Below are 57,671 nucleotides of genomic sequence, written 5' to 3'. Positions count from 1 at the left end.
GGCCACGCTCGACAATGCCCTGGCGGCGGGAGGCACGCCCCGCTTCCAGAACGTCCATTACATGCCCGCCGCCGGGACGCGTGAGGGCACGCTGGCGAAGACAGGGTACGAGTACCCGGGCAAGACGTACGCCGGGCGGCTGTCGCACCTGGGCGGCGTGCAGTGCACCAGCTGCCATGTCCCCGGCGTGAGCAACCACACCTTCCGCATCGCGGATGTGTGGAGCACGCGGTGCGAGACGTGCCATGCGGACCAGGAGTCGGCGGAGCAGATTCGCAACGTCCACCTCCAGGACTACGACGGGGACGGCAACGCCACGGAGCTGCTCCGGGCGGAGGTGGATGGCATGGCCGCGCGCCTGCTGGCCGCCATGCGCACGGTGACGAGCAACGGCCTCTGCTACAACGGCGACGTCAATCCGTACTTCTTCAAGGACACGGACAAGGACGGCACGTGCAGCGCGACGGAGGCCGTCTCGTCCAACGCATTCGCGCCCTTCACCCCCGCGCTCGTGAAGGCCACGCACAACTACCAGCTGAGTCGCAAGGACAAGGGCGCGTGGGCCCACAACTTCAACTACGTGGGCCAGCTGCTCTTCGACAGCGTGGAGGACCTGACGGGGGCTGTGCCCGTGAACATGGTGCGCCCGTAGCCTGGGTCGCGCGGTGACGGGCTGCCAGTTCCGGGGCCAGGAACTCCTGAAGCGCCGCTCAACGCGCCGTGAGGGGGACGGCGCGCAGGTTCTTCTCCGCGCCTCCGAGAATCATGGACGCGCCGTCGGGCGAGAACGCGATGGCTCGGTGCGAGCGGTTTCCCGCCTTGAAGGCGCACCAGCGCCCATCGGTTCCGATTTCGATGACCAGGCCGTTGTTGGTGCCGATGACACCCAGGCCGTCCTCGCGGAAGTGGACGGCGTCCCCGCGGGTGCTCGGCCCCAGGGTCATTCCGCGCGTGAGCTTCGCCAGGGAGTGGCGTGAGAGCTCGTCACCGCTCTGCGCATCGAGCACGAGCGTGTCGTGGTCCACGCCGCTGCCCACCGTCACCAGCCGGTTCGTCGAGGAATCGAGCGCCATCGCGTAGACGGTGCCTTCCGTGACGAGCCGCGACGGCGGGCGCTGCCAGAGCAGCTGCCCGTCGGAGACCCTCACCGCGGACACGCGGGAGAAGGACGTGGCAGTGAAGAGGATGTCCTTGTCGGGCGACAGTACGGCGCAGGTCTCCTCATCGAGCAGGAGGGAAGGAAGCAACGGTCGACAGTCGAGGGAGGCCAGGGAGACAAGGACCATCGACGGCTCCGGAGTCACCAGGGCCGGCAGCGCGGCCGCGAGCGCCGGGTCCACGCGTCGTGTCTCCGCCCGGGTCACTCCCCCCTCCGTGACGGCGGTCCTCCAGTTCGGCGACTGGGCGATGAAGTGCGCGTCGTCCATCCAGACGAAGGGCCGCATGACGGGCAGGGTGTGCACGACCTGGAAGGTGTGCAGGTCGATGACCTCGCAGCACGCCGCCTGTCCCGAGAACAACGCGCCACCCGTGAGCAGCCAGCGCCCACCCGGCGAGAGCGCGCCGGGGCCGCGCAGGCCCGTCAGCTCGGCCTCGACGTCGAAGCGGGGGCCGCTCCGGCGCACCAGCCGCCCCAACTGGCTGGCGAGGTTGGGCGCCTCGATGACCAGCAGGGAGCCACGCGGCTCGTAGGCGAGGAACTCGACGTAGGGGACCGTGTCCTTCGCGATGGACGTGGACGCCGCGCGAGGCGGCGCCGGTGCGCGCTGGGGGTGCAGCTCCACGCTGTCGATCATCCGCATGCGCGGACCCTATACCACGACGGGTCCGCGCCCCTTCCCGTGGGGCCCCGCGCCCTGGCTCACGCGGGGAAGAGCTCGACGGGCAGCGTCGCCGGCCCGCGAACGACGAGGGAGGTCGTCCAGTCGATGCGCTCCGTGCGCAGCTCCATCCGGCTCACGTGGGGGATGAGCTCCTCCAGGGCGATGCTGGCCTCCATCCGTGCCAGCATCACCCCCAGGCAGTAGTGGATGCCGTGGCCGAAGGTGAGGTGCTGCGCGCTCTCCCGCCCCAGGATGAACCGGTCACCGTCGGGGAAGACCTTCTCGTCACGGCCCGCCGAGGCGAGCGACACCAGCACGACGCTCCCCTTGGGCAGCGCGGTGTCGGCCACGGTCACGTCTTGCAGGCACGTGCGCAGCAGCGCCACGACGGAGGGCTCGTAGCGCAAGGTCTCCTCGACGAAGCGGGGGATGAGGGTCGGCGTCTCCCGCAGGCGGGAGAGCAGCTCCGGGTGCTGGCAGAGCATCCGGGCGCTCTGACCGATGAGATAGGTCGTCGTCTCCACCCCGCCGGTGAACAGCACGAAGAAGAAGCTCATCAGCTCCTGTGGGGTCAGGGCCTGCCCGCCCGCGCGGGCCTGGAGCAAATCACTCATCAAGTCATCGCCCGGCCTCTTGCGCCGCGCGTCCAGGGCGTCCTGGACGTACCGCTCCATCTCGTCGAGCGTCCGTCGGCACTGCTCCATCTGCTTCGTGTCCTCCGGGTGGACACCGCCGATGAGGGCGAGGTCATGCGCCCAGCGCTCGAAGTGCTTCAGCAGCGCGGTGTCCAACCCGAGCAGCCAGCAGACGACGGTGGCGGGGACGGGCACGGCGAAAGCTTCCATGTAGTCCACCGTCCGCTGCTCCATCATCCGCGCGATGCGCTCCCGGGTGAGGGCGCGGATTCGCGGCTCCAGGCGCTTGATGGCCGAGGAGGTGAAGTCCCGCAGGATGAGGGTCCGCAGCCGTCCGTGTTGGGGCGGATCCAGGAAGGGAAGCGACTCCGCCAGGGGATTGGCGCGCCCGAGCCATTCCGGCTGGAACGCCAGGCGCATCCCCGTGGAGGAGAAGAGCTGCGGCGACTTGAGCACGTGTTGTGCTTCGTCGTAGCGGGTGACGGCCCACATGCCGCCCGGGTCCACCTGCACGATGGGCCCCTGGCGTCGGAGCTCCGCCAGGTGGGCGTGCAGATTCGCGATGACTTCGGGAGACAGGCAGTCGAGGCGGGTCCTCATGAGGCGACGTCCTCCAGGTTCGCTGAGCGTTTCCGCGGGCGGTGCGGCTGTCTGGATTGTCTTTGTGAAGGCCGCGCATGTCGCGGTTGAGCAGGAATTGAGCGGGACGTGAAGGGGGCTCGAAGTCCGCCACCGGACACCTCCCCTGTCTCCCCTGGCACCGGGACCTCCTCGGGAAGCGCGGCTCGATGCGGCCTTGGAGTGCCCCACGCGCAAGGATTGCGGGCTCGGAGTCACCGGCCCTATCAGTCCCAGTAGCGCAGGTCTCCGGACGGCCCCCGGTTCCGACCCGGGAGAGCCTCCCCGATTGACCCCCACCGCCACCGCTGATAGGACAAAGGAGGTGTGGGTCGATAATGAATATGAGATTCAAAATCGAAATCATCCTGGGAGCTCCGACCCGCACTCCCTGAACATGCCTACACCTCGTCGCTGGCGGGGCGCCCTCGCGCCGACCTCTTCGTTCTCCGCACTGGTGCTGCTGTCCCTGCTGTCGGGAGGGGAGGCGCGTGCGCAGGAGGCGAGTGAGCCTCCGGGGACCGCTGTCGCCGCTCCGGCCAGCCCGGCGCCGACCGAGGAGACCAGCGCGCCGTCCAGCGGCGTCGTCCCCCCAGTGCTCCTGTCCAAGCCGGAGGCCGTCTATCCGCCCCAGGCCCTGGCCGCGAAGGTCGAGGGCGCGGTGAAGCTCCTGCTGACGCTGGATGAGGAGGGCCGCGTCACGCGCGCGCAGGTCGTCGAGGGGCTTGGCCACGGGCTGGACGAGGCGGCCGTGGACGCGCTGGCGAAGGCGCGCTTCACGCCCGCGATGCAGGACGGCACCCCCGTCGCCTGCCAGTTCGAGTTCATCCACCACTTCGTCCTCGCCGCGCCCCCCGAGGCCGCTCCCCCCGTCACCGAGAGCTCCGTGCCCCCGGCGCCCGTGGCCCAGGCGCCCGCGGAGGCCCCTCCGGAGCCGGAGTTGCCCTCCTTCACGTCGATTGTCCGGGGCAAGGCCACCGAGGCGCGCGTGCTGGTGCGTGGCTCGGAGGCGGTGGACGTGGTGGAACTGGAGAAGGCCCATGAGCGCGCGGAGGACCTCGCGGAGGTGCTGACGCGCGCCTCGGCCGTGCAGGTCCAGCGGACGGGCGGCCTGGGCAGCCGCACGCAGCTGTCGCTGGGCGGCCTCACCGGCGACCAGGTGCGGGTCCTCCTCGACGGCGTGCCCATCGAGTACTCGCCGTATGTCTACGGGCTGGGGAGCGTCCCGGTCTCCCTCATCCGGCAGATGGAGGTCTTCAACGGCGTCGTCCCGGTGCGCCTGGCGACGGACGCGCTGGGCGGGGCCATCCACCTGCGCTCGGACCTGTCGGCCCCGGAGACGGGCGCGTCCCTGTCGCTCCAGGCGGGCTCCTTCGGCAGCTACCGTGGCACCGGTCGGGTGACGTGGCGGGCGAACGAGCATGTCTTCGTGCGCGCCGCGGGGTTCCATGACCGCGCGCAGAACGACTACCGCATCACCGTCGACGTTGCCGACCGCGTCACCGGGCGGGTGGGGCCGCGCGCGCTGAGCCGCAGCCATGACGCCTACCGGGGCTCCGGAGGGAGCCTGGAGCTGGGCGTCGAGTCGCTGCCGGGGCTCGACCGGCTGGTGCTCACCGGCTACCTGGGCCAGTACGACAAGGACGTCCCTCACGACCAGCTGATGCTCCGCCCCTATGGCGCCGTCACCTCCGGACAGGAGAGCTACGGCGTGGGGCTGCGCTACGAGGTGTCTGCCCACGAGCGGCTCAAGGTGCTGGCCATCGCGGGATACAACCAGCGCATCGGTGAGCTGTACGATGTCTCGAATTGTATCTACGATTGGTATGGCGTCTGCCATGACACGCAGGCGCGGGCGGGTGAGATTGGCTCGTCCCCACTGGAGAACACGCAGAAGCGCCAGTCGCTGTTCGGACGTGTGCGATTGCTCGGCACGCTGTTCGACGCGGAGGACCTGGAGCTGTCGCTCGGCGCCGACGACAGCGAGCGGACGGGTGAGAACGCCTACCTGACCCGCCTGGGGCAGGAGGACCCGCTGCGGATTCCGCTCGGGCTCACATCCGGCTTCGGAGGGCTGTCCCACCGGCAGTCCCTGTGGGAGGGCCGGCTGGAGAACACGCTGTTCGTGAAGGGCTACGTGCAGCGCCTCACCTCGGGGACCAACGCTCAGCTGTCGGAGACGCGGTGGGCGGGTGGTTACGGCGACACGCTGCGCTTCAGCGTGACGCGCTGGCTCCTGCTCAAGGCGTCCTACGAGCGCACCACGCGGATGCCCCGGGTGGAGGAGCTCTTCGGCGACGGCGGCCTGCTGGTGGAGAGCACGGCGCTGCTCCCCGAGTCCAGCCACAACGCCAACGTGGGCGTGGAGCTGCTCTCGTGGGTGACGCCCGTGGGCCGCTTCGGCGCCAACGCTTCCGCGGGTCTGCGCGACGTCGAGAACCTCATCCAGCTGTTCCCCGGCGACACCACGCAGGCCTACGAGAACGTGGACCACGCCCGCTCCGTCACCGCGCACGCGGGGCTGGACTGGGACTCCCCCGGTGACTGGGTGGGGCTCACCGGCGCCGTCACCTGGCTCGACTTCAAGAACCTGGCGCAGGAGGGGCAGTTCGCGCGCTTCAACGGCGACCGCATGCCCAACATCCCGTGGCTGCAGGCCACCGGCACCGCGCGGTTCCAGGTGAGCCGGCTGCTCTCCCGCGAGGACGCGCTCGGCCTGGAGTGGACCACCCGCGTCGTCGGCTCGTTCGACCGCTCCTGGGAGAGCGCGGGCAATGGCGGCACGAAGCAGTCGGTGCCGACGCAGGTGCTGCACTCCACCGCGCTCACCTACCGCGCCCGGTTCGAGCGGCGCGCGTACTCCTTCTCCTTCAACCTCCACAACCTCACCGACGCCGCCGCCTTCGACCTCGTCGGTGTCCAGCGGCCGGGGCGCGCCCTGTCCGCGCGCCTCACCGTCGACCTCTGAGCCGCCCTCCATGTCCCCATTCAGGATGTCATCGCCAAAGGAAGCCCGATGAAGCTGAAGTCCGCACTGCTCGCTCTCGCCGTGTTCGCCACCGCCTGCTCGGATTCGGATGACCCGACGCCGACCCCGGATGCCGGCAACCCGACGGACCCGGACGCGGGGACGCCGGACCCGCTCTACGCCCTCATCACCCAGGTGCCCATCGCCGGGGGCAACACCCAGAGCTACCTGGTGACGGTGGACGACATCCAGGAGGCGAAGACCGTCGGCATCGCCAATGCCCTCGAGCTGACCGCGGACGCGTACATCGTCGCGGGCTACCCGGGTGCCGGGAAGCTGTTCGTGAGCAGCTCGACCCAGCCGACGATGACGCCCTACACGCTCAACGCCTCCGGGGCGCTCGTGCCGGAGGCCGCGCTGTCCTTCACCGGCTACGGCGTCCGCGCGACCAACGGCTACCAGTCCCAGCACTACTTCGTCAGCGAGTCGAAGGCCTATTACTTCGACCACGTGAACTACAAGCTGGTCATCTGGAACCCGAAGGACCTGTCGCTCATCGGCTCCAAGGACCTGACGGCGCAGCTCAAGGACGGCGAGTTCACGTTCCGCTATTCGCAGAGCCTGGCCGTCACCGCGGGCAATGACGTCATCATCGCCGGTGGCTGGCACGCCGCCGACGTGAAGACGATTCCGGCCAAGACGGCGCTGGTCATCGTGGACACGCAGACGGACGAAGTCACGGTGAAGACCGACACGCGCTGCGGCTGGGCGCGCGACGGCGTCAAGCACACGGACGGGAAGATCTACTACGCCACCGAGTCGCTCGCCGCCGGCGCGCACTTCGTGTCGCCCACGACGGCGGCGAAGCCGTGCATGATTCGCTTCGACCCCGCGACGGGCGAGTTCGACAACTGGTTCACCACGCTCGACGCCTTCGTCTCTCCCGGCACGGACGGAGACATCGCGTCCATGCTGCTGCCCGGCGCGCCCGGCAAGGGCTACGTGCGGGTGATGGACAAGGCGGCCGCGCAGGTCGCGTTCGACGCCGCGGTGGCGGGTGGCCGGCCCTTCCACGGCAGCCATGCCTCGACGGGCGGCTGGTGGAGCCTGTGGGAGGTCACGCTCGGCGACGCTCCGACGGCGACGGCCGTGGTGCGCGACGACCTGGTGCCCACCAATGGCCGCACCATTCCCCAGAACCCGGGCGAGTTCCTGGTGCTGCCCGAGTTCGTCAACGACAACGCCCAGACGCGCTTCCGCATCATGAGCCCGCAGACGGGCCTGGGTGACGCGAAGACCGTCGTGGAGGGCCAGGTGCGCGGCCTGCTGCGCGTCCGCTAGTCCTCGCTGTCCTTCGAGCAAGGGCCTCCGCCGTGTCCCGGCGGGGGCCTCTGCTCCCGCTGTCCCTTGCTTCCCCGGGCGCCATGAATCCCTTCGTCCCCCTCGCGCTGCTGCTCTCCCTCGGGGGATGTCTCGGCCTGTACCTGTCCTCGCGCCACCAGCGCCTGCTGCGCGCCCCCTTGCCCGCGCGTCCGGCGCGCTGGGTGGGCTCGCTCCTGGTGCTCGCGGCGCTGCCGCTCCTGGCGCAGTCGCTCCAGCCCTGGGTGGCGCTCTACGTGCTCTTTGTCTGGACGACGCTGCTCCTCATGCTGCTCCCGTACGCGGCGCTGCTCGTCGGGCGAGGGGAGGCTCGGTGATGGCGGGCGGCGATGAGGAGGTCCTCCGGCCGGACTGGCTCTCCAAGACGCTCGCGGGCGTGCTGCTGGGGCTGGTGCTCGCGTTCGGCGTGAGCGGCCTGTTGTCCCTGGCCCTGGCGCCCATGGCGACGAGCCCCCGCAACCAGCTCGTCATGTGGAGCGTGGTGCCGGTGTGGATGGGCGTCGTCGGCGGCTGCTTCTTCTTCAGGACGGGGCCGCGCGCCTGGCTGTGGCTGGGCGGCGCGGCGGTGCTCACCTGGGGCACCTTCCTGCTCCTGCGCAACCCCTGACCCCCGCCGGCACTCCCATGCGCTCCGCCCTCATCAAGGTCTACAAGGTCGTCCACACCTGGGCCGGCATCGTCGCCGGACTGGGGCTCTTCATCTGCTTCTACGCGGGCGCCTTCACCGTCTTCAAGGACCCGCTGGCCCGCTGGGCCACTCCGCCCGCTGAACGCGCCTCCTCGAAGCCCCGGTCCTCCGCGGAGCTGCACGCCCTGGTGACGACCACCCTGGCCCAGCATCCCGAGGTGGCCGAGGAGTTCACCCTCACGCTCGAGGCGGCGCCGGCCCAGGCGCCCTCGCCGATGAGCTGGCACCGCAGCGAGGGCGACGAGGACCACGACACGCTCGCCGAGCGTCGGTTCCACGCCACGCTCCAGGCGAACGGCGCCGCCGTCGTCACCGAGGGACACCCCAGCAAGGTGGGCGAGTTCATCGACGTGCTGCACCGGGTGGTGGGCCTGCCGTTCGACACCGAGGTGGGCCGCGTGCTCACGGGCGTCATCTCGCTGCTCTACGCGCTCGCGCTCTTGTCGGGGCTGGTCATCGTCCTGCCGTCCCTGGTGAAGGACTTCTTCGCGCTGCGCGTGGGCAAGGGCCTCAAGCGGTGGTGGATGGACGCGCACAACGTGGTGGGCATCGCGAGCCTCCCGTTCCACCTCTTGATTGCCATCACCGCGGCGGTGTTCGGCCTCCACGACATCATCTACGACGTGCAGGACCAGCTCATCCACGGCGGGACGCTGCGCGCAGGCTTCAGGCCGGCGGCCGGTGACGTCCGGAGCGCTCCGGACCCCACCACGATGCTGCCTCCCGCGGAGCTGCTCGCCCGGGCGCGGGTCGCCGCTCCCGCGCTGGAGCCGCACTCGCTCCAGTACGTGAAGGTCGCCACGCCTCGCGCCCTGGTGCGCGTGTGGGGGCATGACCCGGCGGCGCTGTCTCCGCGCGCGCTCGGAGGGTTCGTGGCGCTGGACCCGTACAGCGGGAAGGTGCGGTCCACCGACTTCCTCCCGGGCCAGATGTCCGCTCCCGTCACGCTCATCAGCAGCTTCTTCGCGCTGCACTTCGGGACCTTCGGCGGCCCGCCGGTGAAGTGGATCTACTTCCTGCTCGCGCTCAGCGGCGCGTGGCTGTTCTACAGCGGCAACGTGCTGTGGGTGGAGACGCGCCGCAAGAAGGCGCGCGCCGCCGGAGAGCTGCCCGTCCAGCGGCGGGACGTGCGCTGGATGGCGGCCCTCACCGTCGGCATCTGTCTGGGCTGCGTGAGCGGGATTTCCTTCACCCTGGTGCTGGCGAAGTGGCTCGGCGCCCACGTGGCGGACGTGCGGGTCTTCCACCAATACGGCTACTACGCGGTCTTCTTCGCCTCCATCGGCTATGCGCTGGCGCGAGGCGCGGCGCGCGCGTCCATCGACCTCTTGTGGGGCGCGGCGCTCTGCACGCTGGCCATTCCGCTCACCACGGTGGTGGGGTGGCTCGTGCCGGGGCTCGGCCCCTGGGCGACGCTGGACGGGCTGGGCGTGGACCTCACCGCGCTCCTGGGGGCCTTCTGTTTCGCATGGATGGCGCGGGCGACGTCCCGACGCGCGCATACCGGTCCCCAGGACAGTGTCTGGTCCCTGGGCGCTCCGGCCGCGAGCCCCGGCCAGGAGCCGTCTGTTCCCAAGGAGTGGGCCACCTGATGCGAATCCCCTTGTTCCTCGCGGCGGGGCTGTTGACCGCCAGCTGTTCCTCGGGGCCCACGCCCCGCGCCGATTCGGTGGTCCAGGTGGACTGGGCGCCGGTGACGCTGCCAGGCACGTTCCAGTTCGACCTGGCGTCGACGCAAACGGGGCGGACCCACCGGATGTTCGTGGCCATCCCGGAGGGCCCCGCGCCCGCGGCGGGCCACCCCGTCATCTACCTGCTGGATGGGGGCTCGCACTTCCCCACGCTGGAGCGCCTGTCGCGTGCGCTCCCCAGGCTCGCCAAGGGCTTCGGGGTGCCGGCCGCGCCGCCCATCATCGTCGGCCTGGGCTATCCGGGCGACACGGCTTCGGGGGACCAGGCGCGTGGTGAGGACTACACGCCGCCGGCCCCGGACCTGTCGAACACGGGGGACCGGTTCTCGAAGAAGCAGGGCGGGGCGGACCGCTTCCTGGACTTCGTGAAGAAGGAGCTGGAGCCCGCGCTCGCGGCGCGGCTGCCGCTGGACACGTCGCGCACGGCGCTGATGGGCCACTCCTATGGTGGGCTCCTGGTGGTGCACGCGCTCTTCACGCGGCCCACGTCGTTCCAGACGTTCATCGCCGGCAGTCCGTCGCTCTGGTGGAACCACCGCCACGTGCTCACCGGGAAGCCGTCCTTCCTGGCGCACCACGCGGCGACGCCGGTGAGGGCGCGTGTGCTGTTCACGGTGGGGGGACTGGAGCAGACGCCGCGCAAGAGCCAGGGTGAGCGCGGCATGCTCGCCGTCGAGCGGCGGATGGTCGACAACACCCGCGAGCTGTCCGGCGAGCTGTCCGCCCTGGGCGGCGGGCTGGAGGTGCGGTTCCTGGAGTTCCCGGGCGAGGACCACTACGGCGCCTGGATGCCCATGCTGAGCCGCGGGCTGCTGTTCTTCTCCGCGCCCCCGCTGTTGCCGGGCGCCGAGTGACGCCCAGCGGCGTGTAGTCGTGCCGTTCACGGTGGCCGCCCTCGAGGCGTGAACAAGGTCGGCCACCTTGGCGAAGAAGGACCTGGAGACCCGCGCCCTGGCGCCGTGGTCCGGTCCGTCGCGCCGGGAAATGGGACGTAAATCCGCCCCGTCGGTCATGGGGGCGAAGGGCGTGCTTCCCACGTCCCGATGCCCCGCATGGGGACACCCGCGCCCTTCGTCAGTGGTGAGTCGCCGTGTGCCCGGAGCCATGTGTCGGCCGGGCATGGCTGCATTGCAATCATGAAGGTTCAGTGAGGTCTCGTGATGAAGACATTGGGAATGGCGGTGGCCGGGCTGTTGCTGTCGGGGCCGGTCGCTCAGGCGGAAGAGGGTGGGGCGTCGCGCGAGGTGACTCGCGTGCGGGCGATGCGCGCGGCGGTGGAGCCCATGCTCGCCAAGGAGTTCGGCGCGAAGGCGTTCGTCGCCACGCTGCACGGCCGCGGCGCGCAGACGGTGCTGGGCGTCATCGAGGAGGCGCCCCCGCCAGGGACGGACCTGCAGCCGAGGCTGGCGGTGCTGCGCTACGACGAGGCCCGGGGCACCGTGCTCGTGGTGGACCGCGCCTTCAAGTACGCGGAGGCCAGCGCGCTGGGCGACAAGACGCTGCTGCTCACCCCCGAGGGAGACTTGCGGCTGCGCGAGGAGTCGGGCCGGGAGCGCCTGCTGGCGCAGCGCGTGCTCGGAGACCTGGCGCCGTCCGTGATGGGCGATGGCGTGGTGGCCACCCTGTCGCGCACCGGCGCCGAGTCCCATGAGACGGCGGTGGGCTTCGTGGGCGTGGATGGCCGCGTCACCGTGGTGGCGGACGGGCCGGGTCTGGATGCGATGGGCACGATGTCCCCGGACGGGCGCACGGTGGTGTTCGTGTCGGGACGCACCACCATGGCGTCGTGGTTCCGCACCACGCTGGACGGCGCGGAGCCGGTGCAGCTCACCAACGTCGGCCTGAAGGCCGGCGCGCTGCGCGACGGCGTGCCCGCGAACTTCGTGCCGCCACCCATCAACACCGGGGCCATGGAGTGGTTGTCCGAGGACCGGCTGCGCTACGCGGCCGGCGGCGGCGAGCAGTGGACGCTGGATGTGCGCACCGGTGTGGCGGTGCGGGAAGGAGGTGCCCGGTGAAGACGACGCTCTCGATGAAGCTGCAGGCCCTGCTGGTGGGGGCCTTGCTGGTGGCGCCCGCGTCCGCGCTGGCGGGCACGATGTTCCGCTTCCCCATGTCCATGAACCCCGGCCAGTGCGCCAGCGGCGGCTGCTATGTCGGCGCGTACAAGGACCTGGGGGGCGTGAAGGACTGGACGTGCCAGGGCTGGACCTACTACGGCCACCTGGGCACGGACTTCTCCCTGTCCGGCGGCCTCGCGGCGATGGACGCGGGCGTCTGGGTCATCTCCGCCGCCTCCGGCGTCCTGGAGAGCGCCGTCGACGGGTTCTACGACCGGTGCCTGGCCTGGAACAAGGACGACCCCAACGCCAACTGCGGCATCCGCGCGGCCAACTACATGATTCTCCGGCACTCGGACAACCGCCGCAGCAAGTACTTCCACCTGAAGAAGTTCAGCTTCCAGTACAGCGTGGGCGCGAACATCCCCTGCGGCAACTGGATTGCGAAGGCGGGCTCGTCGGGCGCGTCCACGGGGCCTCACCTGCACTTCGAGTTCTCCGACCCGACGTGGGGAACGGATGACCCGTACGCGGCCACGCCGGGCTGCGGCGGCACCATCTCCCTGTGGACGTCCCAGGGCTCCTACCAGGGCCTGCCGGGCATCACCTGTCAGTAGCCCACGCCCCGCCAAGAGGAACGGCTCATGCGAACGCTCTGGAATCGGACGGCCGCCATCGCGATGGTGGCCGCGCTCGGAGGGCTCACCTCGCCCGACGCCCGGGCCTGCACCCGGGATGACTGCGGCTCGGGGGGATTGAACGCCTGCTACAACCTGTCGGGCTGGAAGTGGTGTGGAATCACCTACAGCGGCTCCCAGCACTGGACGTCGGTCAACGTCTACAACCACTCGTCCATCAGCCAGGTGCCGCAGGCCTGGACGAACCTCAACAACCCGCCCGCGGCGCCGGGGAACACGCTGTACCTCAACACGGACGGCTCCAACCACTCCAACCACGACATCGACTACTGGGACGCCAACACCTCCGACACGTGGTGGGGTTACACGACGTACCCGGGCGGCATCGGCGCCAACAACTGCATCAACCGGGGCGGCGCGATGATTCAATTCAACCTGAGCCGCGTCACGGCGGACGCCACCTGGCGGTTGTGGCTGGCCGAGCACGAGACGGGGCACGCGGTGGGAATGAAGCATGTCTGTGGTTGCACCCAGGGCCGGGTGATGAACCCCTGCACCGAGTGCTCCAACCCCGCCACGCTCAGCGGCTGCGACGCGCAGGGCCTCAACGCGCTGTATCCCTGACGGGCCGCCAGGAAAGGAGAACGCCATGCATGAATTCAAGAAGGCACGCGGGCTGTTGCTGCTCCCGTGCGTCTGGGGCGCGATGATGGGCTGCGCCCGCGAGGCGCCGTCCGCCGAGGTCGCGCAACCGGTGTCCCAGCCGCTCGAGTCCGTGGAGCACAGCCACCCGATGACGGTGCATTGGGTGACGCACGACAGCTTCAAGGAGATGGTGGGCGAGTCGGGCGTCATCGTCCAGGCCCGGGTGGTGTCGTCGCGTCCGGCGGTTCAGCGCGTCTACGGCTGGAACGAGAAGGCCCAGCGGTACTTCACGCCGGAGGAGGCGGGGGACCGCTACGCGGAGACGCCGCTGACGGTCTCAACGCTGGTGGTGTCGGACGTCGCCCGCGCGAAAGAGGGGCTGGTCGCGCTGGGGGGCGCGAAGCTCGGGCCCGACAGCAAGCTGGAGATCGTCGAGCTGGGGGGACTGGCGCCGGACGGCCACCGGATGGAGCCGGATGACAAGCCCGTGCTGCGGCTGGCGGAGGAGGCCATCTTCTTCCTCATCCCCGCGGCGAAGCACCCGGGCGCGTACCACGTGCTCGGGGGCTGGCAGGGGCGGCTCCGGGTGACGGCGTCGGGTGAAATCCAGGCGCTCGGCTCCGAGGTCCACCCGGGGCTCGCCGACTTCAGCGTGCATGACGGCCGCACGGCCAAGGCGCTGATGGACGAGCTGCGCGGCACGCCCCGCTGACGGCGTCACTGCACGGCTCCGAGCGACTCGCGGAGCCGTGCGATGTCCCGGGACGGCGGCGCGCCGAACATCCGGCTGTACTCGCGGCTGAACTGGGACGGGCTCTCGTAGCCCACGGAGTGCCCGGCCATCGCCGCGTCCATGGCCTCGGCGAGCATCCGGCGACGGGCCTCCTGCAGGCGCAGCTGCTTCTGGTACTGCAGGGGGCTCATCGCCGTCACGGACTTGAAGTGGTGGTGGAGCGCGGACGGGCTCATGTGGACGGTGCGCGCCAGGTCTTCGATTCGCAGGGGCGCCGTGTAGTGCGCCTTGAGCCAGTGGATGGCGCGGGCGATGGCGTCCAGGCGGCTGTCCGCCATGGCGATGCGCCGCAGCCTCGCGGTGTTCTCCCCGGACAGCAGGCGGTAGAGAATCTCCCGGGTGATGAGCGGCGCGAGCACGGGGATGTCGCGCGGGGTGTCCAGGAGCCGCACGAGCCGCGACGTCGCGTCCAGGAGCGGTGCCGCCACCGGGCCCAGCGCGAGCCCCCGGGCCACGCCGCGGTCCTCGGGCGCCTCCAGCGCCGCCTCCATCATCAGGCTGCTGAGCTGGCCGGGCTCCAGGTCCAGCCGGAAGCAGAGGTAGGGCCTGGCGGGCGTCGCCTCGATGACCTGGCCGGTGACGTGGAGGTCCATGGAGGCGACCAGGCACTGGTCCGTCCCGTAGACATAGACGTCGTCACCGAGCAGCACCTGCTTGCGGCCCTGCGCGACGATGCACAGCGCGGCGGCCTGCAGCGCGTGCAGCTCCGGGGTGGGCTCGGCGGCGCGGATGAGCGAGAGCCGGGGGATGGCGGTGGCGTGGATGCCGTCCGCGGGCGTGTGGCGCGCCAGGAGCGTCGCCAGCTCGTCCAGGCTGGGATTCGGGGCGGACGCCGAGGGTGGGGCGCGCTTCATGAGGGGGAGTCAAACGTCCCGTGCAGGATTAGGCAAGAGCCGGCGAGCATCCGGATAACGCCCCCAGGCCCTCGGTTGAGAAGGTGTGCATGTCCCCGGCGCCCTCCTGGCACCGGGCAATCCATCGAGGGACGTGCACATGACGACGAACATCCAGGGCAAGGTGGTGGCCATCACCGGAGCGAGCAGTGGAATCGGCGAGGCGGCGGCCCGCCTGCTTGCCCAGCAGGGCGCGAAGGTGGTGCTGGGCGCGCGCCGGCAGGAGCGGCTGGAGGTGCTGGCGAAGGAGCTGACGGCGGCGGGAGGCGAGGCGCGGGTGCGCGCGGTGGACGTGACGAAGCGCGAGGACGTGGAGGGCTTCGTGCGCTTCACGGTGGAGACGTTCGGGCGGCTGGACGTGCTCATCAACAACGCGGGGGTGATGCCGCTGTCGCTGCTGGAGAAGCTGAAGGTGGACGAGTGGGACCGGATGATCGACGTGAACATCCGGGGCGTGCTGCATGGCATCGCCGCGGCGCTGCCGGTGATGAAGCGGCAGAAGACCGGGCAGGTCATCAACCTGTCGTCCATCGGCGGGCACGCGGTGAGTCCGACGGCGGCGGTGTACTGCGCCACGAAGTTCGCGGTGCTGGCCATCTCCGAGGGGCTGCGCCAGGAGGTGGGCGGGGACATCCGCGTGACGGTCATCTCCCCGGGCGTCACCACGTCGGAGCTGGCGGAGAGCATCAGCGACTCGAACGCGTGCGACGTGATGCGCGAGTTCCGCAAGGTGGCGATTCCCGCCGAAGCCGTCGCCCGCTCCATCGCCTACGCCATCAGCCAGCCGGCCGACGTGGACGTGAGCGAAATCATCATCCGCCCGACGGCGAGCCCGTACTGAGCGCCTCACGGGGTGCCTGGATACGGCGCTGGCGCAACCAGGGCTCGAAGCGCATGAGCGACAGGCCGAGGTCGCTCGCGAGCTCGGGGCGGGCCAGCGCGGGGGCGACGTTCATGTAGGTCAGCCCTCGCGCCACGCCGGGATGGAGGCCCGCCGCGACGGCCTCCTCGATGGTGCTGGACTGGACGGTGTATGGCTTTCCATCGACGCGGGAGAGGACCTCCGCCAGCTGCCGCGGCGTGAGCACGTCTCCCGCGAGCTGCAGCGTCACGCCGTGAAACCGCGGAGGGTTCAGCAGGGCCGCCGCGGACGCGTTGCCCACGTCCTCCGGGGCAATCAAGGGGACGGGCCGGTCCGCCTCGAGCACCGTCACCCACCGGTGTCCGTCGACGAAGGCGGACGTGTCCAGCATGGCGTGGTCCATGAAGGTGGCGGGCAGGATGAGCGTCCAGTGCTTGAAGCCGGCGCTCCGGACGCGCTCGCAGGTGGCGAGCTTGTTCTCCCAGTACACCTCGTGCTCCTTCCAGCGGCCCTCCGCCCAACCCGCGACGTTCCGGTGGTCCCCGACGCCGGACGTCGCGGTGTGCACGTACGTCTCCACGCCGGCGGCCAGCGCGGCCTCGATGAGGTTCTTTCCCTGCTGGACCTCCTTGCTGAAGTCGATGCCCGTCGCGGAGACGATGGGGGACTGCATGGAGAAGACCCCCTGTACCCCCGCGCAGGCGGCGCGCAGTGACGCGAGGTCGTCCAGGTCTCCCACCGCGAGCTCGGCCCCCGCCGCCGCGAGCGCCTTGGCGTTGGGTGCCTCCGGGTTGCGGACCAATACACGCACCGAGGTGCTGCCTTCGGCCAGCAAGGCCCGGGCCGTGGCTCCGCCCTGTCGCCCCGTGGCGGCGGTGACGAGGACGGTCGGGTGGCGACGCATCGGCAGCTCCTCTCGTAAGTGGGGGACCCCACCACTTGTGGCTGTTGAGTACGGAGGGGCCCCCGTTTGTCAAGAGAGCGGGATTCCTCACAGACCCCGACTGGGAATGCTCGTCCGGAAATGGGGCGGGAAATGGGATGAAAAGCGCCCGCGCCCGTCCTGGAGGGAGAAGGGCCCCCGCCCTTCACGCAGCAACCTCTCACCAAACAATTCAGTCAGACGAAGGCGGATATTTCCATGAGCGCGGCTCGGATGGCAGGCGTGTGTCTTGTGTTGGGTTTCCTCTCGGCGTGTGGCCCTCTTCCGGAGGATGGAGATGGCATGACGGACGTCGAGCTGGGCGCAGGGGAGCAGGGGCTCTGCTCCCCACCAACGAACTACCCGTGGACGGCGCCTGTCTACGCGGAGGTGCGCCGCGCCACGGAGACGGCGAGGAACCAGATCTGCAAGCCTTACGTCTGGGGCGCCTCCGGCCCTGGTTCGTTCGACTGCTCCGGACTGGTCTACTACGCCTACCGTCAGGCTGGGTTCAACGTCTCCAGGACGACGGCGCAGGGGCTCTTCGATGCCCAGATGTACAGCAGCGGCGGCCCCTGGGGCAGCATCGTGGGGTACTGGGAGCGGCGGCCCGGTGACCTGCTCTACTTCAGCACCGGCTGCAACACGACGACGATCACCCACGTCGCCATCTACCTGGGCGTCAATCGTGACAATGGCAAGGAAGAGGTGGTCCACGCCCTCAACCCCAGCTCGGGGGTCGTCCTCTCCCAGCTGGGCAGCTTCGGGCTCTGCCTCAACACGACGTATGTCGGTCGCGTGAAGTACTGACGCGGCGAAAGCGGGGGACCCCACCGCTTGTGCTCGTGCTGAGCACGGTGGGGCCCCCGTGGGTCTCGCGCCCTTCGTCTAATGTCCCCGCTCCCTGCGCCACGCCGCGGGCGTGGTGCCGTGCACGCGACGGAAGGCCTTGCCGAAGTGCACCCCGTCAGCGAAGCCGGTGGCCTCGGCGATGCGCTCCAGCGAGGCGGAGGTCGCCATCATCATCTCCTGGGCGCGCGCGAGCCGCGCCTGGAGCTGCCATTGATAGGGCGCCACGCCCGTGGAGGCCTTGAAGGCGCGGCTGAGCGGTTCTCGTTCACATCCGCGCAGATGCCATTCCATTCACGCCGGATGACGACGGGGTTCACCACGTTCTCGGGCAGCGGGTTCAGTCGCTCGGCGCGAGTCTCCACGACAGGGTCCTCCTGAATCTCCCCTCTACGCGGGGAATCCAGGAGGACGATGTCCTCGGCGGGGGAGGAGGGCATCCCCCGGATGGGGGATGTCCTCGTGCTCGTCACAAGCCCTTGCCGGAGCGCCCCGCGAGCAGCTGCATCTCCCATGCGTATGCAACGGAGCTGCCGCCGCCGTGGTCACCGACGACGCTGGCGAGCGCGTCGACGCTCGCCTCGCGAGCCCAGTCGCGCTGCCACTCGGAGATGACCGCCATCCAGGTGATGGGCGTCACGCCCGCCAGCTGCATGCGCCGGATGGCCATGTCGTGGGCCTCGGCGCTGACGCCGCCCGAGGCATCGGTGACGACGTAGACCTCGAAGCCCTCACCGGCGGCCTGGATGGCGGGCATGGCCAGCCAGATTTCCGTCCACAGCGCGGCGATGATGAGCTTCTTTCGGTCCGTCTTCTTCACCGCGTCCACGACGCGCGAGTCCTCCCACGTGTTGATGAAGGTGCGGTCGATGGGCTTCTGCTCGGGGAAGACGTCCTGCAGCCCCTTCACCAGGTAGCCGCCGCGCTCCTCCAGGACGGTGGTGAGGATGGTGGGCACCTTGAAGGCCTTGGCGCCCTTGGCCAGGCCGATGACGTTGTTGAGCACCATCGTCGGCTCGTGGCTGTGCAGGCGAGTGGATGGCCAGCGCAACCGGGAGCGGATCGTCGCGGCGGCCTCGGCGCTGGTCTCGCGGGATGGCGCGCAGGTGTCACTCGAGGAGCTCGCGCGGCGGGCGGGGGTGGGCTCGGCGACGCTGCACCGGCACTTCCCGACGCGGCAGGCGCTGTTGGAGGTGGTGTTCCGGGATGGCGTCGCGCAGCTGTGCGCGATGGCGTCCGCTCAGCCGGGCGGGAATCCTGCCGCGGAGCTGGCGGCGTGGCTGGAGGAGGTGACGGTGTACACCGCGACGCACCGTGGGCTCGCCGCCGCGCTGCTCGCGGGTCCGGTGGGGCTGTCACCCTGGGAGCTGTGCTGCACGGACATGCTGCTCGAGGTGTTGAACGGCCTGGTGGCGCGGGCGTCCTCGGCGGGCGCGATTCACGCTGTCGCCACGGCGGAGGACCTGCTGCGGCTCGTGAACGCCATCGCGGTCGCCAACGAGCAGGATGCCCCCACCGCGCGCCGGGTGCTGCGCCTGGCGCTCCTGGGCATCCGGCCGTGAGCGAGGGCGCCGCTCGGACGGCGTGATTGTCCCACGGGCCGTGAGCGCTGAACGCTACACTGGGGGCCCATGTCGACCCGTGGTGCAATCGCTGTGTACACGTCGGGCTCGGGGATTCCCGAGCACGTCACCTCGCGACCCTGGCGCGGTGTCTATCATCACTGGGATGGCTACCCCACGGGCCTCGGGCAACACCTGATGGCGTGTGTCGAGCGCGCCCATGGCGACCTCCAGGCCGTGGTGGCGCGGCTCATCGATGACGCCCCCTGGGGTTGGTCCACCTGCCTGGGCGGGAAGGACGAGACGGAGGAGGAGCGCTATTCGGAGGAGAGCCCGGGCCTGCCGGTCGCGCCGGATGAGACCGGGAACGTGTCCTATGTCTATGTCTTCGACGTGGAGGCGCGTCGGCTCGATGCCTTCTCGACCTACGTCGGCGGGGACGGCAAGCGGTTCAGCTCCGTGCGCTTCTCACCCGAGGGCACGCCGGACCTCCCCGCGCTCGACCTGCTGCCGGAGGAGCTCGTCCGCGAGCCGCCCCTGCCCGGCGAGGAGCTCTCGGCGGAGGCACTCCAGGCGTACCTGGAGGGGCTGCCCAGGCTCGAGTCGGATAACAAGCTCCTCCATTGGTTCAGCACCGAGGAGCGCCCGGACCGCTCACTCGGCATCGTCTTCCGGGTGGTCGTCTTCGAGGAGGACGAGGTCCGCGAGGTGGTGGAGCGGGAATGGAGGCTCGTGCCTGCCTCCGCGCGACGCGAGCCGGCGCGGGTCCGGAACTTCATCGAGGCCCTCGTCGAGGTGGTCAGCGAGGATCCGACGTTGTTCGACGCGTTCTGGATCCACAGCCTGGACTCGCTGCGTCGTTCCCAGGCACGTCAGCGTGAGAGCTTCGTGCGAATCCTGAAGGCGCACCAGGCTCGCGACTCCGGCTCGCCATAGAGTCCTCGCGCGCTGGCTGGAACACGAGGAGGACTTGCAGGCGGCACGAGGGCCTGGGCTCGAGGCGGGGACTGTGTCTGGTGTGTCTGCTGGCTTCGGGGGCGATGGCCTCGCAAGCGCCCTCGAAGGGGGAGGAGGCCCAGGCGCAGCCGAGGCTCCAGCGGCTCAGCGCGCTGGGAGAGCTCTGGGGGCAGGTGCGCTATCGCCACCCGTGGATGCTGTCGCGTCGCATCGACTGGGACGCGGCCTTCCTGGCGGCGGTGCCGAAGGTGGAAGCCGCCACCCGCGATGAAGTGTGCGCCAAGGCCGTCCAGTCGATGCTCGGCGCGCTCGAGGACCCCGCCACCCGCGTGAAGAGCGCGCGTCCGGCCTCGGCGCCGGCCCCGCCGGCGCTCCGGCCCCTCCTGGGCAGGGCCTCCGTGGATGGGCCCCGGGCTAACGGAGGGCGGGCCGTGGCGTGGGCTCGTGGGAGAGCCGGGCCTCCAGCCGCGAGCGCCACTTCAGCGCGGGGCGCTCCACGCCGTGGTGCAGCGCGAGGGACGCGAGCAGCACCGCCGCCGCGCCGGCCAGCAACGTGAGCGGATGGAACGCGTCCAGGCCGTGGGGCTCCAGCGCGCCGCGCGCTTGGGCCTGCAGGGCCTTGTGCGTGAGGTAGATGGTGAAGCTCAGGAGCGCGAAGGTCTTCACCCCGGGGATGCGGGCGCACACGCGCGACGCGGTGGGGCTCGCCATGGCCACGAGCAGCGCCGCGTAGCCCAGCGACGTCAGGGGGAAGGCGAGCATCGTGTGGGCGAGGTAGCGGAAGTGCTCCTCGTTCAGCCACAACACGACGCCCAGGCACGCAAGGCCCGCTCCGGCCAGGGCGCCCGCGCGCGCCCCTCGGGTCCAGCGCTCCCAGGCCGCGGGGCGGAAGACGCGCAGCGCCGCGAGCATCGCGCCACACAAGAGGCCATCGAGTCGCGCGTAGGTCGGGTAGTACAGCAGCGTGTCGTAGCCGCGCCACGCGGTGTCCTCGGGCGCGAGCATCGAGAAGTGCCGCTGCCACAGCCATGCGCGCAGGAGCATGCCGCCCACCATCAGCCCCGCCGCGCCCACGAGCAGGTGCGCGGCCCGGACGCGTCCTCGCAGCGCGAGCACCGTGAGCGGGAGCACCAGGTAGAAGTGCTCCTCCACGCACAGCGACCACGCATGGGAGAAGCCGTTGCGGCGCAGTCCGAAGTTCTGCGTGAAGGTGAGGAAGCGCCACGCGGGCGTCTGCACCGGGCTCTCGCTCCACGCGGGGACGAAGAGGTACAGCGCCAGCACGATGAGGTAGGGCGGCAGGATGCGCAGCGAGCGCCGCAGGTAGAAGCGCTTCAGGGATGGCGCCTCGCCGCGCGACACCGGCTCCATCAGCTGCGAGCCGATGAGGAAGCCGCTCAGCACGAAGAACAGCTCCACGCCCGTCCAGCCGAAGTTGGCGAGCATCCGGTAGGACTCGTGTCCCTCGGGGCGTGGGTAGTGGAAGAGGACGACGATGAAGATGGCCAGGCACCGGAGCAGGTCCAGGCCAGCCAGGTGGCGCGGTTCGGTGGTGTTCAGCGGAGTCGACCTTCAGCGGCGGGGAGGCCTGATTCTAGGCACTTTCCTGTGGGTGTGTCGCCCACATTTCCCCATCGAGCCCTGAGGCAGGTCCGTTGATTCCGTCTGCCTGCCTCGGGACGGAATCAACGGGACTGACACGGCGTGAAGGCTAGTAGCAGAGCCACTTGTTGAAGGGCGTGCGCTGACACTCGCACTCGCCCAGGTTGCCGTCGGACCAGGTGCACGAGGTGAACGCTCCGGGGCGACAGAAGGTCCCGACGAGGGCCTCGCAGCTGCCGGCCAGCTCCGACGACGCCTGCTCGGTGGCCTCGGGCGCCATCGGCTCCCCCGTCTCCACGCCCCCACAGGCCGTCAGTCCGAACGCCACCGCGATTGCCAGGGTTGCTCGCATGACCATCTCCCGTTGATTCGCGCCGAATACGCGAAGTGCGGGGATAGCTTAGGCGAGCCCAGGCGGGTTGACGACGCCTAGGTCCCGTACATCGACTCGATGAGCGCCGAGTGTTTGCGGGTGACGGCGTGGCGCTTGACCTTGAGCGACGCGGTGAGCTCGCCTCCATCCACCGTGAACGGGCCCGGGGAGACACGGAACGTCTTGATGCGCTCGAAGGACGCCAGGCCCGCGTTGGTCTCTTCCACCAGGGCCTTCAGGATGTCGTTGATGCGCGGGTGCGCGGGGTCGGCGGGGATGCCCTCTCGCCGGGCCACCATGGCGAGTATCTCCGGGTCGAGCGCGAACATGGCCGTGCAGTAGTTGCGTCCGTCGCCCAGCACGACGGCCTCCTGGACCAGCGGGTGTCGCTTGAGCTGCGCCTCGATTTTCAGCGGCGCCACGTACTTCCCGCCGCTCGTCTTGAGCAGCTCCTTCTTGCGCCCCGTCACCCGGACGAAGCCCTCCGCGTCGATGGAGGCGAGGTCTCCGGTCCGGAACCACCCGTCGTCATCGAAGGCCTCCGCCGTGGCCTCCGGCCTGTTCAGGTAGCCCCGTGAGATGTTCGGTCCGCGCGCGAGCAGCTCGCCATCCGCGTCCACCTTGAGCTGGCAGCGGGAGAACGCGCGTCCCACCGTGCCAGGGCGCACGTCCTCCCTGGGATTGATGGTGAGCCCGGGACACGTCTCCGTCAGCCCATAGGCCTCCAGGATGGTCAGCCCGAGCGAGAGGAAGAACAGCTGCACGTCGACGCGAAGCGCGGCGGCGCCGGACAGGAGCACGGAGGCGTGGTCCAGGCCCAGGCGCGCGCGCAGCTTCGACAGCACGAGCCGGTCCGCCAGGGCCCGCTGCGCCTCCAGCCACAGGGGCCGGGACTTGCCGTGGGTCGCGGCGCGACGCCCCACGCCCAGGGCCCAGTCCAGCATCCAGCGGCGCAAGCCCCGCTCGCCCTCGATGGTGCTGGTGACCTTCGCCATCATCTTCTCGAAGACGCGCGGGGCCGCGGGGAAGAAGCCCGGGCGCGAGGCGACCAGGTCCGCCGCCAGCGTGGGCACCGACGACATCACCAGCGGCGCGCCGAAGAAGGGGCCCGCGAACTCCACCATGCGTCCGAAGGAGTGCGCGGCGGGGAGGAAGAGGAACAGGCCGTGCGTGAGCACGTTGTCATCCAGGAGCCGCGCGGTGCCGACGTCCTCGAGCATCGCCAGCATGTTGTCGTGGGTTTGAATCACCGCCTTCGGCGCGCCGGTGGTCCCCGAGGTGTACGTGAAGGTCGCGACGTGCTCGCGTCGAATCAGCGACGCCCTGCGGCGCACCTCGCCCTCCAGCTCCGCCCGTCGGGCGCGCCCGCGGGCCTCGAGCGCCTCCAGGCTCTCCCAGTCATCGGCGGGAGCAAGCCCCGCCGGATGGATGACCACCACCCTGGCTCGCACGGCGAGCGCGTCGGGTGGGTAGTGCCGGTCGAAGAAGGTGAAGCCCGCACGGAAGGCGCGCACCTTGTCGAGCTGGCTCGCGTCGTCCACGACGATGAGCTGCGCGGCGGTGTCCACGTGCATGTAGCCCACCTCCTCGGGCAGCAGGCTGGCGTAGACGGGCACCGTCTTGAGGCCGACGCGCAGGGCCGCGAAGTCGACGAGACAGGACGCCATCGAGGTGTTGCCGACGAGGGTGATGCACGCGCCGTCGTCCACCGTGCCCGCGCTCAACAGCCCCGCGGCGAGCGCCTCGATTCGCGGCAGCAGCTCCGACCAGCGGTGGTCCACATAGGTGTCGTCATGTCTGACGCGGAACGCGACGCGATGCGGCGACGCGTTCGCCCGGTCGAGAATCATCTGGGGGAGGGACGGGTGGACCTCGGCCATGGGGCCTCCTCGGTGCGTGGCGGGCAGGGGAGCGGCTTGTTTCACGAAGCCACGCTAGGTGCGGCGCCACGGGCCGGCTTGTATGATTCTGCAGATGCGGAGCCACTTGTTGCTGGGCGGAGGTCGAGCGCTCTACGTCGGCCGCTTCCACGAGTTGCCCCGGCATCGGTTCGCCGCCAACGCCGTGCTCGTGGGATTGGATGATGCGTTCGAGCTCGTCGACGGCGACGGCCGTGTCGGGCAGCACGAGGCCGCCTTCGTGCGGGGGTGGCAATGGCACGCGCTCGACTTCCAGGGGGGGCGCGCCGCGGTGCTGTTCCTGGAGCCCGGCGTGAAGCTGCGCCATCAGGTCGACGCGAGCGCGGTGCGCGCGGCCGTGGAGATCGCCCTCGGTGCGCGACACCTGCAGCCCTGGACGGAGCTCTTCCAGCAGGCGCTGCACCTGGGGCCTTGCCCGCGGGAGGTCGACGCGCGCATCGCGCGGGTCGCCGCGTGGCTTGCTGCTCCCACGCGGGAGTCGGCGCCCGCGGACGCGGTGGGGTTGGCGCGGCGGGTGGGGGCTTCGACCTCGCTCGTCGAGCACCGGTTCAGCGAGCAGGTCGGCGTGCCGATGGGGGCGTATCGCGCGTGGCACCGGATGCAGGCGGCCGCGGCGCTCGCGCTGCGGGGGAGGAGCCTCACCGAGGTCGCGCACGCCGCGGGCTTCTACGACTCGGCGCACTTCTCCCGGCTGTTCCGAGGGATGTTCGGCCTGCCGCCCTCGAAGGTCTTCACCGACGGCCTCACGGGGACCCTCTTCGAGACGCGCGTCAGCGGTGCGCCGTGAAGCGCCCTCGGGCCAGGAAGACGTGCTCGTCGTCGATGAGGACCTGGGTGCCCGCGTCCTTGCGCCACACGTCGATGAGCTCGCTCACCGCGCTGTGAGCAGGACGAGGGCGCGGCGGCTCAGCAGCCCCTTCACCTGGAGCCAGAGCAGGGGCGCCACGGTGAGCAGCACGAAGAGGGCCTCGACGACCAGCGCGGCCCACATGGGCGGGAGCAGCCGCGCCAGCGGATGCGCCACCCAGAGGATGGGGTCGAAGTGGTCATTGAAGATGAACACCTGACGCGCGCTGATCCACGGGTTGGGCTGGGCCAACGACAGACGCGCCACTGCCTGGGAATAGATGCCCAGGTCGAAGTTCGGGAAACAGGCCCGCGCGGCCTGAAGCCAGACGGGGGTGACGACGAGCACCAGCCAGAGGAGGACCACGAGCAGCAGCGCGAGCGGTGCCAGTCGAGGTCGCGGGTGCTGGGGGCCCGAGTCAGGTGTGGAGGCATCCATGGTGGAGCTGGCGCTTGCCCATAGCGCGTCATGACTGGCTCCGCCAGGGTTCTCGCCCTGGGGTCCGCCTGGTCTGCCTGCGCCCGTGGGCAGGTCACCCACGGGCCGGAATGGAAGACAGCCGCTAACGCAGCCGGCGCCGCAGGCTCAACGGCAGCAGCAGCACGAGGAGCAGCGGCCACAGACCCGGGCTGGCGCCGCAACCCCCGCTGTCCTTGTCGGGGGCGCCCGTGTCCGGGGTCGTGCCCGCGTCTGCCACGCCGCCGCCCGCGTCCGGGGCTCCTCCGCCCGCATCCGGGGTTCCTCCGCCCGCGTCCGGCGTGCCCGCGTCAGGCTGCTGCGTGACGGGCGCGCAGTCGCCGAGCGAGTGCTCCAGCGCCCCCAGCGTGTAGTTGCCGGAGGTGGGCCGGGGCCGCTGGCAGAAATCCTCCATGACGGAGGCGCTGGGGGCGGCGGCGCCCACCAGCTGCGTCACCGGGCCCTTCAGCGTCAGGTCGCCCTGGACCGGCGCCACGTACCAGGACGTCCACGTGCCCGTGGCCACGTTCGTCAGGTTCGTCCCCGCGGTGAAGCGGCCGTTGTCGCGGTTGCGGATGACGGACGACAACACGTTGCCGTGGGCCTCGCCGGTGGAGGACGCGTAGCGGAAGTCCACGCCCGTCGTGGCGATGAAGGTGTTGAACAGCACCTGCGTGCGCGCGGCCCGGTTCAGGTAGACGGCGACATCCGAGCAGTTGGCGACGAGGTTGTTCCGGATGATGCCATCCGAGTGCTCGGGGTCACACGGCACCGTCGCGTCGAAGGCCGGCGCGCAGAACGCCGCGCCCGTGCCTCCGCCGCCGAAGGACAGGCCGATGCGCGTGTCCGAGGCCGGCCGGTCCCGGGCGCACAGGACGCGGTTGCGCTCGAAGAGCCCCCGCTTGCCGCCGCTCTTCATGAAGGCGCCGTAGGAGATGCCTCCCTGCTTGGAGAAGTCGTGCACCTCGTTGTCGCGCACCACCCAGTCGTCGCCCGTGTCGATGTTGAGCTTGTTGACGGGCGTCCCCGTCACGCGCGGGCGGGTGTCGTAGAGGTCATTGCGCTCGATGAGCCCGCGGTGCGGCATCTCGAAGACGTCGCTGCCGTTCTTCGTCGCGTTGACCTTGAGCTGGGAGTTGAAGTCGCGCACGCGGCTGTTGCGCAGCACGAAGCCCTCCGCGTGGCCGGTGACGTGGAACGCGTGCTCGCAGTCCTGGTCGCGGGCGCAGATGCCCTCGATGGTGAGCCCGTCGAAGACCCAGGCGCGCCCCGACACCTTGAAGCCCTCGGTGGCGTTGAAGCGGATGAGCGCCGCGTGCCGGTTCGCCGCGCGCACGGTGATGGGCTGGGCGTCGGTGCCCTCCGCCGCGCAGTTGAGGTTCGCGTTCACCGTGTAGGTGCCATCCGCGAGCACGATGTCGTCCCCCGCCTTCGCGGAGGACAGCGCGGCTTGCAGCTCCGCCACGGTGGTCACGTTCTTCGTGGCGGCGACGCCCGACAGCGGCAGGAGGAGGACGACGAGGGGGACGGTTCTCATCCAGGGGACTCCAAGCGAGGGGGCTCGGAGTCTACCCCGTCACGGGGTGGGTGGCGTCGCGCGCGAACCTCCGCGCGAGCCACGAGTCCCGCGCCGCGATGCACGCCCGCGCCAGCGCCGACTGGGGGCGATGTCGTGGAAGCCGTGGAACGCGCCGCCCCAGATGTGCAGCTCGCATACCGTGTCGCCATCCGCTCCACGCTCGAGGACCTGCTCCGCGGCTCCGTCCGCGGTGGCGTCACTCCCCGGGAAGGCGGCCGGCCCTCCGTCTCGCTCTGACAGCGCGTGGGCGCGCTCACCGGGTGGGGGCGGCGTCGGGCAGCGTGGCCGGGCTGCCGCCCCGCATCGAGCGCGCCGCGACCACGGCCAGCGCCAGGAAGATGAGGATGAGCGCGCGAGGGAAGGCCTGGGGGCCGAACACGTCCTGCAGCACGCCGATGGCCGAGGAGCCGGTGACACCCCCGACCCCGCCCGCCATCGTCATGGCGGCGCTGCAGCCGAGCAGCTGCGCCCCGCTGAAGCGGTCGCCGATGGACGCCAGCGCCACCGTCGTCGTGCCGTAGGCGCACGCGCCCCAGACGAACAGGAACAGGAACAGCAGGGGCGTCGCGACGCCGATGACCCACGGCAGCGCGGCGCCGCCCAGCACGGTGAGCAACGCGCAGCCCACCATTACCGGGCGTCGACCCCAGCGGTCGGACGCCCAGCCGATGGGCGGCTGCAGCACCACGTTGCCGACGTTCAGCACGCTCAGCCCGATGCCCATCACCGCGGCGCTCGTGCCATGCGCTGCCCCGAACCGGGGCAGGAACGCGAGGGAGGCGTGGTCGAACGCGCCGAACGACGCGGCCGCCAGCAGCGCCGCCGGAATCAATCCGAGCGCCCCGAGCACCGGCGCGCGCGCCGTGCCGTGGAAGTCCGGCAGTCGCTGGCGGACGAGCAACACCCCCAGCGCGCACGCGATGAACGCGGCGCCGAGCAGCGCGAAGCAGTGGGGCGAGCGGAAGTCCACCAGCGCCACCACCAGCGGCCCACACGCGAAGCCCGCGGACAGGAACGACGTGTAGATGCCGAACACCCGGCCCCGGCGCCCCGAGGGCGTGAGCTGCGCGAGCCAGGCCTTGTTGACGATGTAGAAGCCGCCCACCGCCAGGCCCCACAGCAGGCGCGCGACAATCCACAGCAGCGGCTGGGGCACGAGCGCCATCGCCACCATCGCCGTCAGGCCGAGCAGGCAGCTGGCGACGCCGATGCGCACCGCGCCGAACCGCTCAGCCGCCCACGGAATCACGAACGACGAGGCAATCAGCCCCAGCGGGCTGCACGCGGCGGAGATGCCAATCACGCTGTCGGCCACGCCCTGGCGGGCCAGCAGCACGCCGAGCAACACGGGCGTGCCCCCCACCGCGACGGCGAACAGGCCGACCAGGAACGAAATCGTGAAGATGCTCCGCCACGCGGCGGCGTCCGGGAGGGGGGGGCGCATGACGCTAGTGGTGAGCGATCAGGACCGGCAGCATCGCGCCGCCCTTGTAGAGGCTCATGATGGGACTCTGGTTGGCCCGCGACAGGAAGCCCACCGCCTTGCCGCCGAAGATGAACATGTTGAGGTCCGCGATGCGCTGGGTGATTTCGCCCGTCGTCGGGTCCGGACAGTGGACGACGTGACCCTGGATGTACTCCTGGGCCACGTACGAGGCGTCGGACGCCGCGGCTTCGACGGCGCGCCGCCAGTCCTCCTCCCGCGCCTTGTTCCCAATCACGATGCCGTCGCCCCACGTGGCGTTGGTCGGCTTGAGCAGGAAGCGGGACCTGTTGCGCTGGAGGTAGTCGCACAGGTCCACCGCGTCGCCCTCCATGGAGATGGAGCGCCCGGGCGCCACCACGCGCGTCCACGGCACGTGGCGCTGGAACAGCTGGCGGTCCGCCGGTGAGAAGTGGTCGCCGAACCGCGGGTCGCTCAGGAGCGCCAGGATGGACTTGTCCGCGTAGAGCCACTGGCAGGCCAGCGGGTTCACGCTGACCACGTCTCCGTCCGCCACCGCGCGCAGGTACGGCTCGGCGTCGGGGCACCGGACCAGGTCGCGCAGGTCCCACTTGTTGTAGACGAGGTCGATGCGCGTCCCCCGGTGCGTCACGTGGCCCGCGCCCGGCGCCAGCTCCCGCAGGTCGATGAACTCGCAGTGGATGCCGCGCTCGTCGAAGCCCTGGATGATGAGGTCGGTCTCGCTGGTGAAGCGGCCGTTGTAGTTGACGATGCGGACCTCGCTCGGCTCACGCCCCTTGTCCGCGCGATACGTGTCCAGCATCTCCGAGATGAACAGGTTGCGCGTCTCCACGATGGGCTGGGGGACCAGCTCCACGTCGCGCCCCCACGCGGCCAGGATGGGGTTGGGCCGCGAGCGCCACAGCCGCGTCGCCATCCCGGACGCGAACAGGTTCGCGGGACAGTCGGTGTTGGTCTCCAGGATGAGGTAGCGGCCGTCCGGCGCCACCAGGCCGTCGAAGCGGCAGATGCGCGTGAGCGGCCGGAACCCGGGCGCCGCGAGCAGGTAGTCACGCACCGGCTCATAGCCGCGATAGAGCCGGCGGACCTCGTCGTCGTGGCGGTACAGCTCCAGCACGTCGTCGAACACGCGGATGAAGCGCTCGCCGGCGAGCTTCAGCTCCGCGGCCCAGTCCGCGTCGATGAGGGTCGGCCGCAGGCACACCGGATACGCGTGGTTGGCGTCGAACTGGAGCCGGTGGTCGAGCGCGGTCGCGCGCAGGTCGCGCTGTGCCGCCGCGATGTGCTCACGCTCGTCGGCCGAGGCCCGGGCCAGCAGCGCGTCGAGCTCCGCGTCGTAGGGACACAGCGCCAGACCGCCGCCGTCTTTCTGAAAGGGAGAAGCCACCTTGGACATCGTCGACCCCAGGGTTCAAGTCAGGATGCGGATTCCCGACGGCGTGCGAATCGTCGCGGTGTAGCGGAGCACCGCGCCGTGCTTCACGGTGGGCGCGCCAGGGACGTCGAGCGCCTCGTACAGCCGGGTGATGCCAGCCGGGTCCGGGTGCTCGAGCGTGAAGGCCAGGAGCTCACAGCCCCGCTCGGTCTGGGGCGCGAGCGTCGGGCGTGCCCCCTTGCGGTCGATGAGCGAGGGCACGACGCCCCCCAGCGGCAGCGCGCCGTCCACGGGCACGGCGAAGAAGTAGCTGGACGCGCCAGCGTGGAACTCGCGCGGCTCACCGAAGACGCCCGGGTGCCGGGCCAGGTCCCGGGCGAAGTGGTCGGTGCTCGCCACCCAGCCCCGCAGGCGCCTGCCTTCGTCCCACGCCCGCCGCACCGCCGCGCGGTCGTCCAGCCCGAACCACCGGGGGTACGCGGGGGGCGGCGCCTCCTCGTCGATGGCAATCACCTCCAGGTAGGCGGCCTCACCCAGCCGGAGCAGGTGATTGTGCGTGCCCATGTGGATGTGCTTGCGGCCGAAGGGGATGTCGAGGCCCAGGCACTCCCGGAGGTGTGAGATGCCTTCGACGAGCGAGGGTGCGATGACGGAGAGGTGGTCGAGTCGAGGCATGGTGTCGCGGGGTCAGCCCTGGACCAGCATCGGGTCATTCGACTGGACGATGGCGGTCGAGAAGCGGTTGTAGCCGAACAGTCGCACGAGGATGCGCCGGTTGTCCTTGATGATGTCGCGGCAGTGCAGGGCCTTGGTGTTGTTGATGAGGATGGCCTTGCTGGAGTCCAGCGTCACCTGGAGCCGCTCGGCGTTCGCGATGCCGGCCTGCAGCGCGGCGAGGGCCCTGTGCGCGGTCTCCGGCGCCCCGGCGCACGCGGAGAAGCGATAGGCGCTGAACCGGAACGCGTAGTCACCGTGCTGGTTGTAGTCCACGATGGAGACGTCGCGGCCGTCCTCGTCACCGGGGACGTAGGAGTCGGGCCGGGTGAATTGATAGTGCTTGCGGGTCAACGCGTCGACCACCGGCTCTCCCAGGGCCCGGAGCACCGGCGTCACCGGGATGACCTGGGTCGGCTCCTGGAGCGGATTCCACCGCGCCGTCAGGATCAGCGTCGAGGGCGCCGGGGAGCGCCGCTGCGTCGCGTGGAACGAGCAGTAATACGGCGGCTCGGTGTGGGCACCGAGCGCGAGGCCGGAGTGGGAGGAGAGCTCCACGTCCTCGGGCGCGGGCTCCTCGGGAATCTTGTGCTGGCCGCCCCCCTTGAAGTTGCCAACGATGCGGACCATTTCATTGTAATCCAAATCGTACGCGAAGGCGCGATTGTCACAGAGATTCAACAGGAGCTGGCTGCGTGACGCGAGCACCTGGCAATCGAAGTCGACCTTCAAGGACTCGAGCGAGGGTCTCGCCTCGGGGACGCCCTCGCCCACCTCTCGCATGCCCTCGACCACCAGCAGGGTGGTGCGATTGCTGGCATAGCCATCCACCACGGCGCGCTGCCCGGGGTCCAGCAGCTCTCGCAGCGTGCTCGCGCAGGCCTCGGCGCGCTCACGGACCCCCGCGGCTTGCGGTCCCCCTGCCCGAGCCAGCCGCACGGCCTGCTGATGCAGGTATTCCGCCTGCGAAGGCAGCCATTTCAGCACCGCCACTTCGGTGTGAAGACTTGCGGATTTTCCGTCTGACCTCGCAACACGAGTCATCTCGGCCCCCAACTCAGCTTCGAGCTGGGGCGCGCAGATACTACCGGTATGTCTAGTAGTACATATTAATCTCGAATTGATATGGATGGGGTACGGAGGCCCCCTCGGTCTCCTGGAAACTGAAAGGAATGGGTGGGCGCTTCAGGGCAGACACGCAACAGTTCGAGCGAAGAGTTCCACTCCACCAAGCTCCTGGAGAGGCCCGGAGGCGTGGGCTTCAGCCCGGGTCCTCCTCCTCGTAGCAGACGCCGACTTCGCGCAGCTCGACGGTGGACCACTCGGCCGCGGGACACTGGCTGGCGATGGCGAGCGCTTCTTCCCGGCTCGCGCAGTCGAAGAGGACATAGCCTCCGACGACCTCCTTGGACTCGGCGAAGGGGCCATCACGCAGGGTGCGCTGGTGGTCCCGGACCTCGATTCTGACGCCCTCCGAGACGGACCGGAGGGAGTCGCTGCCCTTCCAGAGCCCGCGCGCCTGGAGGTCCCGGACGAAGCCCATCATCCGCTCCATCTCGCGGCGGCCTTCTTCCGGTGTCCGGCTCCGCTTGCGCTTGCTCTCCTCCATGACCAACAGCATGTACGTCATCACCGGCTCCGTGCGTGGGGGGCGCCCAGCGTCCTCCATCCGTCGCCCGGGCTGAAGCGTTTCCTGGCGCTGGACTCGGGAGCGGCCCGAGGGCCAGGCTCGTGGGATGCCGCTCGAGAACCTCATGCGCATCCATGACCCGGAGTCCCTGGCGAGAGGGGAGCGGGTCTTCAGCCCCGAGTTCGCGGCGATGAGCCAGCGGGTGCTGCGCGTCACCGGGCTGACGTCGCGCCTCAACGTCCTGCCCTTCGAGGACGAGGCGGGCAAGGCGGCGCTGCTCGAGCAGATTCTGGGGCGGCCGCTGCCCAGGCGGGTCACCGTCTATCCGCCGTTCTACACGGACCATGGGCTGCGGCTGGAGCTGGCCGAGCGGGTGTTCATCAACCAGGGCTGCACGTTCCTCGACTACGCCGGCATCCGCCTGGGTGAAGGGGTGATGGTCGGCCCGAAGGTCACCTTCATCACGGTGAGCCACCCGGTGGACCCGGGGGACCGGCGGCTGTACCTCACGGGCGCGCCCATCGAGGTGGCCCAGAACGCGTGGATTGGCGCGGGGGCGACGATTCTTCCCGGGGTCCGGATTGGTCGCGACGCGGTGGTCGCGGCCGGAGCCATCGTCTGCGACGACGTGCCGGACGCGAGCCTGGTGACGGGCCCGAAGGCGACCGTCCACAGACGGTGGTGAGCCACACCCAGGGCCACTCGACCCGCGCGGCCTGCCACGACGCAAGGGCAGGCCGGCGGGCCGCGACTCACTCGAAGGTGATGATGAGCTGCTCCCACGCGCCCACGGCGGTGCGGTTGGCGTTCACCGTGCCGCCGCCACCGCCCTCGGCCACCACGTCGTCGCCGTTCGAGGCGCGCTGGCCGATGGCCTGCCCGCCCCAGGGGCTCGATGGTCGGCAGCCCGTTGCTCGAGAACGCCGTGCTCGAGTCGTGCATGATGGAGCCGTGGTCGTACCCGAGGAGCCCCCCGCGCCGTCGAGGCCTCCCCGGGCCAGTGCCGAGCGCGATTCGCGCCGGGGAAGCCCGCACCCTCGGGAAGAAAAAGCGGCTCGCGCGTTGGTTCGTGTGGAAAGGGCAAGGCCATTTCCCCGAGCCCCACGTCCATCCTGGCTGTGGGAGTTCCAATCCAAGTCTCCCTTGGAAGGAGCAACACCATGAAGCGAGCGTCCCTCGTTGTCTCGGCGGTGATGATGTCGGTCGGGTTTGCCACTCCGGCGCTGGCGGCGCCCATCGCCGTGAATGGCTATGTCTGCGCGGCCACGTACACGCGTCAGCCCAATCTCACCTACGGCCAGGGCTACGTGGTCGTGCAGGTGTATACGGCGGCGAATTGCACGGGGAGCTTCGTCGGCAACTACTACTACCTGGGCGCGAGCGCCGCTTCGGCGGGCTACCAGTACAGCGAGGCGGAGCGCCTGGGCCTGTTCGAGCGCGCCACCCAGGCCGCCACCCAGGGCACGCGGGTCACCCTCTACGTGGAGGGGGCCGGCGTGGGCATCCTCGACACGACCTACCGCGGCAACTGACGTCGGGCGGGACGCCGCGCGTGGTGTCCCGCGCGCGGTCAGACCCGCTCGGTGAGGCGGTTGAGCAGGTCCAGGTCCCCGGCGCTCAGTGAGAGCGAGGCGCTCGCGAGGTTCTCCCGCAGGTGGGTGGACGACGACGTCCCCGGGATGAGCAGCACGTTGGGGGCGCGGTGCAGCAGCCACGCCAGGGCGACCTGCATCGGCGTCGCGCCCAGGCGCGTGGCCACGTCGTTCAGCGTGCTCGACTGCAGCGGGGTGAAGCCGCCCAGCGGGAAGAACGGCACATAGGCGGTCCCCGTGGCGGCGAGCTGGTCGATGAGCGCGTCGTCATGCCTGTGCGCCAGGTTGTAGTGGTTCTGCACGCAGACGACGTCGACGAGCTTGCGCCCCTCGGCGACCTGCGTCGGGGTGACGTTGCTCAGGCCGAGGTGGCGGATGAGGCCGCGCTGCTGGAGCTCGGCGAGCGCGGTGAGAGGCGCCTCGATGGAGCCCTCCGCCGGGCCCTCGGCGCTGAACATGGCCCGGAGGTTCACGACGTCCAGCACGTCGAGGCCGAGGTTGCGCAGGTTGTCGTGGACCGAGCGCTCCAGGTCCGCGGGAGAGGAGGCGGGCTCCCAGGAGCCCTGGGGGCCGCGCACCGCGCCCACCTTCGTGGCGATGACCAGCCCGTCGCGATAGGGGTGCAGTGCTTCCCGGATGAGCTGGTTCGTCACATGCGGGCCGTAGATGTCGCTGGTGTCCAGGTGGTCGACGCCCTGCTCGATGGCCTCGCGCAGCACGGCGAGGGCCGCCTTGCGGTCCCTGGGCGGGCCGAAGACACCGGGGCCGGCGAGCTGCATGGCGCCGTAACCCACGCGGCGGACGGTGTGGGAGCCGAGGCGGTACGTGTTGGAGAGGGGAGACATGGTGGGGGTCCTGGGGTTCGAGGTTCCCCTTTCTCTAGGCAGGGCGTCACTGCGCGACAATCGATGGCAATGGGTACGGGCCGTGCGAGAATCCGCACAGTGATGGATGAGTTCTCGGACCTGACGGCATTCAGGGCGGTGGCGCGCGAGGGCGGATTTCGTGGCGCGGCGCGGGTGACGGGCAGCAGCGCCTCGAGGCTGGGGGACGCCGTCCGCCGGCTGGAGGCACGGCTGGGGGTTCGGCTGCTCCACCGGACGACGCGCAGCGTGACGCTGACGGATGCGGGGGCTCGGCTGCTCGAACGGCTGGAGCCCGCGCTGGGGGAGGTCCGCTCGGCGTTGGACGTGGTCAACGACTTCCGCGGCCGACCGGCGGGGCGGCTGCGGCTCAATGTCCCCATCGCGGCGGCGCGGCTGGTGTTGCCCCGCATCGTGCCGCCGTTCCTGGCGAAGTACCCCGACATCCGCATGGAGGTCATCGCGGAGGAGCGCCTGGTCGACGTGGTGGCCGAGGGCTACGACGCGGGCATCCGCTACGAGGAGCGGCTCGCGCAGGACATGGTGGCGGTGCCCATCGGTCCGCGTGTCCAGCGCTTCGCGGCCGCCGCCTCGCCCGCGTATCTCGCGCGTCGTGGGCGCCCGAGGCATCCAAGAGAGCTCCTGAACCATGACTGCCTGGGCGGTCGGTTCACGAAGGGGCCGCTGCATGCATGGGAGTTCGAGCGCGACGGGGTGACGCTCAACGTCGACCCCAAAGGCCCGCTCATCGTCGGCCTCGGGACAACGACGGACCTGGCCGTGGCCGCCGCCGTGGCGGGGACCGGCATCATCTATGACTTCGAGGACTGGCTTCGTCCTTATATGGACCGGGGCGAGCTGGTCCCCGTACTCGAGTCCTGGTGGCCGAGCTTCTCCGGGCCGGTCCTCTATTATCCCGGCCGCCACCACCTCCCCACGCCGCTGCGCGCGTTCATCGACTTCATCCGGTCGATGAAGACCTGAGCGTTCGCGGCGGGGGCAACGTCCTCCCCAGGTCGAGGGCCTTCCCCTGACGGCCGTGACGGTCCCGGGCGTGAAGCCTCAACCGGGGATGGGGAATCCACTCTCCCGCAAATCGTGCGCGAACGGCGTGTTTGACATTGGTGTGACGCAGGTGGACGCAAAACCTGCGTTGAGAGTGTCTATGTTCGGATGGTTCCGCAGTGTGCATATTCTCAAAGTCAGATTGTCCGGGAGTGCTCTCCATCCCTGTCTGCCAGGGTAGAGATTCATCTGGTATTGCGCGAGTTCCGGGCGTAGAGAGAGATCGCCCGAGCGGCGGAGTCATGGGTTGTTGTATGCGTTGCCGGGTGTGTCGGTAGCAGGGTCAATCGCTGATTCACATGGATTCGTGGGGGCATGCCTGGTGTCGGGCATGTATGTCTTTTGCGACGTCCAGGGTGTCTCCGGTCGTGGACGGAAGACCGCCCGGATGCCAGTGAGGCAGGGAATGGAAGAGCGGGTTGGCGACGTCGACGGGCTGCGGGCGTGGCTCGCGGTCGAGCTGTCCTCGTTGCTGGGGCGTGAGGCGAGCGAGGTGGGGCTCGCGACGCCGTTCTTCCAGATGGGCGTCGACTCGCTCGTCGCGCTCAAGTTGATCTCCCGGCTGTCGGGGGTGCTGGGGCGGCCGCTGTCGCCCACGCTCATCTGGGAGCATCCGACACCCGCGGGGCTGGCGGCCCATCTGCTGGGACCCGAAGTGGCGTCGAAGCCCGGCTGGGACGTGCCCGGCCAGGAGCCCTCGGAGCCTGTCGCCATCGTCGGGCTGGCCTGTCGCTTCCCCTCCGCGCCGGATGCCGAGGGCTTCTGGCGGGTCCTCCAGGAGCGCGTCGACTGCGTGACGGACGTGCCCCCGGAGCGCTGGGCGGCCTCTGCCGGAGCCTGGGAGCGACCTGGCGCGTTCCTCGACACGGTCGACCGCTTCGACCCGGGCTTCTTCGGAATCTCGCCCCGGGAGGCGGGGCAGATGGACCCCCAGCAGCGCTTGATGCTGGAGCTGTCGTGGGAGGCGCTCGAGGACGCGGGCCTCGCGCCCGGGACGCTGCGGGGCTCGCGCACCGGCGTCTTCACGGGGCTGGTCTGGCGCGACTACGCCGACCTCCAGACGCTCCAGGGGGCCTCCGCCTCCCTTCATACCTGCACCGGCCACGCCGGGAGCATCGTGGCGAACAGGGTCTCCTATGTGTTCGGGTTCGAGGGCCCCAGTCTGGCCATCGACACCGCCTGTTCCTCGTCGCTGGTCGCCATCCTCGAGGCCTGTCGCAGCCTGCGCGCGGGCGAGTCGACCCTGGCGCTCGCGGGGGGCGTGCAGCTCAATCTCTCTCCCCGCACGCTCCAGGCCGTCTCTGCCTTCGGTGCGCTCGCGCCGGACGGGCGGTGCAAGACCTTCGATGCGCGGGCCAACGGCTACGGACGCGGAGAGGGCGCGGGCGTCGTCGTCCTCAAGCCCCTGTCGCGCGCCCTGGCGGATGGGGACTCCATCTACTGCGTCATCCGTGGCGGCGCGGTGAACAACGACGGCGCCAGCAACGGGCTGACGGCCCCCAGCCCCAAGGCCCAGGAGCAGTTGCTGCGCGCCGCCTACGGCGCCTCGGGCGTGGACCCCGCGCGGGTGCAGTATGTCGAACTGCACGGGACGGGAACGCCGCTGGGCGACCCGATAGAGGCCCGGGCCCTGGGCGCCGTGCTGGGCGGGGCGGTGCGCGCTTCCGGGCAGCCCCTTCGCGTGGGCTCGGTGAAGACCAACATCGGGCACCTGGAGGCCGCTGCGGGCGTCGCGGGCGTCATCAAGGTGGCGCTCTCCATCCGGAAGCGGCGGCTCCCGGCGAGCCTGCACTTCGAGCAGCCGAACCCGCACATCCCGTTCGAGGCGCTGGGCCTGAGCATGCAGACGGCGCTCACGGCGTGGCCCAGGGACGAGGAGCCCGCGCTGGCGGGCATCAGCTCCTTCGGCTTCGGGGGCACCAACTGTCACCTCGTCGTCGAGGAGCATCTGCCGGGGCCCCGGCGGGCCGTGGAGCCTCCCTTGGTCGTGCCCCGCCCGCCGCTCCCCGGAGGGCCGAGGAAGCTCGCGTTCCTCTTCGCGGGCGCCGGCTCGGCGTGGTGGGGCATGGGGCGGGAGCTGCTCGCGACGCAGCCCGTCTTCCGCGCGCGCTTCGAGGCCTGTGACGCCGTGTACCGGGGGCTCGGGGGCGACTCGCTCGTGGAGGCGTTGCTCGCGCCTCGCCACCGCTCGCGCTTCGAGCGGGGTGAGGTGCAGTTGCCAGTCGTCCTCGCGCTCCAGGTCTCGCTCGCGGCGACGTGGCGGGACTGGGGCGTCGAGCCGAGCGCCGTCATCGGCTACAGCGTGGGCGAGTGGGCCGCGGCGCACGTGGCGGGAATCCTCACGCTGGAGGAGGTCTTCGCGCTCGCGCGCCATTACATCCAGGTGCAGCGGAGCGTGACGGGCGGCGCGGGCATGGGCGTGGTGGGGCTCCCCGCGGCGGAGGTGGAGGCGCGCCTCGCCGGGGCGGGGAGGATTGCCATCGCCTCGGTGAACAGCCCCCGGTCCACGGGCATCGGCGGAGAGCCCTCGGCCCTCCAGGACTTCGCCTCGCGGCTGGTGGCGGAGGGGATTTTCGCGCGCACGGTGGAGATCGACTTCTATGCGCACATCCCCCAGGTGGCGCCGCTCGCGCCGCTCTTCCTGGCGGGCTGTCCGGCGCTGAGGCCGCTGCCGGGGCGCATCCCGATGGTCTCGACGGTGTCGGGCGCGTTCGTCGACGGCGTGTCGCTGGGACCCGGGTACTGGACCGACAACTTCCAGGCGCCCGTGCGGTTCGCCGACGCGGTGAAGACGCTGCTCGACTCCGGGCACGAGGTCTTCCTCGACGTCAACCCGCATCCCATCCACGCGCGCTCGGTGGAGGAGAACATCGCGGCCCACGCGGCGACGGCCACGGTGGTGCAGGGGCTGCAGCGCGGAGCGTCGGACCTGGACGGGCTTCATCGCGCGCTCGACGCGCTCGCCTCGGCGGGCCACGCGATTCGTTGGGAGCGGGTGTTGCCGGAGGCCCCCGTGCCTCCCACCGCCGACGGGGCCGCGGAGCTGTTCGTGCTCTCCGCGAGGACGGAGCCCGCGCTCCGGGAGCAGGCCCGTCGTGTCGCCGGGCAGCTTCGCGGCGCGCCCACGCCCTCGCTCGCGGACCTCTGCGCCACCGCGGGGCTCTGGCGTGACCATCATGCGCACCGGTTGACGTTGGTGGCCCGGACGCGGACGGCGCTGGCGGAGGAGCTCGAGGCGTTCGGCCAGGGGGCGCCTCCTCGGGCCTTCCAGTCCCAGGGGGTGGTCCGACAGGGCGAGGCGCCGCGCGTGGGCTTCGTGTTCTCGGGGCAGGGGGGCTTCCCGCTCGGGGAGAGCACCCGCCTGTTCGAGGAGGAGCCCTGCTTCCGGGAGATGTTCGAGCGCTGCGACCTGGCGTTCCGCGCGCGCACCGGGGCCTCGCTCGTCGAGGCGATGGAGGCCGCGCGGGAGGGGGCCGCTCCGCCGCGCACGGAGGTGGAGCAGCCGCTCCTGTTCGCCTTCCAGGTGTCGCTCGCCGCGCTGTGGGCGGCGTGGGGCATCCGTCCGGACGCGGTGGTGGGGCACAGCATCGGAGAGGTCAGCGCGGCGCACCTCGCCGGCGCGCTGTCGCTTGATGAGGCGATGGCCCTGGTCGTGAGCCGCAGCCGCTTGATGGGGAAGACGGCCGGACGCGGAGGCATGGCCACGGTGGCGACCTCGCTCGAGCGACTGTCGCCGCTGCTCGCGCCTCACGGTGAAGCGCTGTCGGTCGCCGCGCTCAACGGTCCGGAGGACATCGTCGTCTCGGGAGAGCGCGCGTCGCTGGAGTCGCTGCGGGACAGCCTCCAGGCGCAGGGGATTCGCGTCCGGCTCCTGAACGTCGACCACGCGTTCCACAGCGCGCAGATGGACGCGCACCTGGCGGAGCTGGACGACTGCACGCGGGAGCTCGCGCCCAAGGCGCTGGTGACGCCGCTGTACTCCACGGTCCGGGGTGGGCGGGTCCTGGCCTCGGTGCTCGACGCGGACCACTGGCGCGCGAACATCCGGCAGCGGGTCCTGTTCGCGCCGGCCATCCAGGCGATGCTCGCCGACGGCTGCCGCGTCTTCGTCGAGGTCTCCCCGCATCCGGTGCTGTCGCAGCCGCTGGCGCGGACGCTCGAGGCCTCGGGGGTGGAGGGGACGTCGGCGCTGTTCTCCGCGCGCCGTGACCGGCCCCCTCGCATCACGATGCTCGCCGCGTTGGGGGCGCTCCACACGTTGGGGCGCGAGCCCTCGTGGAAGGGCGTCTTCCCCCGTGGGGGCCGGCGGGTGGCGCTGCCGTCCTATGCGTGGCAGCGCGAGCGCTACTGGTTCGACGTCGCGCCCGGGGCCACGCCAGACAAGGGACATCCGCTGCTGGGGCGCGCGGTGGAGGCTCCCCTCGGCGAGGCGCGCTTCGAGTCCTCCCTTCGGGCGGACCGCGTGCGGCTGCTCGCCGACCACCGGCTCTACGGCACGGTGGTGGTCGCGGGCGCGAGCATGGTCGGCATGCTGCTGGAGGCGGCCCGTCGGCTCTGGGGGCCGGAGGGTTGTCGCGTCCAGGATGTGCTGTTCCTGAGTCCCATCGTGATGGAGGACGCCGAGGAGCGGGTCTTCCAGGTGTCCATCGCGGCCGGGGGTGACTTCCGGCTGTCGACCCGGCTCGCGAGCGATGACGCGGAGTCACCGCGCTGGACGCTGCATGCCACGGGGCGACTGGAGCGAAGCGGGGAGGCGCCCTCCGAGGCCGAGCCGCTCGCCGGGCTCGAGGCCCGCTTCGAGGCGCTCCCGTCCATCGAGCGTTTCTATGAGGGCATCGACCGACAGGGCCTGGTGCTGGGGCGACAGTTCCGCTGGCTGGAGGCGGTCTCCCGGGGCGAGAGGGAGGCGCTGGGGCGGCTGCGTCTTCCGGACGAGGGGGATGGCGCGGAGGACTACCGGCTGCATCCGGGGCTCATCGACTCGTGCTTCCAGGTGCTGGGGGCGGTCTCGGGGTTCTCCTCAATCGAGGGGATGGCCTTCGTTCCCATCGGCATCGACCGGTTCGTGCTCCACGGGGCGCAACGTCCGCGGTTCTGTCATCTCGTGCTGCGCTCGGGGACGGGCGCGGTCGACGAGGCCTCGACGGTGGACCTGCGGTTGCTGGACGACGCGGGCGCTGTCGTGGCGGAGGTCCACGGCCTGACGATTCGCCGGGCGCCTCGGGACACGGTCCTGCGGCGAGACACGGGGGCGGCGCCGCTGCGCTTCCAGGTGGAGTGGCAGCCTCGGCCCGCGGCGGCGCTGGCCTCCGCGAGTGAGCCCGTCACCTGGCTCCTCCTCGCGGACCGCGGCGGTTTCGCGGAGGCGCTCGCCCGACAGCTCGAGCTTCGGGGTGCTCGCGTGGAGGTGCTCTCCTCCGACCTCGCACGTCCTGGGGCTCACGGCGACGCGGGTGCTTCAGACGACCACGGTCGCCCTGGTGCACGTGTGGAGGCGCTGTCCTCCGGCAAGGGCGATGAGCGGCGCCTGCTCGAGCGTCTCGACGCGCTCGGTGAATCGACGCGGGCCCGCATCGGAGTCGTCGACCTGCGAGGGCTCGATACGTCCTCGCCACTCGATGGTATCGAGCGTGGGGTCGGGCTCGGCGATTCGACGCGGGCCCGCATCGGAGTCGTCGACCTGCGAGGGCTCGATACGTCCTCGCCACTCGACGGTGTCGAGCGTGGGGTCGGGCTCGTGAGGCTGCTGGCGACCCATGGCGGTGGGACTCCACCGCGCCTGGTCCTGGTGACGCGAGGCGCGCAGGCGACCGGCGCGGAGGAGGGGGCCATCGCCGTCGAGCAGTCGCCGCTCTGGGGCCTGGGCCACGTGGTGGCCCTCGAACACCCCGAGCTGCAGTGTGTGCGCATCGACCTGGACCCGTCCTCTCCTGGAGAGGACGCGGCGCTGCTCGCCCAGGAACTCTCCTCGTCGCAGGATGAGGACCGCGTCGCCTTCCGCTCGGGGCGTCGCCTCGTGGCCCGGCTCGCACGCGCGCGGCTTCCGCGTGAGCCCCGTCCACTGTCTCTCTGCGCCGACGCCTCGTACCTCATCACCGGCGGGCTCGGGGGCCTGGGGCTCGAGGTCGCCCGGTGGATGGTGGACCGGGGCGCGCGTCACCTGGTCCTCCTGGGCCGCCGCGCGCCGGAGCCGCTCGCGCAGGCACGCGTGGACGCGCTGCGGTCCGCTGGCGCGAACGTCACCGTGCGACAGGCCGACGTGTCGTCGCGCGAGCAGGTCGCGCGGGTGGTGTCGGAGTGCCGCGCGGCGATGCCTCCGCTCCGGGGCGTGGTGCATGCCGCGGGCGTCCTCGACGATGGGCTCCTCGTGCTCCAGGACAGGGCGCGGATGGCCGACGTCCTCGCGCCCAAGGTCCAGGGGGCGCTCAACCTCCATCACGAGACCCTCGAGTCGCGCCTCGACTTCTTCGTGCTGTTCTCCTCCGTGAGCGCCGTCTTCGGGACCACGGGACAGGTCAGCTATGCCGCCGCCAATGCCTTCCTCGACGCCCTGGCCCATCACCGGCGCGCCAACGGCCTGACGGCCACGAGCATCAACTGGGGCCCCTGGGCCGAAGTGGGCATGGCCGCGCGGCTGTCCGCCGACGCCGGCAAGTCCTGGTCCGGTTTCGGAGTGGGGATGCTCGCCCCCGCCGCGGCCCTCGCGTCGCTGGAGGGCATCCTCGGCGCCGACCTCACGCAGACGGTGGTGATGGCCACCGGCGGGCGCGCGGCGCGGGAGGGACTGGCTCCCTTCTTCGAGGTCCTCGCGCTTCGTCGCGTCGAGCCCACCCGCTCCGCGCCGCCCTCGACGGTGTTCGCGGGGGCCTCGCCTCGTGAGGCCCGCGCCCGACTGCTCGCGCTGCTCCAGTCGCAGGCCTCGGACGTCCTCGGGCTGTCGTCCTCGTCGCCCATCGACCCGCGTCGACCCCTCCAGGAGCTGGGGCTCGACTCCCTGATGGCGTTGCAGCTGCGCAACGCCTTGTCCGCCGCGCTCGGTCGTTCCCTCCCCGTCACGTTGTTGTTCGACCACCCGAGCCTGGAGCAGCTGCTCGACTTCCTGGGGCGCGAGCTCCCCTCCGCCGACGCGGCGGCCTCGGAGCCGGCGCCTCGGGCCGTGAAGCCACGCAGGGCGGCCGTGGACGGCGCGGAGCCCATCGCCGTGGTGGGGATGTCCTGCCGGCTGCCCGGTGGGGTCCGGAGCCCGGAGGACTACTGGCGCCTGCTCGCAGACGGCGTGAACGCGGTGCGCGAGGTGCCCGCTTCGCGCTGGGCGCTCGACGACTGGTACGACGCGGACCCGGAGGTCCCCGGCAAGACGTACTCGCGACACGGCGGCTTCATCGACGACATCGACGCGTTCGACGCCTCGTTCTTCGGCATCTCCGGCGCGGAGGCCCGGTCGATGGACCCGCAGCAGCGCATGTTGCTGGAGCTGAGCTGGGAGGCGCTGGAGCGCGCGGGCATGGCGGTGGAGCGGCTCAAGGGGACCCCCACCGGGGTGTTCCTGGGCATCTGCCTGAGCGACTACGCGCTGCTGGAACTCAACGCCGCCGATGCTCGCGGCATCAACGCCTACTCGGGCTCCGGTGGCGTGCTGAGCGTGGCGGCCGGACGCATCGCGTATGCGCTGGGCCTGGAGGGCCCCACCTTCGCCGTCGACACCGCCTGCTCCTCGTCCCTGGTCGCCACGCACCTGGCCTGCCAGAGCCTGCGGGACGGGGAGTGTGACGTCGCGCTCGTGGGCGGCTCCAACCTGCTGCTCTCGCCGCGCATGACGGTGTACTTCTCGAAGCTGAAGGCGCTGTCCCCGGACGGCGCCTGCAAGGCCTTCGACCGCTCCGCCAATGGCTATGTGCGAGGAGAGGGCGCGGGCGTGGTGGTCCTCAAGCGCTTGTCGGAGGCGCTCGCGGAGGGCGACCCCGTCCTCGCCGTCATCCGGGGGACGGCCGTCAACCAGGATGGCCGCTCGAATGGCCTCACGGCGCCGAGCAGGCCCGCCCAGGAGCGCGTCATCGAGAGCGCCCTGCGACAGGGTGGCGTCGCCCCGCAAGACGTCGGCTACGTCGAGGCGCACGGCACCGGGACGTCCCTGGGTGACCCCATCGAGGTGCAGGCGCTCGCGGCGGTCCTCGGGCGTGGGCGCCCCGCCTCCTCGCCGCTGGGAATCGGCTCGGTCAAGACGAACCTGGGACACCTGGAGGGCGCGGCGGGAATCGCCAGCCTCATCAAGGCCATCCTCGCGCTTCGCCAGGGCGAGCTGCCGCGCAGTCTCCACTTCAAGGAGCCCAGCCCCCACATCCCCTGGGCCGAGCTGCCCGTCGAGGTGATCTCCGAGCACCGCGCGTGGCAGGTCCCGGACGGGGCGCGGCGCATCGCCGGGGTCAGCTCGTTCGGCTTCAGCGGGACCAACGCCCACGTGGTCCTCGAGGAGGCCCCGAAGCGTGAGCCTGGGGCAGAGGCCCCGGCGTCCGTGGAGCGTCCCGAATTGCTCATCCTGTCGGCCCGCTCGGCGGAGTCCCTGCGCGAGGCCGCGGGACGTCTGTCCGCGACGCTGACCGGAGGCGACGGCGCGGCCTGGCGCGACCTCTGTTACTCCACGAGCTGTCGTCGGAGTCACCACGAGCATCGGCTCGCCGTGGTGGCTCGTTCCCGAAGCAGCGCCGCGGAGGCGCTGGAGGCCTTCCTTCGTGGCTTGTCGCACCCGGACGTCACGTCCGGCTATGCCCTCCCCGGCGCGGCCCCCAGGGTCGTCTTCCTGTTCACCGGACAGGGAGGGCAGTGGTCCGGCGCGGGGCGCGCGCTCCTCGAGGAGGAGCCCGTCTTCCGCGAGGCCCTGCGGTCCGTGGACGCCGTGCTGATGAAGCTCGCGGGCTGGTCCGTCATCGAGGAGCTGCGGCGCGAGCAGCCCCGCTTCGAGCTGGCCCACATCTCCCAGCCCGCGCACTTCGCGCTCCAGGCGGCGCTCGTGGCGCTCCTGCGCTCCTGGGGGTTGGAGCCCGACGCGGTCCTGGGGTCCAGCATCGGAGAGGTGGCGGCGGCACACGCGGCCGGGGTCCTCTCGGTCGAGGACGCGATGCGCATCACCCTCGAGCGCAGCCGCATCCTCGCGGCCATCGCGGGGAGTGGCGCGATGAGCGCGGTGGAGCTCTCCGAGGCGGAGGCCGCCGAGGCCATCGCGGCGCAGGGCACGCGGCTGTCCATCGCCGCGCTCAACAGTCCGACGTCGGTGCTCCTGTCCGGTGACGCGGGAGCGATGGAGGAGGTGCTCGGCGCGCTGACGGCGCGCGGCGTCTCCTGTCGTCGGCTCGGCCTGGACTACGCCTCGCACAGCCACGCGGTGGAGCCCCACCTGGAGGCGCTGCGACAGGCGCTGGAGGGGCTGAGCCCTCGGTCCGAGACGCTCCCCCTCTTCTCCTCGGTCACCGGCCTGCGCGCGGAGGGGCGGGACCTCGACCGCGACTACTGGGCCCGCAACCTCCGGCAGCCCGTGCGCTTCGCCCCCGCCATCTCCGCGCTCGCGAGCGAAGGCCATTCGCTCTTCGTCGAGATTGGACCCAACGCGGTCCTGTCGCGTCCGGTGCAGCAGTGCTTCCAGCAGGCGGGCGGGAGCGCGACGGTGGTGTCCGCGCTGCGCCGGGGAGAGGCCGAGCGTCACACCCTGCGCGCGCTGCTGGGCGGTCTGTTCGTCGCGGGCGTCTCGCCAGCCTGGGAGCGGCTCTTCCCGGAGGGCGGGGCGTTGGTGCCGCTGCCGTCCTATCCCTGGCGCAAGGAGCGCTACTGGGTCGCGAGCCCGGCTCCCGCCGCCTCGAGGCCCGCCTCCACGCAGGAGGTACTGCCCCTGCACGGGCGCCGCGTGCGCTCTCCGCTGGCGGAGACGCTGTTCGAGGTGGAGCTGTCGGTGGAGCGGATGCCATTGCTGGGCGAGCACCTGCTGCACGGCGCGGTGGTGGTCGCGGGGGCCGGGCATGTCTCGATGGTGCTCTCCGCGCTCCAGTCGCTCCAGGGCACCGCGCCGATTCGTCTGGCCGACATCGTCTTCCCGCGTGCGCTCGTGGTGGAGGCGGGGCTCGGGCGTCCCGTCTCGGTGGTGGTGGGAGCGGAGCAGTCGGGACGCGCCTCCTTCCGCATCCAGAGCCAGGAGGCGGGGGGCGACTGGGTGCTCCACGCGGAGGGCAAGGTGCTGCGCTCCGGCGCGCCGCGAGTCGACGCGGCGGTGTCGCTGGAGCAGCTGCGCGCGCGATGTCCGACCCCCCTGGAGGTGGCGCGGGTCTACGAGACGATGGATGCCGAGGGGATCTCGCTCGGGCGGCGCTTCCGCTGGGTCGAGCAGCTGTGGCAGGGGGAGCGGGAGGCGTTGGGACGCATGCGCGCGCCGGAGCCCGAGGACCGGCAGCCGGCGACACCGTTGCACCCCGGGTTGCTCGACTCCCTCTTCCATGTCCTGCGCGGCGTCCCGGGCGTCGTGCGCGATGACGGCGTGCCCCTGATTCCCGTGGGCATCGAAGGTGTGGTCTTCCTGTCGCCGCCTCGCGGCACGCTCTGGGCGCACGCCATGCCGCGGCCCGGGAGCGGCCAGGAGGGCGAGACGCTGAGCGCCGACTTCCGCCTCTTCGGTGAGGACGGGGGGACGGTCGCGTGGGTGGAGGGGCTCGTCGTCCGGCGCGCCCCCCGCGAGGCCTTCACGAGGGAGCGTGTGCGTGCGCCCGGCCAGGACCTGTTCCAGGTCCGTTGGCGACCGGCGCCTGCCGTCACGGCTCCGACGCGGGAGACGGGACCCTGGCTGCTCCTGACGGACCGTGGAGGTGTCGGCGCCGCGGTGGCGGAGCGGCTGGGGGCGGAGGGCTCGCCGTGCCAGGTGATGGCGGCCCCTGAGTCGACGGAGTCGGAGGCGTCGCTGCTGGGCCGATTGGAAGCGGCGCTCGGCGCGGGCCCCTGTCGCGGGGTGATGTACCTGGCGGCGCTCGATGTCGGCGCCCTGGAGCCCGGGAGCGAGGCGCGGGTCACCACCGAGGTCCTGGTCGGCGCGGTGCGGGTCCTCCAGGCCCTGACGCAGCTGAAGCGCGCGGTGCCCCCCCGGCTGTGGCTCGTCACGCGGGGCGCCCAGTCGACGGACGCGCGGCACGCGCTCTCGCTGGCCCAGGCGCCGCTCTGGGGGCTCGGGGCCACGCTGCGCCACGAGCACCCGGAAGTCCGCTGCACGCTCGTGGACCTGGACCCCGCGCCGGCCGCGGACACGGTGCATTCGCTGTGCACGGAGCTGCGGCTCCTGGATGGCGAGGACCGCGTCGCGTGGCGGGACGGCGCGCGGCTCGCCCAGCGACTCCAGTCCCTGGAGGTCATCCCGGAGCCCGGCCCCGTGCCGGTCGTCGCGGACGCGACGTACCTCATCACGGGGGGCCTGGGCGGGCTGGGGCTGCGGTGCGCGCGGTGGCTCGCGAAGGAGGGCGCGCGGCACCTGGCGCTCCTGGGGCGCAACGCGCCTTCCGAGGAGGCCCGCGTCGTGCTCCAGGCCCTCGCGGCGGAGGGCGTCTCGGTGCGTGTGCTCGCGGCGGACGTGGGCGAGCAAGCGTCCCTCGCGCGTGCGCTCTCGGAGCTGCGCGCGGACATGCCTCCGCTTCGGGGTGTCATCCACGCGGCGGGGCTGCTCGACGATGCGTTGCTGGCGAGCCAGGAGCGCGAGCGCATCGAGCGGGTCCTGCGGCCGAAGGTCGCGGGGGCGCTCCACCTGGACCAGCAGACGCGAGCGGACCCGCTCGACTTCTTCGTGATGTTCTCCTCCATCGCCGCGCTGCTCGGCGGGGTGGGGCAGGCGAACTACAGCGCCGCGAACGCCTTCCTGGATGCGCTGGCCGCCGAGCGGCGGGCGCGTGGACTGCCCGCGTGCTCGCTGGCGTGGGGCCCCTGGGCGGAGGTCGGACTCGCCGCGGCGCGCGCCGACCGGGGCGCCCGGCTGGAGGCCCTGGGCCTGGAGAGCCTCGCGCCGGACGAAGGCGTGGCCATCCTCGGCAGGCTCCTGCGAGGAACGACCGAGACGCACGTGGGCATCGCCCGCATCGACTGGGCGAAGTGGGGACAGGTCTATCCCTCGGCGGACCACGCCTCGCTCCTGACCGACTTCCTCCTCCGCGCGCGGCCCCGGGCCCCGGGCACGGCGGTGGCCGAGGGACTTCCCGCGCTCCACGAGCTGGCCCGGATGACCCCCGAGGCGCGTCGGGCGCGCGTCGACGGCTCGCTGCGGCGCGAGGTGGTCTCGATGCTGGCCCTCCCTGGAGACCTGGCCGACGGCCGCCTGCCGCTGGTCCGCTTCGGCTTCGACTCGCTGATGGGCATGAAGCTCAAGGCGCGGCTGGAGCTGGCGCTGGGGGTCTCGGTGCCGGCCGTGAAGCTGTTGAGCGGCCTGAGCTTCGACGACCTCGTGGCGCTCGTCCTCGAGAGCCTCGACGCCGTGCCGCCTCCGCCGGAGGTGGCCCTGGATGACCCGATGGAGGAGTTCCAATTTTGAATGCCACCGAACTGATTGCCGAGCTGACGCGCCTGGGTGTGGAGCTCAAGGTCGAGGGCGAGCACCTCCGGGTCCGCGCCGCGCGCAACGTCATCACGCCCGAGCTGCAGCAGCACATCGCCGCCCGGAAGGCGGAGGTGCTCGAGCTGCTCCGACGCCAGGGCGAGGCCCTCCGCTCCGAGCAGGAGCACGCGCCCTTCCCGCTGACCGAAATCCAGGAGGCCTATCTGGTCGGACGCGGCACCGACTTCGGCGTCGGCGGCATCTCCTGCCACCTGTACCACGAGCTCGACGGCCAGGCGCTGGACGTGGAGCGGCTGTCGCGCGCGTGGCGGCGCCTCATCGAGCGGCACGCCATGCTGCGCGCCGTGGTGCTCCCGTCGGGGGAGCAGCGCGTGCTGGAGCAGGTGCCGTCCTTCTCCATGCCCGTGCTGGACCTGCGTGGACAGGCGCGGGACGTCGTCGAGGCGAAGCTCGCCGGGATTCGCCAGGAGCTCTCCAACCGCTCCGTGCCGCTGGGGCAGTGGCCCACCTTCGAGCTGCGCGCGACGCTGCTCGATGGGAACCGCACGCGCATCCACCTGGACATCGACGCCATCACGATGGACGCCGCCGCCGTGCTCGCGCTCCTCGAGGAGTGGCGCGAGCTGTACGCGGCGCCGGAGAAGGTGCTGGAGCCGGTCCCGGTGTCCTTCCGGGAGCACGTGCTCGCGGAGCTCTCCGCCCGCGATACGACGGCCTACCGGAGCGCCGAGGCCTACTGGCGCGCGCGCCTGGATGACCTGCCGGAAGCCCCGGTGCTGCCCCTGGCCACGCCTCCCGAGCAGTTGGTGCGCCCCGCGTTCCGGCGGCTGGGCGGAAGCCTGGACGCGAGGCGATGGGAGCGGCTGAAGGAGCGGTCCGCGCAAGCCGGGCTGACCCGCTCCGGCGTGGTCTGCGCCGCGTTCGCGGAGGTGCTCGCCGCATGGAGCGAGAGCGCCCGCTTCTGCCTCAACCTCACGCTCTTCAGGCGTCTGCCCATCCACCCGGCCATCGACCAGGTGGTCGGTGACTTCACGACGAACGTGCTGCTCGAGGTCGACGGGCGCGGCACGTCGTTCACCCAGCGCGCGGTCCAGCTCCGCGAGCAGCTTGCCCGGGACCTCGAGCACCTGCTCTTCAGCGGCATGCGGGTGATGCGCGAGCGCGCGAGGCGGCGCGAAGGTGCCGCGGGAGCGCTCATGCCCATCGTCTTCACGAGCCTGCTGGGACACAGGCCCGGCGGCGCGGGCGCGGGCTCGCCCTTCGGGTGGCTGGGCGAGACGGTCCACGGCATCACCCAGACGCCGCAGGTGTGGCTCGACCACCAGGTCCGGGAGGAGGACGGGGCGCTGCGCTACTCCTGGGACAGCCCGGAGGGGCTCTTCCCCGCGGGCATGCTCGAGGACGCCTTCGCGGCCTACGAGTCCCTGCTCGGTCGGCTCGCGGAGGAGGACGCCGTCTGGGAGGCGCGCTCCCCGGTGCGACTGCCGGCCGCGCAGGCCGCGCGCCGTGAGGCGTTCAACGCCACCGCGTCGCCCATCCCCGAGGCGCGCCTGGAGGCGCTCTTCCTGGCCCAGGCACGACGCGCCCCCTCGCACGCCGCGGTGGTGAGCGCGGAGCGGACGCTGAGCTACGCGGAGCTCCGTGGACACGCGGGCGCGCTGGCGACCCGACTGGCCGAACTGGATGCGCGGCCCGATGGCTTGGTGGCGGTCATCCTGGAGAAGGGCTGGAGGCAGGTGGTCGCGGTGACGGCCATCCCACTGGCCGGGGCGGCCTATCTCCCCATCGACCCCGCGCTGCCGGACGAGCGCCGCCGGCTCCTCCTTCAGGAGGGGAAGGTGCAGGTCGTGGTGACGGAGCCGGGGCTGGCGGAGCGGTTCGCGTGGCCGGAGGGCGTCCGGGTGGTGAGCATCCCGGACAGCGCGACCGGGGAGCCGCCGCACGCGCCGGCACGTTCGCCGGCGGACCTGGCGTATTGCATCTACACCTCGGGTTCGACGGGGCGCCCCAAAGGGGTGATGGTCGAGCACCGCGCCGCGGCGAACACGCTCCAGGACATCAACACCCGCTTCGGGGTCGGCCCGGAGGACCGGGTCTTCGGCCTGTCGTCGCTGGGCTTCGACCTGTCGGTCTACGACATCTTCGGGAGCCTGGCGGCGGGCGCGACGCTCGTGCTGCCCGAGCCCGACGCGACATGGGAGCCGGCGAGCTGGCTGCGGTGGCTGCGCGAGGCGCGCGTGACGGTGTGGAACTCCGTCCCGACGCTGATGGAGATGCTGGTGGACCTGGTGGAGACACGCGGTGAGCGCCTCCCGGAGTCCCTGCGCCTGGTGTTGATGAGCGGTGACTGGATTCCCGTCACGCTGCCGGACCGCATCCGCCGCTTGTCCCGCGACATCCAGGTCATCAGCCTGGGCGGGGCGACCGAGGGCGCGGTCTGGTCCATCCTGCACCCCATCACCCAGGTCGAGCCCGGGGCGCGCAGCATCCCCTACGGCCGGCCGATGCTGAACCAGCGCTTCCATGTGCTCGACGAGGCGCTGGCGCCGCGGCCGGAGCACGTGCCGGGCGACCTCTTCATCGGAGGCGCCGGCCTGGCCCGGGGCTACTTCGGCGACGAGGAGCTGTCGCGCGCGCGCTTCTTCACGCACCCAGACACCGGCGAGCGCCTCTACCGCACGGGCGACCTGGGCCGCTTCCTGCCCGGTGGATACATCGAGTTCCTGGGCCGCAAGGACTTCCAGGTCAAGGTCGCCGGCCACCGCATCGAGCTGGGCGAAATCGAGGCCGCGCTCTGCCGCCATCCCGCCCTCCGCGAGGCCGTCGTCGCCGCGCCCGGGGAGCGCACGCAGCGCAAGCTGGTGGGCTACGTCGTCCCCATGGAGGGGCAGCCCGCGCCCACGGACGACGCGCTGCGGGAGTTCCTGGGCAGGACGCTGCCGCACTACATGGTGCCGGGCGTCTTCATGCGGCTGCGGGCGCTGCCGCAATCGGCGAACGGCAAGGTCGACCGCAAGGCGCTGCCCACGCCGGTGGAGGAGCCCGTCCACGGCGCGCTGCCCCTGGAGGCGCGCGGCGGGGAGGTCTTCACGCGAATCACCCGCCTCGTCGCCGAGGTCCTCAAGCGCCCCAGCGTCGAGCCGGAGGCGTCGCTGCTCCAGCTTGGCGCCACGTCGGTGGAGCTCATCAAGCTCGCGACGATGTTGGAGCAGGCCTTCGGGAGCCGGCCCCGGATGTCGGAGTTCCTCACGCTGCGCAACACCGCGGACATCGTCGCCTACTACACCCGGCACCCGCCGGCGGAGGCCCCACCCGCGAGCGCGAAGGTGGAGGAGGGGTTGCTGCTGGACCCCGAGCAACGCGAGGCCTGGAAGCGCGCGCGCCACGGCGTCCGCACCTTCGATGCGGGGACGCCCGTGGTCCCGATGGCCGGGCTCTCCGAGGGCGAGGCGCGGCGCCGTCACCTGGAGCGCTCCAGCCACCGGACCTTCTCGTCCGAGCCCGTGGAGGCCCAGGCGCTGGGGCGCCTGCTGTCGTGTCTGCGCTCGCTCGAGGTCGGAGGGCGCTCCAAATACCAGTACGGCTCGGCGGGGAGCGCGTACGGCGTCCAGCTGTACCTCCACGTGAGCGCCGGACGGGTTCGGGGGCTCGAGGCGGGCGCGTACTACCACGAGCCGGCGCGCCACGCGCTGGTGCGGCTCTCGGCGGTGGACGCGCTCGACGCCAGCCTCCACGCGCCCACCAACCGGTCCATGTTCGCCAGCTCCGCGTTCTCGCTCTTCCTGGTGTGTGACAGGCGCGCCATCGCGCCGCTCTACGGCGAGAAGTGGCGGGACTTCGCGCTGCTCGAGGCGGGGCTCATCTCGCAGTTGCTGGAGCTGCGCGCCGCGGAGCAGCAGCTCGGGCTCTGCCAGGTGGGGGAGCTGCGCTTCGACGACCTCCGCGCCGCGTTCCGGTTGGAGGAGCCGCACGTGTACCTGCACAGCCTGGTGGGCGGCGCCATCGCTTGGGAAGAGGGGGCGTTGTGAAGACGGCCGAGTTCATCGTCGAGCTTCAGCGGCAGGGCATCGAGCTGTGGGTGGAGGGCGAGGCGCTGCGGTTCCGCGCGCCTCCGGGCCACGTCACGGACGAGGTGCGCGCGGCGCTGCGTGAGCGCAAGCACCAGCTCGTGGAGCACCTGAGCGCCACCTCCCGCGTGGCGGAGGTCCAGGCCGCGGTCGTCCCACCGCCGGAGGACGCGCGCTTCTCGCCGTTCCCCCTCACCGACATCCAGAACGCCTACTGGGTGGGGCGGCAGGACGCGTTCGACGCGGGCGGCGTCGCGGCGCACAGCTACCTGGAGCTCGCGTTCGACGCGCTGGACCCCGCCCGCCTCGAGCGGGTGCTCCAGCGGCTCATCGCGCACCACGACATGCTGCGCATGGTGGTGCTGCCCACGGGCGAGCAGGTGGTCCTGGCGTCCGTGCCGCCGTTCCGCGTCACGACGTACGACCTCCGCGCGGCCCCGGCCGGGAGCGTCGACGCGCACCTCGCGGCGATTCGCGCGGAGCTGTCCCATCAGGTGCTGCCGGCCGACCGCTTCCCGCTCTTCGAGGTCCGCGCCTCCCAGCTCCCAGGGGGACAGGTCCACGTGCACATCAGCCTGGACCTGCTCGTGGCGGACGCCTTCAGCGTGCAGCTGCTCATCGAGCAGTGCGTGGTGCTGTACCAGGACCTGGAGGCGCCGCTCGCGCCGCTGAAGCACACCTTCCGCGAGTACTTCGCCGCCGCCGCGCGACGTCGCGAGCAGGGGGCCCAGGCCTATCAGCGCGCGCTGGAGTACTGGCGCGGCCGGCTGGCGACGCTGCCCGGTCCGCCCGAGCTGCCGCTCGCCGCCGACCCGGGCACCCGGGGACCTCGTCGCTTCTCCCGCCGCAAGGGCGGCCTGGAGCCCGCCGCGTGGAAGACCTTCCGCGAGCGCGCCGCCGCGGCGGGGGTGACGGCGTCCATGGCGCTGGCCGCGGCCTATGGCGAGGTGCTGCGCGCCCACGGCCGCGGCCAGCGGCTGACGCTCAACCTGACGCTCTTCAACCGGCTGCCGTTGCTCGAGGACGTGGAGCGCATCGTCGGCGACTTCACCTCGGGCATCCTGCTGGAGGTGGACGGCTCCCAGCCGGAGTCCTTCGCCCAGCGCGCCCGGCGACTGCAGGGGCAGCTCTTCGACGACCTGGAGCACTCCATCGTGTCGAGCGTGCAGGTCCTGCGCGAGGCGGCCCGGCTCGGCCGTCTGGACACGGGGATGGGCATGCCCTTCGTGTTCACGAGCCTGCTGTCGGAGACGGGGCGCTCGCTGCGGATGGGCGAGGGCGTGCGAATCGTGGAGGTCGTCAGCCAGACGCCGCAGGTGTGGCTGGACCACCAGGTCTTCGAGCTCAACGACGCGCTGTACTTCAGCTGGGACTCCGTCGACGCGCAGTTCCCCCAGGGGTTGATGGACGCGCTCTTCGGGGCCTATGTCCGGCTCCTGCGCCGGCTGGTGGAGGACCCATCCGCCTGGGAGGCCCCCGCGCGGCAGCCGCTCCCGGCCGAGCAGCTCGCGCGACGGGAGGCCTACAACGCCACGGGGCGGCCCGTCCCGTCGGAGCGGATGGAGACGCTCTTCCTGCGTCAGGCGGCCACGCGGCCCCAGGCACCCGCCATCATCGCGGGCGACAAGGTGCTCACCTACGGAGCGCTGGAGCGGCGCTCGGCGCGGCTCGCGTCGTGGCTCGTCGCCCGGGGCGCGCGGCCCGAGCGCCTGGTGGCCATCGTCGCGGAGAAGGGCCCGGAGCAGGTGCTCTCCGCGCTCGCCATCCTGCGCGCGGGCGCGGCCTATCTGCCGTTGGACCCGGGCCTGCCGACCGGGCGGCTCCACGAGCTGCTGCGGGACGCGCGCGTCGATCTCGTGCTCACGCAGGCGCACCTCGACGCGTCGCTCACCTGGCCCGAGGGGCCCCGACGGCTCGCGGTGGACCTGGACGGCGCGCTCGACGTCGGGGACGCGGAGCCCCCCGCCGTGCGAGGCAATGGCCTCGCGTATGTCATCTACACCTCGGGTTCGACGGGGCGGCCCAAGGGGGTGATGATCGACCACCAGGGCGCGGTGAACACCCTGGTCGACATCAACGAGCGCTTCGGGGTGGGGCCCGAGGACCGGGTGTTCGCGCTCTCGTCGCTCAGCTTCGACCTCTCGGTCTACGACGTCTTCGGGACGCTCGCGGCGGGGGCGGCCATCGTGATGCCGGCGCCCGGCACGCTGCGCGACCCGGGCCACTGGCTGTCGGTCCTCACCGAGGGCCGGGTGACGGTGTGGAACTCGGTTCCGGCGCTGATGGAGATGCTCATCGAGTTCGTCGAGGGCGCGGGGCAGCGCCTGCCGGACTCGCTGCGCCTGGTGATGATGAGCGGGGACTGGATTCCCGTCACGTTGCCCGAGCGCATCCGGAGCCAGCGCGCGGGCATCGAGCTGGTGAGCCTGGGCGGCGCGACGGAGGCGTCCATCTGGTCCATCCTGTATCGGATTGGCGAGGTCGACCGCGCGTGGCGGAGCATCCCCTACGGCCACCCGATGGTGAACCAGCGCTTCCACGTGCTGGACGACGCGCTCGAGCCCTGCCCCGAGTGGGTGGCGGGGCAGCTCTACATCGGCGGGGTGGGACTGGCGCTGGGCTACCACGGCGACGCGGAGCGCACCGCCGCCCGCTTCATCGTCCACCCGCGAACCGGTGAGCGCCTCTACGCCACCGGTGACTTGGGGCGCTTCCTGCCGGACGGGAACATCGAGTTCCTCGGCCGTGAGGACTTCCAGGTCAAGATCCAGGGGCACCGCATCGAGCTGGGCGAAATCGAGGCCGCGCTCGATTCACACCCAGCCGTGAGAGGGGCCGTGGTCAAGGCGCTCGGCAAGCCGGGGGGACCGCGGCGCCTGGTGGCCTATGTCGTCCCGGACGCCACGATTCCGACCCACGTCCTCGAGAAGGAGCCCTCGGACGCGACGCTGGACGAGGCGCATGAGCCGGAGCCTCGACTGGGCGTCATCTCCGACCCCATCGCGCGCCTCGAGTTCAAGCTGAAGGGGCCTGGGCTGCGGACGGATGTCGGCGCCCGTGAGTCCATCGCGCTCGCGAAGCCGGTCCTCGACGCCGCGCGGCTCCAGGCCGTCGTCGACCGGCGCAGTCACAAGTCCTTCCGCTCGAGCCCCGTCTCCGTCGGACAGCTCTCCGAGTTGTTGAGCTGCCTGATGCAGGTCCAGCTCGAGGACTCGCTGCTCCCCAAGTACCGCTACGCGTCGGCGGGAGGGCTCTATCCGGTGCAGGTCTACCTGCACGTCAAGGCCGGGCGGGTCCAGGGGCTCGCGGGCGGGACGTACTACTACCATCCGAAGCAGCACGCGCTGGTGCTGCTCTCGCCGGACGTGGTCATGAGCCGCGTCCAGCACGCGCCGGGAAACCGGGCCACCTTCGACGACGCGGCGTTGTCCGTGTTCCTCGTCGGCCAGCTCGACGCCATCCAGCCGCTGTACGGAGACCTCGCGCGGGACTTCTGTCTGCTCGAGGCGGGCTACATCGCCCAGCTCCTGATGGGCTCGGCGGTGGGAGGCGAGCTGGGCCTGTGTCCGATTGGTGGCCTGGACTTCGAGCCGCTGCGCCAGCAGCTCGCGCTGGACGCGGGGCATGTCCTCCTGCACAGCTTCCTGGTCGGGGGCGTCGGCGCCTCGGTGAAGAAGGCCACGCCCGCGACGCGCTCGGCCCCGGCGACCTCGCTCCCCGAGGAGCTGCGGCGTCACCTGGTCGCCCGGCTCCCGGACTACATGGTCCCCACGTCCTTCGTGCTGATGGACGCGCTGCCGCTGACGTCCAACGGCAAGGTGGACCGCGACGCCCTGCGTGAGCCGAGCGACAGCGCGCAGGTGGCGCTGCCCGCGTCCCGTGCGCCGCGCACGGAGGTGGAGCGCTCCCTGGCCACCATCCTCCAGGAGGTGCTCCACCTGGACGAGGTGGACATCCACCGCAACTTCTTCGACCTGGGGGGCACGTCGGTGCAGATCGTCCAGGTCCACCGGCGGCTGCGGGAGCGGCTCCATGTGGACCTGCCCATCGCGCAGATGTTCCGGTTCACCACCGTCAGCGCGCTGGCGGAGTACGTGTCGACGCGGGGCACCGAGGCGCGACGCGAGCCTGTCCGTGAGGCGCCGCGTCCGAAGGCCGTGCCCGTGCCGAGCGCGCGTCCGGACCCCGCGCTGGAGTCGGCCATCGCCATCGTCGGGATGTCGGGCCGGTTCCCCGGCGCGAGGAACCTGGCGGAGTTCTGGCGGAACCTGTGTGACGGGGTCGAGTCGGTCTCGTTCTTCACGGAGGAGGAGCTGCGCGGCTCGGTGCTGGAGCCCTCGCACCTGGAGGACCCTCGCTACGTCCGGGCCGGCGCGGTGCTCGACGACGTGGAGCTCTTCGACGCCGAGCACTTCGGGCTGATGCCGAAGCAGGCCCGGCTCACGGACCCTCAGCACCGCATCTTCATGGAGTGTGTGTGGGAGGCCATCGAGGACGCGGGCTATGACCCGAAGCGCCTCCAGTCGCTGGTGGGCGTCTATGCTGGCTCCATCATCAGCAACTACCTCCTGTTCCACCTCGGCTCGTCGGTGGGGAGAGAGGGCGCGGTCCGAGACCTGCAGACGCTGATTGGGAACGACAAGGACTACCTGGCGACGCATGTCTCGTATCGGCTCGGACTGAAGGGGCCGAGCATCAGCGTCCAGACGGCGTGCTCCTCGTCGCTGGTGGCCGTCCACCTGGCGAGCCAGGCGCTGCGCAACCGCGAGTGCGACCTGGCGCTCGCTGGTGGCGTGGCCGTGCGGTTGCCGCAGCGCTCCGGCTATCTCTACGAGCAGGGCGGCATCCTCTCCCCGGATGGTCACTGCCGTGCGTTCGACGCGGACGCCCAGGGCACCCTCTTCGGAAGTGGCGCGGGTGTGGTGGTGCTCAAGCGCCTCGCCGACGCGCTGGCGGATGGCGATTGCATCCGCGCCGTCATCCGCGGCTCGGCGGTCAACAACGACGGCTCGGTGAAGGTTGGCTACACGGCGCCGAGCCAGGAGGGTCAGGCCGCGGTCATCGCCTCCGCGCTGACGGCCGCGGGCGTGAGCCCCCGCAGCATCGGCTACATCGAGACGCACGGGACGGGCACGCCGCTGGGCGACCAGATCGAGTTCGCCGCGCTCCAGCAGGCCTTCGGTGCCGACGCCGACGCGGTGGGCGTCTGTCCCATCGGCTCGGTGAAGACCAACGTGGGGCACCTGGAGGTCGCGGCGGGCATCGCCGGGCTCATCAAGACGGTGCTGTCGCTGCAGCACCGACGCCTTCCTCCCAGCCTGAACTTCAAGGCACCTCACCCGCAGCTCGACTTCGCGCACAGCCCCTTCTTCGTGAACACGCGGCTCGCGGAGTGGCGCGCCGCCTCGACGCCGCGCCGCGCCGGCGTGAGCTCGTTCGGCATCGGCGGGACGAACGCGCACGTGGTGCTGGAAGAGGCGCCGGAGGTGGAGAGGAAGGGTGGGGCGGAGAGGCCGAGGCACGTGCTGGCGCTGTCAGCGAGGAGCGAGAAGGCACTGAGGGAGCTTGCGGG

General features: G+C 71.2%; 39 protein-coding genes (1 of these 39 running past the window's edge). 22 read left to right on the top strand and 17 right to left on the bottom strand.

From position 1 onward, the window contains the following. On the top strand, positions 1–652 hold the 3' portion of the coding sequence (locus FL311_RS01345; protein WP_194868997.1) for an Ig-like domain-containing protein. The gene continues 1,670 nt to the left of window position 1, outside the view; 652 of the gene's 2,322 nt are visible here — the last part of the coding sequence; its start codon lies beyond the left edge, outside the window; the stop codon is at positions 650–652. 58 nt (positions 653–710) lie between these two features. On the opposite strand, the gene FL311_RS01340 is transcribed toward FL311_RS01345, so the two are convergent. Then, a complete protein-coding gene (locus FL311_RS01340) occupies positions 711–1,802 on the bottom strand; it encodes a hypothetical protein (protein ID WP_141322978.1) in 1,092 nt (363 codons plus the stop codon). Between the two features lie 59 nt (positions 1,803–1,861). After that, positions 1,862–3,058, bottom strand: a complete 1,197-nt coding sequence (locus tag FL311_RS01335; RefSeq protein WP_141322977.1) for a cytochrome P450 — start codon at positions 3,056–3,058, stop codon at positions 1,862–1,864. 415 nt (positions 3,059–3,473) lie between these two features. On the opposite strand from FL311_RS01335, the gene mxcH reads away from it, so the two are divergent. The 10 genes from mxcH to FL311_RS01285 all read left to right on the top strand — a co-directional run bounded on the left by mxcH (position 3,474) and on the right by FL311_RS01285 (position 13,858). Beyond that, positions 3,474–6,044, top strand: a complete 2,571-nt coding sequence (gene mxcH, locus FL311_RS01330) for a TonB-dependent siderophore myxochelin receptor MxcH (RefSeq protein ID WP_141322976.1) — start codon at positions 3,474–3,476, stop codon at positions 6,042–6,044. A gap of 48 nt (positions 6,045–6,092) precedes the next feature. Further along, positions 6,093–7,385 carry a hypothetical protein gene (locus FL311_RS01325; RefSeq protein WP_141322975.1) on the top strand — a complete coding sequence of 431 codons (1,293 nt, stop codon included), beginning with the start codon at positions 6,093–6,095 and terminating at the stop codon, positions 7,383–7,385. A gap of 83 nt (positions 7,386–7,468) precedes the next feature. After that, positions 7,469–7,741 (top strand): hypothetical protein, encoded by a 273-nt coding sequence (locus tag FL311_RS01320; protein WP_141322974.1) that lies wholly within the window; start codon positions 7,469–7,471, stop codon positions 7,739–7,741. Continuing rightward, positions 7,741–8,031 (top strand): hypothetical protein, encoded by a 291-nt coding sequence (locus FL311_RS01315; protein WP_141322973.1) that lies wholly within the window; start codon positions 7,741–7,743, stop codon positions 8,029–8,031. Before FL311_RS01320 ends, FL311_RS01315 begins: the two co-directional genes overlap by 1 nt. A 17-nt stretch (positions 8,032–8,048) precedes the next feature. Further along, positions 8,049–9,704: a PepSY domain-containing protein gene (locus FL311_RS01310; protein WP_141322972.1), complete on the top strand. Its 1,656-nt coding sequence runs from the start codon at positions 8,049–8,051 to the stop codon at positions 9,702–9,704. Continuing rightward, the gene (locus FL311_RS01305; protein WP_141322971.1) at positions 9,704–10,657 is read left to right on the top strand and encodes an alpha/beta hydrolase; all 954 of its coding nucleotides are present in this window, start codon (positions 9,704–9,706) and stop codon (positions 10,655–10,657) included. Before FL311_RS01310 ends, FL311_RS01305 begins: the two co-directional genes overlap by 1 nt. A 306-nt stretch (positions 10,658–10,963) precedes the next feature. Then, complete coding sequence (locus tag FL311_RS01300; RefSeq protein WP_228556611.1) at positions 10,964–11,821, top strand: hypothetical protein; 858 nt, start codon at positions 10,964–10,966, stop codon at positions 11,819–11,821. After that, on the top strand, positions 11,818–12,480 hold the full coding sequence (locus tag FL311_RS01295; protein WP_223750295.1) for a M23 family metallopeptidase: 663 nt from the start codon (positions 11,818–11,820) through the stop codon (positions 12,478–12,480). Before FL311_RS01300 ends, FL311_RS01295 begins: the two co-directional genes overlap by 4 nt. Positions 12,481–12,507: 27 nt before the next feature. After that, a complete protein-coding gene (locus FL311_RS01290) occupies positions 12,508–13,125 on the top strand; it encodes a hypothetical protein (RefSeq protein ID WP_141322970.1) in 618 nt (205 codons plus the stop codon). Between the two features lie 25 nt (positions 13,126–13,150). After that, positions 13,151–13,858: a hypothetical protein gene (locus FL311_RS01285; RefSeq protein ID WP_141322969.1), complete on the top strand. Its 708-nt coding sequence runs from the start codon at positions 13,151–13,153 to the stop codon at positions 13,856–13,858. 5 nt (positions 13,859–13,863) lie between these two features. Here the strand turns inward: FL311_RS01285 and FL311_RS01280 are convergent, their stop codons facing one another. Then, complete coding sequence (locus FL311_RS01280; protein ID WP_141322968.1) at positions 13,864–14,793, bottom strand: AraC family transcriptional regulator; 930 nt, start codon at positions 14,791–14,793, stop codon at positions 13,864–13,866. A gap of 139 nt (positions 14,794–14,932) precedes the next feature. Here FL311_RS01280 and FL311_RS01275 point away from each other — a divergent pair, with 139 nt between their 5' ends. Next, positions 14,933–15,673, top strand: coding sequence for an SDR family oxidoreductase (locus FL311_RS01275; RefSeq protein ID WP_141322967.1), 741 nt, complete (start codon positions 14,933–14,935; stop codon positions 15,671–15,673). On the opposite strand, the gene FL311_RS01270 is transcribed toward FL311_RS01275, so the two are convergent. Then, a complete protein-coding gene (locus FL311_RS01270) occupies positions 15,645–16,598 on the bottom strand; it encodes an NmrA family NAD(P)-binding protein (RefSeq protein ID WP_141322966.1) in 954 nt (317 codons plus the stop codon). The genes FL311_RS01275 and FL311_RS01270 overlap by 29 nt on opposite strands. Positions 16,599–16,919: 321 nt before the next feature. On the opposite strand from FL311_RS01270, the gene FL311_RS01265 reads away from it, so the two are divergent. Then, positions 16,920–17,426, top strand: coding sequence for a C40 family peptidase (locus tag FL311_RS01265; RefSeq protein WP_194868996.1), 507 nt, complete (start codon positions 16,920–16,922; stop codon positions 17,424–17,426). Positions 17,427–17,504: 78 nt separating this feature from the next. Here the strand turns inward: FL311_RS01265 and FL311_RS01260 are convergent, their stop codons facing one another. Both FL311_RS01260 and FL311_RS01255 read right to left on the bottom strand, forming a co-directional pair. After that, positions 17,505–17,759, bottom strand: coding sequence for a helix-turn-helix domain-containing protein (locus FL311_RS01260; RefSeq protein ID WP_228556610.1), 255 nt, complete (start codon positions 17,757–17,759; stop codon positions 17,505–17,507). Positions 17,760–17,934: 175 nt separating this feature from the next. Beyond that, complete coding sequence (locus FL311_RS01255) at positions 17,935–18,474, bottom strand: hydrolase (RefSeq protein ID WP_255510284.1); 540 nt, start codon at positions 18,472–18,474, stop codon at positions 17,935–17,937. Between FL311_RS01255 and FL311_RS01250 the strand changes: the two genes are divergently transcribed. Together FL311_RS01250 and FL311_RS01245 are read left to right on the top strand one after the other, a co-directional pair. Next, the gene (locus FL311_RS01250) at positions 18,455–19,027 is read left to right on the top strand and encodes a TetR/AcrR family transcriptional regulator (RefSeq protein ID WP_141322963.1); all 573 of its coding nucleotides are present in this window, start codon (positions 18,455–18,457) and stop codon (positions 19,025–19,027) included. The two genes, FL311_RS01255 and FL311_RS01250, sit on opposite strands and share 20 nt — an antisense overlap. Positions 19,028–19,096: 69 nt before the next feature. Beyond that, positions 19,097–19,963 (top strand): hypothetical protein, encoded by an 867-nt coding sequence (locus FL311_RS01245; protein ID WP_141322962.1) that lies wholly within the window; start codon positions 19,097–19,099, stop codon positions 19,961–19,963. A 435-nt stretch (positions 19,964–20,398) separates the two neighbouring features. On the opposite strand, the gene FL311_RS01240 is transcribed toward FL311_RS01245, so the two are convergent. The 3 genes from FL311_RS01240 to FL311_RS01230 all read right to left on the bottom strand — a co-directional run bounded on the left by FL311_RS01240 (position 20,399) and on the right by FL311_RS01230 (position 23,839). After that, on the bottom strand, positions 20,399–21,505 hold the full coding sequence (locus FL311_RS01240; RefSeq protein WP_141322961.1) for an acyltransferase: 1,107 nt from the start codon (positions 21,503–21,505) through the stop codon (positions 20,399–20,401). Between the two features lie 190 nt (positions 21,506–21,695). After that, positions 21,696–21,938, bottom strand: coding sequence for a hypothetical protein (locus FL311_RS01235; protein WP_141322960.1), 243 nt, complete (start codon positions 21,936–21,938; stop codon positions 21,696–21,698). A 77-nt stretch (positions 21,939–22,015) separates the two neighbouring features. Next, positions 22,016–23,839 (bottom strand): long-chain fatty acid--CoA ligase, encoded by a 1,824-nt coding sequence (locus FL311_RS01230; protein WP_141322959.1) that lies wholly within the window; start codon positions 23,837–23,839, stop codon positions 22,016–22,018. A gap of 82 nt (positions 23,840–23,921) precedes the next feature. On the opposite strand from FL311_RS01230, the gene FL311_RS01225 reads away from it, so the two are divergent. Further along, positions 23,922–24,665, top strand: a complete 744-nt coding sequence (locus tag FL311_RS01225; RefSeq protein ID WP_141322958.1) for an AraC family transcriptional regulator — start codon at positions 23,922–23,924, stop codon at positions 24,663–24,665. Between the two features lie 84 nt (positions 24,666–24,749). Here the strand turns inward: FL311_RS01225 and FL311_RS01220 are convergent, their stop codons facing one another. The 7 genes from FL311_RS01220 to FL311_RS01185 form a co-directional block, all read right to left on the bottom strand. Continuing rightward, the gene (locus FL311_RS01220) at positions 24,750–25,163 is read right to left on the bottom strand and encodes a DUF2079 domain-containing protein (protein WP_228556608.1); all 414 of its coding nucleotides are present in this window, start codon (positions 25,161–25,163) and stop codon (positions 24,750–24,752) included. Positions 25,164–25,287: 124 nt separating this feature from the next. Then, positions 25,288–26,718, bottom strand: coding sequence for a chondroitinase-B domain-containing protein (locus FL311_RS01215; protein WP_141322957.1), 1,431 nt, complete (start codon positions 26,716–26,718; stop codon positions 25,288–25,290). A 295-nt stretch (positions 26,719–27,013) separates the two neighbouring features. Further along, positions 27,014–28,204 carry an MFS transporter gene (locus tag FL311_RS01205; RefSeq protein ID WP_141322956.1) on the bottom strand — a complete coding sequence of 397 codons (1,191 nt, stop codon included), beginning with the start codon at positions 28,202–28,204 and terminating at the stop codon, positions 27,014–27,016. 4 nt (positions 28,205–28,208) lie between these two features. Beyond that, positions 28,209–29,612, bottom strand: a complete 1,404-nt coding sequence (locus tag FL311_RS01200; RefSeq protein ID WP_141322955.1) for a circularly permuted type 2 ATP-grasp protein — start codon at positions 29,610–29,612, stop codon at positions 28,209–28,211. A gap of 24 nt (positions 29,613–29,636) precedes the next feature. Further along, positions 29,637–30,275: a VOC family protein gene (locus tag FL311_RS01195; RefSeq protein WP_141322954.1), complete on the bottom strand. Its 639-nt coding sequence runs from the start codon at positions 30,273–30,275 to the stop codon at positions 29,637–29,639. Positions 30,276–30,287: 12 nt separating this feature from the next. Next, positions 30,288–31,301, bottom strand: a complete 1,014-nt coding sequence (locus FL311_RS01190) for a hypothetical protein (protein ID WP_141322953.1) — start codon at positions 31,299–31,301, stop codon at positions 30,288–30,290. A 274-nt stretch (positions 31,302–31,575) separates the two neighbouring features. Then, on the bottom strand, positions 31,576–31,944 hold the full coding sequence (locus FL311_RS01185) for a YciI family protein (protein WP_141322952.1): 369 nt from the start codon (positions 31,942–31,944) through the stop codon (positions 31,576–31,578). Between the two features lie 124 nt (positions 31,945–32,068). Between FL311_RS01185 and FL311_RS46055 the strand changes: the two genes are divergently transcribed. Further along, positions 32,069–32,629, top strand: a complete 561-nt coding sequence (locus FL311_RS46055) for a sugar O-acetyltransferase (protein WP_274622330.1) — start codon at positions 32,069–32,071, stop codon at positions 32,627–32,629. Positions 32,630–33,104: 475 nt separating this feature from the next. After that, positions 33,105–33,476, top strand: a complete 372-nt coding sequence (locus FL311_RS01175) for a hypothetical protein (RefSeq protein ID WP_141322950.1) — start codon at positions 33,105–33,107, stop codon at positions 33,474–33,476. Positions 33,477–33,514: 38 nt separating this feature from the next. Here the strand turns inward: FL311_RS01175 and FL311_RS01170 are convergent, their stop codons facing one another. Then, on the bottom strand, positions 33,515–34,381 hold the full coding sequence (locus tag FL311_RS01170; RefSeq protein ID WP_141322949.1) for an aldo/keto reductase family oxidoreductase: 867 nt from the start codon (positions 34,379–34,381) through the stop codon (positions 33,515–33,517). Positions 34,382–34,483: 102 nt separating this feature from the next. On the opposite strand from FL311_RS01170, the gene FL311_RS01165 reads away from it, so the two are divergent. The 4 genes from FL311_RS01165 to FL311_RS01150 form a co-directional block, all read left to right on the top strand. Beyond that, the gene (locus FL311_RS01165; RefSeq protein WP_141322948.1) at positions 34,484–35,383 is read left to right on the top strand and encodes a LysR family transcriptional regulator; all 900 of its coding nucleotides are present in this window, start codon (positions 34,484–34,486) and stop codon (positions 35,381–35,383) included. A 487-nt stretch (positions 35,384–35,870) separates the two neighbouring features. Beyond that, positions 35,871–48,008: a type I polyketide synthase gene (locus FL311_RS01160; protein WP_194868995.1), complete on the top strand. Its 12,138-nt coding sequence runs from the start codon at positions 35,871–35,873 to the stop codon at positions 48,006–48,008. Further along, positions 48,005–52,060: a non-ribosomal peptide synthetase gene (locus tag FL311_RS01155; protein WP_141322946.1), complete on the top strand. Its 4,056-nt coding sequence runs from the start codon at positions 48,005–48,007 to the stop codon at positions 52,058–52,060. The genes FL311_RS01160 and FL311_RS01155 overlap by 4 nt, the downstream gene beginning before the upstream one ends. Further along, positions 52,057–57,671, top strand: a 5,615-nt coding sequence (locus FL311_RS01150) for a non-ribosomal peptide synthetase (protein WP_141322945.1), incomplete at its 3' end; no start/stop codon positions are given. The genes FL311_RS01155 and FL311_RS01150, both read left to right, overlap by 4 nt.

This window comes from Myxococcus sp. AB025B (assembly GCF_006518215.1).
Classification (GTDB): domain Bacteria; phylum Myxococcota; class Myxococcia; order Myxococcales; family Myxococcaceae; genus Myxococcus; species Myxococcus fulvus.
The sequence above is the reverse complement of the archived record's forward strand: the minus strand, read 5'-3'. Positions and strand labels throughout refer to the sequence as shown.

Coding starts and splice junctions, on each gene's coding strand:
- FL311_RS01255 (WP_255510284.1), bottom strand. CDS start 18,474: ATGGTGCTCAACAACGTCATCGGCCTGGCCAAGGGCGCCAAGGCCTTC.
- FL311_RS01310 (WP_141322972.1), top strand. CDS start 8,049: ATGCGCTCCGCCCTCATCAAGGTCTACAAGGTCGTCCACACCTGGGCC.
- FL311_RS01160 (WP_194868995.1), top strand. CDS start 35,871: ATGGAAGAGCGGGTTGGCGACGTCGACGGGCTGCGGGCGTGGCTCGCG.
- FL311_RS01220 (WP_228556608.1), bottom strand. CDS start 25,163: ATGGATGCCTCCACACCTGACTCGGGCCCCCAGCACCCGCGACCTCGA.
- FL311_RS01285 (WP_141322969.1), top strand. CDS start 13,151: ATGCATGAATTCAAGAAGGCACGCGGGCTGTTGCTGCTCCCGTGCGTC.
- FL311_RS01205 (WP_141322956.1), bottom strand. CDS start 28,204: ATGCGCCCCCCCCTCCCGGACGCCGCCGCGTGGCGGAGCATCTTCACG.
- FL311_RS01325 (WP_141322975.1), top strand. CDS start 6,093: ATGAAGCTGAAGTCCGCACTGCTCGCTCTCGCCGTGTTCGCCACCGCC.
- FL311_RS01195 (WP_141322954.1), bottom strand. CDS start 30,275: ATGCCTCGACTCGACCACCTCTCCGTCATCGCACCCTCGCTCGTCGAA.
- FL311_RS46055 (WP_274622330.1), top strand. CDS start 32,069: ATGCGCATCCATGACCCGGAGTCCCTGGCGAGAGGGGAGCGGGTCTTC.
- FL311_RS01290 (WP_141322970.1), top strand. CDS start 12,508: ATGCGAACGCTCTGGAATCGGACGGCCGCCATCGCGATGGTGGCCGCG.
- FL311_RS01280 (WP_141322968.1), bottom strand. CDS start 14,793: ATGAAGCGCGCCCCACCCTCGGCGTCCGCCCCGAATCCCAGCCTGGAC.
- FL311_RS01225 (WP_141322958.1), top strand. CDS start 23,922: ATGATTCTGCAGATGCGGAGCCACTTGTTGCTGGGCGGAGGTCGAGCG.
- mxcH (WP_141322976.1), top strand. CDS start 3,474: ATGCCTACACCTCGTCGCTGGCGGGGCGCCCTCGCGCCGACCTCTTCG.
- FL311_RS01245 (WP_141322962.1), top strand. CDS start 19,097: ATGTCGACCCGTGGTGCAATCGCTGTGTACACGTCGGGCTCGGGGATT.
- FL311_RS01235 (WP_141322960.1), bottom strand. CDS start 21,938: ATGCGAGCAACCCTGGCAATCGCGGTGGCGTTCGGACTGACGGCCTGT.
- FL311_RS01215 (WP_141322957.1), bottom strand. CDS start 26,718: ATGAGAACCGTCCCCCTCGTCGTCCTCCTCCTGCCGCTGTCGGGCGTC.
- FL311_RS01265 (WP_194868996.1), top strand. CDS start 16,920: ATGACGGACGTCGAGCTGGGCGCAGGGGAGCAGGGGCTCTGCTCCCCA.
- FL311_RS01250 (WP_141322963.1), top strand. CDS start 18,455: ATGACGTTGTTGAGCACCATCGTCGGCTCGTGGCTGTGCAGGCGAGTG.
- FL311_RS01185 (WP_141322952.1), bottom strand. CDS start 31,944: ATGACGTACATGCTGTTGGTCATGGAGGAGAGCAAGCGCAAGCGGAGC.
- FL311_RS01320 (WP_141322974.1), top strand. CDS start 7,469: ATGAATCCCTTCGTCCCCCTCGCGCTGCTGCTCTCCCTCGGGGGATGT.
- FL311_RS01175 (WP_141322950.1), top strand. CDS start 33,105: ATGAAGCGAGCGTCCCTCGTTGTCTCGGCGGTGATGATGTCGGTCGGG.
- FL311_RS01275 (WP_141322967.1), top strand. CDS start 14,933: ATGACGACGAACATCCAGGGCAAGGTGGTGGCCATCACCGGAGCGAGC.
- FL311_RS01300 (WP_228556611.1), top strand. CDS start 10,964: ATGAAGACATTGGGAATGGCGGTGGCCGGGCTGTTGCTGTCGGGGCCG.
- FL311_RS01315 (WP_141322973.1), top strand. CDS start 7,741: ATGGCGGGCGGCGATGAGGAGGTCCTCCGGCCGGACTGGCTCTCCAAG.
- FL311_RS01170 (WP_141322949.1), bottom strand. CDS start 34,381: ATGTCTCCCCTCTCCAACACGTACCGCCTCGGCTCCCACACCGTCCGC.
- FL311_RS01305 (WP_141322971.1), top strand. CDS start 9,704: ATGCGAATCCCCTTGTTCCTCGCGGCGGGGCTGTTGACCGCCAGCTGT.
- FL311_RS01335 (WP_141322977.1), bottom strand. CDS start 3,058: ATGAGGACCCGCCTCGACTGCCTGTCTCCCGAAGTCATCGCGAATCTG.
- FL311_RS01340 (WP_141322978.1), bottom strand. CDS start 1,802: ATGCGGATGATCGACAGCGTGGAGCTGCACCCCCAGCGCGCACCGGCG.
- FL311_RS01230 (WP_141322959.1), bottom strand. CDS start 23,839: ATGGCCGAGGTCCACCCGTCCCTCCCCCAGATGATTCTCGACCGGGCG.
- FL311_RS01270 (WP_141322966.1), bottom strand. CDS start 16,598: ATGCGTCGCCACCCGACCGTCCTCGTCACCGCCGCCACGGGGCGACAG.
- FL311_RS01165 (WP_141322948.1), top strand. CDS start 34,484: ATGGATGAGTTCTCGGACCTGACGGCATTCAGGGCGGTGGCGCGCGAG.
- FL311_RS01260 (WP_228556610.1), bottom strand. CDS start 17,759: ATGGAATGGCATCTGCGCGGATGTGAACGAGAACCGCTCAGCCGCGCC.